This window comes from Acinetobacter sp. YH12134, assembly GCF_013418555.1.
Lineage (GTDB): Bacteria > Pseudomonadota > Gammaproteobacteria > Pseudomonadales > Moraxellaceae > Acinetobacter > Acinetobacter indicus.
Map to the genome: position 1 here is coordinate 1 of NZ_VPBT01000002.1, position 57,671 is coordinate 57,671.

Here is a 57,671-nt window from a genome sequence, read left to right on the forward strand (position 1 = left end):
AGCAGACGTGCACAGAAAACAGCAATTCAAGAACGAAATCTAAATCCTGTGCTTGACTTGGAAATGTCCATATAGGACATTTCTATTTGGTTATTAGGTAGGACATTTCTACTTTGGAATAACAATAGCATATTAAATAAAAGCCATCCTGTAGATGGCTCTTATTCCTTTAATGACCACTTAAATCACTTCAAACTCAATACGACGGTTCTTTTTACGACCCTCAGCTGTTGAGTTGTCTGCCACAGGTTTGTTGGCGCCTAAACCTTCCACACTCAAACTATCTGCAGGAATATTTTTGCCAATCAAATAATCTTTTACCGCCTGTGCACGCTCTTTACTTAAGATCAGGTTTTTATTGGCATCACCAGAGCTATCAGTATGGCCAATAATTTTCACCTGCTTGCCACCAACCTTATTTAAGGCAATCGCCATCTCATCAAGAATTTTTGTCCCAGATGCGGCTAAAACCGCACTGCCAGATTCAAATTCAATAATCCGGTTTTTCAAGGCATCATCAATAATTTTCTGTTCGGCCTGATTTACAGATAACTGTGCATTAAAACGATATGGCGCCTGTACCAAGCCCTGAAAAGCATTTGTGGTTGGCTGGATATCATTTTGATTGGACATTTTTCCATTTAAATCAATTTGCGTACCGCGTACCGACAATTGACCCTGCTTCACTTTTTTTAGGTCTGGCGTGATCATTCGTGTGACCGATTCGCTCCAGCCATTGGGTGCAGCAACCGATTTAACCTGAATTTTATCAATTACTTGGTCCACACCATACACACTGTGCATTTTAGTCAGGATGGCCTGTTTGCTGGCTTCATTCGGGACCACGCCTTCAACTACAATCGGCTGTGCACATACCCAGCTACTAACACTGAACAAGAGTACAGACAGCCATTGTTTTTTATATGTATTTAATTGATTTTTAATCATTTTATCCATCTATAAAAGTCTGTCTAAAGAGTTTGATTCCCTGGCTTAAGCTAAGCTGGCGTTCACATAAAGCCTGTTCCAACGCCGCCAAACCTGCATTTTGCTCCAGATACGGATCAATCCAGCTGGCATTGACCAATGAGACCCAATGTGAACTGTCCAGGTTTTGGGTGAAAATTTCGCTTAAAGCCTGAATATCTGCGCCATGAAAGCCAAAAATCAGCAAGGGTTTGTCATAATGCAGTAAACCGACCAGCAATTCTGTGTTCTGATTGGCGACAAAACGGCTAATCAGACTGACCCAAAATGCTGCAATTTCATAGCAATAGGCATGATTATTAATCGGCAAAATCAGCACTTTATTTAATTTACTGGTGCCTTGATGGATCACCGGTTGCAGCAATAATCCCAGTCCAATCATGCTTTGTGCCAGCTCATAGGTGCTGATTTTCATCAACTGGGCAAAAGAATGTGTCGTATGATGTTCATAAAATGCTGCACTTTCATGCACATCAAACACCTGAATCTGGTTATTCAGTTTGGCCAGCTTGTCCAGCAAAATCTCAGGATCACGAATCGACTTGAGCACCCGGTTTTTCTGAAACAGATCAATCAGGGTCTGTTTATAGCGATACGGTGCGTACAGCAAATGCTCCAGGGGGACATCTACATCTAACAGATGGCTCAGTACCATCGGAAACTGTCGTCCCGAACTGTCTTCGCTGGCAATTAAGTTGGCCACCAGAAATTTATATTCCTGCGGATTGGCAATGAAAAAATCCAGTGATGGCAACTGCGTATAGCGGCTTTGAAACTCTGGAGATTGCATCGCTTTTTCCAGCGCCTCAGTAATCCACTGATCCAGTACCTGAATCAGTGAAGATTGGCCTTTGGTTTTCAAAAAATCGCCTCGGGCCGGACATTTACCATAATAAAATGGCAGGGTTTTCAGCTCATTCATCCCTGCTCTCCCACTCGCCTGTTCTGGCTGATCATGGCTGTACTCCTTCAATTCCTTTTAAAGGCGATGTGCTATTGGTGCGTGCAGTGGCAGGTGTCGGTGCTGTTTGCGCAGCCACGACACGTACCGATTTATTGGTAACCACCTGATCAACCAGCTGTAAACCCGCATAGCCACGGCTTGAGCCAATATTACCCGAGTTGCCGCTAATCAGTCGGAAGTTCAGTTTCACCGCAATATTCGGGTCCTGCTTGCTTTTCCAGACCATTTCAAAGCTGCCGCCTTGCTGGGTACGCTGAGCCGTGTCAATCAGACGGTTAATGCCGTACTCACCCGGTTCATCAAAGACGGTATGGGTTTTACCTTCTAAATCCACCGCTGTAATACGCGCACCCGGAATCGCACCCGGATTTGGCCAGACGAAATTCACCCATTGCTGAATGCCATTTTCATAAACCATACGCTGCCCATCAATATCAATGGTATAGGCCAGTAATTGCGGATTCTGTAATGGATAGAACTGGAAGTTGGACTGATTCACCGGTGCTTGCGCCGCGGTTTGAGACAATTCACCTGTCGCCATGCCATTGCTAGGCGCGACATAGCTCTGGAAATTCATCACAAATTGCGGGTTCAGGCTGATACCTAAATCTTTCCAGGTTTTTGAGGTTAAGGTATAGCCACGACGGATCACCAGCGGATCTAAATGCTCTTTCACAAAACGGGCGATACTGCCATTTTCACCAAAAATCTGGCTAATTTCATTGCTGGTCGCTTGTAAGGTCGCAGAGGAATTAAATGGATATTTTTTGCTTAAATTGGCGCTAAATGGCTGATAAGCCTGCATGGTCCAGAGTTTATTGATCTCATCCTGCGCCGGAATTAACAGGCTTTCAAATGAATGCGTTAATGGACTGATCAACAGTTTTTGTAATAGCTGCTGGTCACGTTCATTTAAGCCCACCGTCATCTTCTCATCGACCAGTTTCTGGGTACTGTTAAACACCGAACTTTGATCATTGATGGTCTGTTTCACCAAGGTCATGGCCGATGGACCAATATCGCCCGCACTTTTCAGGTCATTGAACTTGCTGCGCACCTGAGCAATCGCTTGCATATACTCATCCAGTAAAGACTTGTTCTGCTGGTCATCACGCTTACGTACCAGCTGATAGAACATCTGGAATTCTTTGGAAATTGGTCCTTGTGCTCTGGCTACGGCCTGTTCCGCCATTTTCGCTTCATCGCGGTTCAACACTTTACGTTTAAACCAGGCAATAAAACCTTTTTGCGGTGCGGCTAGTTCTGCCTGAACCACCGGATTATCCCACGAGGTTTCCTGTGCAATCCGGGTAATCATCTGACGGATTGGTGAATTTTCCGGTTCACCCAGTTTTTCAATATTCTGCGCAGACTGTTTAAATTCCTTGCCTTTGGCATAGTGCACACCAGCCAGGAATTTACGCCATTCTGCAATATATTCCTGCTTGTACAGATCGGTCAGCTGTTTACGGATCTGATCCGGGCTGCCGCTAAAGGTCAGGTCATCGGACTGGGTACTGTTTAACACCCAGTCTTTAGAATCTGTTGGCCGGTTGGAGACTTCATCAATGGCGGTTTCGACATATTCTGCCCAGGCTTTCTGGGTAAATACACCCGGTAAGGCATAACTGCCCAGCACCACCGCCTGATTATTCTCACCGACCATCTGTTTGACGGTTAAGGCCGGGAAACGTACCGCTGCACGCATTTTAATTTCGTTATAGACCCGATCACGTGCCGGCATACCACGTACCACAGACAATAACACCTGACGTGACTGATCAACCACCAAGGTATCCGCTTCCAGATTCGGGAATTTGGCATCATTGGCCAGGGTCATGGCATAAGATAAAATCTGCTCGGCATCTTTCAGCATTTGGCCGCGCGCCAAATTCCCCCGGTTGGCATCTAACCACGGACGCCAGAAACGCGTGACCTGATCACTTAAATGACCAGCTTCACGATATTCCGGATTGCTCATCATCAAGTAGGCTTTCAGTGCATTGTACGCATCTTGCGGATTACTGTCCGATGGCTCCAGATATTTCTGCTGATTGGCCACCTGCTTGATTTCCACATTGGCATGATTGGCCTTCAGGGTTTCTTCATTGGCTTTTACCCGTTGCAGATACTGTGCCATGTTTTGCTGTGCCGGCTGCAGCACAATCTGCTGCACGCCTTGCAAATATTCAGTCTTCAGCTTTTCACGCAGCTCATTGCCCTGGTATAAACCAAAGCCAAATTTTAATGGACGATCTTCAGCAAAACTGTCCAGCTGTGACATACGGTTTTGCAGAATCAGCAAGGCTTCAAGCTGTCCGGCCAGTTCGGTGCCAGAGCGCTGCTCAATCTGCACCACTTTATTCAGGTCTTGCTGCACCTCGGCAATTAACTGCTGGTTATTGCGATACGACCAGACCCACAGTCCCAGAATAATCGACACACCAAACAATGCGGCAATAAAGCCAACATAACGCTGGCGTTTACGCAGTGGATTAATATGCTGTTTGACCAGATTCTTGTCTTTCAGAATCACATCGGAAAACAGCCCTTTCAGGAAGTAACCATGGTTTTGTGAAACCGAACGGGTCGGCACACCATGTTCACTGTTGGGAATCTTGGTCAGTAAAAAGTCCTGTGCAATCTGCTCGGTCATCGGGCTTTCAATGGTGCCTTCCTGTAAGGCACTGGTGAAATAGAAGCCACGGAATACCGGTTTAAACTGGTACGGATTATCTTCAAACAAGGTACCAATAAAGGTTTTCAGCGCTGGCTTTAAGCTCTTGAACTCCAGCGGGAAAGTCATGACACTTGGAGAAATATTCTGTGAATGGCGGCGGCTTAAATGGGTAGTACTTACGCCTTTTAAACCGTCATATAAAATGCCGTAATGCTTTTCAAACAGCTCGACCGCATTTTGAGAAGATTCCGCATCATAGGGCAAGGTTGCACCCCAGACCTGATCAAACTCATTCACTTCATAACATTCAAAGAATTCGGTAAAGCCGGCAATCAGGTCCATTTTAGAAAACACCAGATACACCGGAGGATAAATTTCCAGACGCTCGGTTAAATCCTGAATCCGGGCACGTAAATTCTTGGCCAGTTTAATTGATTTTTCCGGACTCTGGCTGACCAGCTCGGCAATGCTGACAATTACAATCAGGCCATTAATTGGCGCTTGAGAACGGTTTTTCTTCAGCAAACCTAAAAAACCGAGCCATTCAGAATGATCTTCGGAATAGACCGAATAACGCCCGGCTGTATCCAGCAATACCCCTTCGGTGGAAAAGAACCAGTCACAGTTACGGGTACCGCTTAAACCGGCAGACACCATTTTCTGATGACTTTCTTCAAAGGGAAATTTCAGACCGGAGTTATAAATCGCCGAACTTTTTCCGGCGGCCGGGTTACCAATCACCATATACCACGGCAATTCATATAAGGCCGCATTGCCCTTTTTATCGCCCAGTTTAGACTTGCGGATCAGCTGAATCGATTCTTTCATTTGTTGTTGAATCAGCTGTAATTCTTCTTTGTCTTTCTGCTTGCCGTATTCAGCTTCGGTGTCTTTACTGATGGCTTCGGCCAGCTCTTCGCCCTGCTTTTCATGACGATAACGCTGGATCAAGGCATAAATCCCGTATCCGACCACACCCAGAATATACACTGCCATCAGCGCCCAGAATAGATTGCGCGGAATGGTGTTATAAGATGCTATGAGTGCCACAAAAATAGACAGTGCAATAATCGCTTTCGGATTAGTCACATACTGCCAGACATAGCCTAAAATGGTATAAAACATACTGTTCTCGTTGTTCTAAAATTCGCGCGATACTGCAACATCAGCCCTGTGGGGTTTCATGGGAAACCGGCATAAAAAGTACGTGGGTGGCCGGATGTTCGGTACTGTAAATCATGGAAATAATTCCCTCTGGAAGATGCATGCCCAACATGAAAGAAAACACTTTCGATAAGTGTTGGGTATGACCAATACTTTGTTTTGTATATAAAAAATGATGAGTTTCGATTTGAGACTCAGCAAAACTCTGTTCAATCTGCTTCACGACTTTAATCTGGGTCGGATCATCTGGCATCAGCACAAAAGGCTGTTCCTGATCGAATTGCGCCAGTTCTGTCATCTGATGCTGCTGCAGGTAATGGGCAATATTTTTTTCATTCAACACCAGCTGCAGCATTTTGAATGGTTCTAACTGGTTAATCTGCACCGCGGTGGAGGCCACAATACAGCTAGAGACAAATTCAGCTGGTAAATAATGGTCGGTCAGCCAGGTTTTTTCATCAATCACGTCCTGATCAATTTCAGAATCGACCAGCACAATTAGTGATACGTCTTCGGTTTGTGCTGCGGTCTGTTCCAGCAGTTCAAACCAGTCCTGATAGGCATTTTTACTGCCCCAGTAATGATGCTCGATATGAATCTGCTCCGGAATCACCTGAAAATCCTGGATAAACTCCATGATCATCTGCTGGCTGTCCATTTCATTCCACAAATGCAGCAAATCTTCTGCCAGCACCACATGAATATTAATCCGGTTTAAACGCATAACAGGTTGCACCGGCTCAGGTTCAAGGCTGTCATCTTCCTGATGGTTGGGATCACTCCAGCCCGGATGCATACGGTACTGATAGGCCAGCTCGCTGTCATAGAACAGTGCCGACTGTTTTAAATGTTCGGCAATTTGCATCAGTACATCGCTGTGCTGAACCAGCTGCTGCTGGACCAGCCGGCGCATACGTAAACTGCGCTGGCTGTCAACGCTATATTCATCTGCATCGTCGTCCAGCTCAATTTCATCATCCAGGTCTTTAATCCGATAGGACAGAATTGGCAAGCCGTAGGCATTTAACAGCTGATGATCCAGCTCCGGACTAGTGAAATTTTTTAATTCTTCGACAATCTGTTCATTTTCACCAAAAGCATGCTGGCTATAACCACTGTACAGGTTCAGCGCCACCGTTCTGAGCGGCTCCGCTTTTTCTTCAGGAGTCTGCTGCTGGGCAAGTGCTGCCTGCTCCTGCTGCTGTTTTTGTTCTTCCTGTCGTTTTTTATAATGCTGGACTGCGCTATAAATGATGAAAGGTGACGTCAGCAGCAGCGTAATCGCCAAAGGTAAAAATACAAAAAATGCCAGCATATCTGCCGTATCGGGATCATGCTGAATATCGCGCCAGTAAAAGATAATGGCGGTGCTGACCAGAATAAAAATACTGACAAAAGTGCCAATGATCCACTTGATCATCTTTGATCCCCCAACAGCGGATAACAGCTATCACGATTATCTGCCCGTGCCTGTGGCATTAAAAAAGCCCCTTGCCCTAGCTCCGCATGATGACTGGAGTTCAGACACAAAGGCTGAATGTCTTCTTTGCTCAGCACCAAACGCAAGTCAACCATTAGAGTCGGACTGCACCAGGTCTGTAAGAGTTTTTTCAGTTTAGTGCTGGCTCGCTGTCCCGGTAAAAATTCCTGATATTGCTGCCGGTTTAAAGGTCCGACTTCAATTTCAATCTTGCCATCAATCTGGCGGATGGTTTCCCCACAAAAGGTATTTACTCCAAGCAAGGCCGGATTGCTGCCGCCTAAACAGGTTTTATGCGCATCATCCAGTTTGAATTTTTCTTCAATAAATTCATGTACAGTAAAATCGGTTTTGAAAATACAGTTCAGCACGGTTTTTAAGGCATGTGCGGTGTTGTTCTGGCCCTGCATCAGGCCTGAAAATTCTGCAAAATAATGATCCATCTCATCCTGTTCATGTTGTGAACGGATGTAACCATTGAGCGCATGCAGAATATCCAGATAATGATTGTCGTGTTCGACCTCATAACGTACCGGCAAGTTATAAGCCAAGCTGGCTTCAATATGTTGGCCGGTCAGTTTGTTATTAAACAAACTGAGGAACTGCACGGTTTCTTCACGCTGGATACGTGGACTCTGGCGGATGCGCTGGGTATAGGTATACGGTAAGGCCCCCTGAATGCCGGTGAGTCCCACCATTAAATTGGTCAGCTGAATCTGATCATCTTCAACCGCCAACGTTTCAATTTCTGCCGCCGGAAAATTCAGATTGAGCGAGGTCTGAAACTGAAAGCCCTTTTTCCAGTCGGTCTGTACGGCCTGTTCAGGTGCATGACGCAGCAGCCGCGTGGCCTGAATAAACTCATACGCCGTCGGCTGTTCAACCAGATCTGCAATTACAGAAGTTTCTTGCCACCAACGTTCTGCACGCATTGGTATAACTCCTGTAAGCTGTTGGCATCGCGCACCACCACATCCACAAAGCTGTTCATCTGAACTTTTAAGTTAAAGATATGACTGAGCAAGGTACTGAAAATATAAAGGCTATGGCCACGAAATACCTGTGGATCAATATCCAGATGCACTTTCAGACCACGGACAAATAAAGGAAAGGGTTTAGCTTCGACCATTTTCTGGGTTAACGAAAACTCGACCGCTTTAATTGAGTCAATAATTAAATGATTTTCTTTAGATTTTGGTAGGTTATAAAGTTCAAGCAGCTCTTTGATATGACTGATCGCATCACCTTTCATCAAAGACAAGGTGTTTAAGGATAAATGCGAGATCACCCGCCATTGTTCCATTTTATTCTGCTCAAAATAATACGGCTTATTCGGACGCTTCAGTACCAGAGCGCGCCGTGCCAGACTGCTGTCATTCAGATTTAAAATATTATTGGCTTGGCTTAAAGCCTCATGTGGCAAGTCACGGTTTGAGCAAAGCAGTTTGGCGCTGATAAAATCCGACTTGGTGTGCTGCGGTTGTAATTGCTTTGACAATACACTGTAGCCCGTTTCCACAAAACGGTTATGCAGCTGCTTGGCATTTAGGGCGTAATAAAACTGAATATCTTCATGCCGATAATGACTCATGGCAAAAAATGGATAAACCGGAAAAACCACCTGATCCTGATTGGTTTTTTCCCGGATCATGTTCATTTCCTGAATGCTATACATCTGATAAAACTCAGGATGATGCGCATCGGTCACCAGTGGATATTCCAGCTGCTTGTGATCAATTTTTTGCGGTTCGGCCTGCTTCTCAAACAGGTTCACCACCGGTGTGGCAAATAATTTAAAGTTAGCCACGTTCAGTTCGGAATAATTGCGAATCACCATCTGATCATTCAGGTTCAGTTTCAGATGAATCAGCAATTCAAACTGGCTCTGATCTTCGAAATAATGCAGAAAATCCAGATTCAGACTCAGGAAATTAAACTTTTCCGGAAAGCAGAAATATTCCAGCAATAACCGGTAGGCATGATGGGTATGCTCATCTAGCGGCAGTACACTCTCCTGCTCATGCATGCCCATCAGCTGAAACGGATTAGCAATCTGAATTTGGCGCTGGCCAATTTTTAATGAAAATCCGGTACTGGGACTGAAAATACCATCGAGTACCTGAAGCGGAAAATTGGAAATCGCATCAAGATAAATTGGCAACTGCTGTTGTTGCAGCAATGTGTGTGCCTGATTAAAAATTTCAAAACCCAGACTTAAGGTTGCATTCTGGTTCAAGTGCATATGCGCACTCGGATTGCTCTTGAATTCCAGCTTGTTGAGCTGAATTGGCAATAAATTCACAGTGTGTGTGCTGGAAAACTCGCACTGAACGCCTTTGAAACTTCTGGATTTTAACGCCGTGCCTTTGGGAATTATATGTGCTTCGGTCAGCTGTTTAATTTTATTGAGATCTTCAAAGCTGACCACAGAACAGGCCGGAAATGGCTTTAGGTACTGTGGAAACATGACCTCAAACAAGGCGCGGGTAAAAATGTCGTAGCTGTCTGCCAGTTTTTTATCAATACGCGCGGCTATTAGTGAAAATGCCTGAATTAAACGCTCGATATGCGGGTCATCAATCTGTTCCTGATTTAAAGACAGACGCTGCGCGATTTTAGGATATTTCTGGGAAAATTCACGAGATTGCTGGCCGAATTCTTGCAGCTGTTTTTCGTAATAAGGTAACAAGTCTTCAATCACAGGAATCCCACTTATGCACGTGCCGAAATAACATATTGTTGTGTTGTTGGTTTTAATAAAGCATCAAAAATCACAGGTTCATATAAGGGATGAATATTGATATAGGCCTGAATACTCAAGCACAAAGCCCCCATATCCTGTTCATCTAATAACATTTCAACTTTAATCTGTCTTAAACGCGGTTCATGTGCCGCGATGGATTGTGCAATAGACTGGCAGATTTTATCGCGGTCACTTGGATTAGCGGTCGATAAGCCGACAAAATCAATAATCCCAAACTGCATAATGGACTTTTTAACCAGTGGAAAATCATCAATCTGTTCATGCAAAGATGCCATGCGGCTATTGAGCAGGTCTTCCAGATCTGCAGCAACAGATTCGCGAAGTTCCTGTAATGACAACCCCTTTAAATGATAATCTTCTGTAGTTAAAAGCCGGTCAAATAATGTAGTTCTAAAACCGTACGGATAAAGCTGGTCTAAATTCATGTATTACTAATTAAGTATAAAATCAGGTAGAGGCTGGCATAGCGCCAGCCTCCCGTGGTCATACAAATTAAGCAGCGTAAGATGCTGTGTTATTTGAAAGTGACCATTTTTTAGTAACTGCACCTTTTTGGGTACCGTTAATATCTTGCTGGTTATAAGTCCACTCGACTGCGGCATATTTCAAACCGAATGATTCAGTTGGAACACCTTCTTCATTCACAGTTGGCGTTACGCTTGAAACCAGTACATGTTTCAGTTTGATTTGCAGGTACTTGATACGCTTGTCACCGTTAGCACGATAGAAATCGATCTGTACTTCATCGAAGGTATAACCCGCAGAACATGCTTCCCAAAGTTTTGGACTGGTTGCATCCAAATCTTTAACAAAAACCATGTCTGAGTGTTCCACACGCTCAGCAGTATGACCACCTACACTTGAAGAAGTTGCTGATTTAGGCTGACGGATATTGTGCGCCCAAGAATTTACTTCTAGCCAATCTTTGTGCTCTGCGTCACGCGATTCGCCATCAACTTTATACTTCCCTCGAAACTGTACGTAGATATCTTTCATTTTATAAATTTTCCTGTTTTAGTTAAAAGTTATTATAAGTTGCCTCAATTTGAGGACTGAGGTAACTCAGTAACAAGTCGCAAAGAAACCGACAACTCGTCCAACTGGAAATGCGGTCTTAAGAAAACCACAGACTTGTAGTGTCCCGGCTGAGCAGGATTTTCTACAACCTTTACCGATGCTTCACGAAGCGGATATTGTGCTTTCGCTTCCTGAGAGGCACCGTCGTCAAGCAAGACGTATTGCGATAACCAGTCATTTAAAAAGGCTTCAACATTGCCAGCAGAGGCAAAGCTGCCGACCTTGTCGCGCATCATGGCTTTTAAATAATGGGCAATACGCGAAACCGCCATAATATATTGAATCTGGCTAGATAAGGCCGAGTTGGCATTGGCGCTATCGCTGTCGTATTTCTTCGGTTTTTGTGCAGATTGCGCACCAAAGAACGCCGCGTAGTCAGTATTTTTACAATGTACCAGTGGAATGAAGCCTAAATCGCTTAATTCTTTTTCACGACGGTCAGTAATGGCAATTTCAGTTGGACACTTGAAGACCACTTCGCCATCGCTGGTTTTAAAGGTATGGACCGGCAGGCCTTCGACCAGACCGCCACCTTCAACGCCACGAATTGCCGCACACCAGCCATGCATATCAAAGGCATTGGTTAAACGGGTACCAAAGGCATACGCCGCATTCATCCATAAATATTCATCATGGTTTTGGCCCGACACTTCTTCAATAAAGTTAAAGCCTTCAGTGGCTGCACCATCTTTCGGATGGAACGGTAGACGACCCAATACACGCGGCATGGTCAATGCGACATAACGTGAATCTTCGCTGTCACGAAATGAACGCCACTGTACATATTCTGCAGTTTCGAAAATCTTGGATACATCACGTGGACGGTCAATATCGGTAAACGATTCCAGCCCCAGAATGCTCGGACTTGCCGCAGAAATAAATGGTGCATGCGATGCCGCAGCCACGTGCGAAATCTGCTCCAGCAGATACATATCTGAAGGCGTACGGTCAAACTCGAAGTCACCAATTAAAGTCGCATACGGTGCACCACCAAATGAACCATACTCTTCTTCATAGATTTTCTTGAACAAGGTACTCTGATCAAAATCAGTCGCGCCCTGGAAATCTTTGACCAGTTCTTTTTTGGTCGTATTCAGCATGCGGATTTTAATCAGCGGATTCGACGGTGTTTCCTGACAGAAATAATATAAACCGCGCCAGGTCGATTCAATTTTCTGGAACTGCTCATGATGCATGATTTTGCTGAGCTGGGCAGAAATCAGCGCATCAATTTCAGCAATACGCTTGTCAATCGACAAGGTCATGTTTTCAGAAACAGTGATTGTGCCGGCCATGACTTCTTTGGCCAGTTCGCCAATCAGGCTTTTGGCACGGTCATGTTCTTCTTCATTGCGGGCAATCCGGCTTTGCTCGACAATCGAGTCCAGCAAAGTCAGTTCTTCTGCAGTCTGGGTTTGTGCCTGAACGGCCTGAGCATTAGTCATGATCTGCCTCCGCGCTTAATTTACGAATCTGGTCAGTATTTTTTAATACTTCATCCAGCAGATCTTCCAGACGTTCGCTATTGGAAATCTTGTTACGCAAATCGGTTAAACGCTCACGTGCTTCGACCAGTTTACGCAGCGGATCAACCTGTTGCACCACGCTTTCCGGACGGAAATCTTCCATGGAAGTGAAGGTCAGATCCACCGACATGCGACCGCCCTCTTCGGTTAAGGTGTTTTCCACATCAAATGCTGCGCGTGGCGCCAAAGATTCCATCACTTCATCAATGTTATCCAGGTCAACATTAATGAATTTTTTATCTTTTAATTTGGTCTTTTCCAGTTCAGAAGCAGCAGAGAAATCCCCCAATACCCCCACCACAAAAGGCAATTCTTTCACTTCTTTGCCATCACCCACTTCAACATCATAAGTCAGTTGAACACGTGGAGGACGAATGCGCTGAAGTTTCTTTTGTACACTTTCACGTTTAGCCATAATACAGTGATCCTGTTTTATTATTTTCGTAGCGATTCAAATGGATTATTTGAAGCCGCTGGTTTTGCTGCCGGAGCAGTTGTTCTTGTTGCAGTTGCTGCCTTGGTCGATGCGGTACGTGTGGTTTTAGCACGACTTGCATTACTGCTTGCTTTACGTGCTGCAGCACGTTGGGCTGCAGCTTTTTTGGCAAGCGATGCATTGGTAATGGCCTTGGCAGAACTGGTATCCGGAGCAGGCACTGAAGCGCGGATAGTATCCGATAATTCCTTGGCCGCTGGATAGGTCACTTCGTCAGATAAAAAGCGCATTTGCTCGGTACGCATATAGTTTAAGGCATTTTTGGCAATCGAAACGCCTGCTAAAAAGTGCGCATCAGTCAGGTCTGGATGGCGTACGCCCTGGTTTTCCAGCTGTTCTACCAGCTGCAGGGTCTTCATATTTTTACCAAGTTCCTGAAAACGTTTTGCGGCTTGAACTTGCAGTTCTTGTTTCACCTCTTGATTTTTTTTATTTTCTTTGGCACACACTTGCTGATAAATCCCCAACAATGCCTGATCAGTTTCTCCCTTAACCAGCGGATAATCCTTGATACAGCCTCGTTTTAGCTCAATCTGCTCATCTGCATAAGCAATTGGGGTGGCACAAAGTGTCGCCATTAGGGGAAAAAGAAGAATACTTTTTTTCAAAACGAGCCTCTAATTTCTAAATTCATTTATAGTGAATGGGTGTATTTGAAAACTGAACACGAACAATTTTTATCAAAAAAAAACATAGCGCAAATTTAACAAAAAATAAACTTCTGGCGTCAAGACAAATTCTGCCAACTATCGACAATAATTGTCATATTTTTGTTTCAGGTAAAATTATTTTTGTCTTATTTGTTTTCATTTTTGAAAAAATTTTAGGTAGAATACTACAACCCTAATATTTATATCAATACAAGTTATTGATATGTAAGTAAAATTTATTTTATTTACTGAAAACGATGTTCAGCCCATGGTCGCTACTTTAACCCATTTGGACTGGAATTATAACTAGAGCGTGTTATGAATAATTTAAAAATTTTGATTAATAAACTATCAAGTCATGCCAGAACAGCCTTAGAAAAGTCTGCCAATGCCTGTATTAATCAGCAGAACTACGAAATTGAAATAGAACACTTTTTCCTAGAATTATTAACCCAAGACCATAAAAATGACCTGAGTCTCCTTCTCGATAAATATAAAATTTTAAAAGATGATCTCATTCATGATTTAAAAGAAAGTGTCAGTCACCTGCCAAAGGGTAATTCTCGTACACCTATCTTTGCAAAATCTATCATTCGTCTGTTAGAGCAAGCCTGGTTATTAGCCTCGGCCGAGCAAAATCCGCAAATTCGTAGCGGTCACTTACTGGTTGCTTTGCTAACCGCACCTGATCTTTATCAGATTGCAGTGCGTGCTTCGAGCCTGTTTGACCTGTTCCCAATTGACACCATGAAGCACAAATTCTTAGATGTATGTGTCAAAAGTGTCGAAAATGAAAACGCTACTGTCCCGGAAACGGCTGAAACTGAAAGCGTCACAGCTATCGAGCCTGCACCAAATAGCAAAAAAACACCTGCGCTGGATCAATACACCATTAACCTGACTGAAAAAGCCAGAACGGGCGCAATTGATCCGGTGATTGGCCGTGAATTTGAAATCCGTCTGATGCTGGACATTTTAATGCGTCGCCGTCAGAACAATCCGATTTTAACGGGTGAACCGGGTGTCGGAAAAACTGCGGTGGTAGAAGGTTTGGCACTTAAAATTGCCAATAACCAGGTACCCGATGCGCTGAAGAACGTGCATCTGCATGTGCTGGATATGGGCCTGTTACAGGCTGGTGCCAGTGTTAAAGGTGAATTTGAAAACCGCTTAAAACAGGTGATTCAGGAAGTTCAGGCTTCGACTCATCCGATTATCCTGTTTATTGATGAAGCGCATACCTTAATTGGTGCTGGTGGTCAGGCCGGTCAAAATGATGCCGCCAACCTGCTGAAACCAGCACTGGCTCGTGGTGAGTTACGTACTATCGCGGCCACCACTTGGGCCGAATATAAACAGTATTTTGAAAAAGATGCCGCGCTCAGCCGCCGTTTCCAGGTGGTCAAAGTTGAAGAGCCAACTGAAGAAGTCGCAATTGATATGCTGCGCGCCATGATTCCGGTGATGGCCAATCACTTTAAGCTGAATATTGATGATGAAGCAATTGTCACGGCTGTGCATGCCTCACATCGTTATATCAGTGGTCGCCAGCTCCCGGATAAAGCGATTAGTGTATTAGATACCGCCGCTGCACGTGTGGCGCTGACTCAAAATGCCCAGCCGGTGAAACTCGATCAGTTACAGGCGCAGCTGCACAATTTAACACTTGAACGCGAAATTGTTGAAAAAGAACATGCACACTTCCCGATTCATCATGAACGTTTAGACGGTTTAAATCAGAAAATTACTGCTCTTGAGCAGGAAATTGCCGATACACAACAGCAATGGCAACAAGAACTGGAACTGGTTCAGCAGATTCAGACGCTAGAACAGCAGACCGAAGCCGATGAAAACAGCCAGACCCAGATGCAGCAGTTACGCAGCCAGTTGCAGCAACTGCAAGGTCAACATCCGCTGGTATTTGAACGCGTCAATGCCCAGATTATTAATGAAATTATCTCGGACTGGACCGGTATTCCTGTCGGAAAAATGATTAATGATGAAATCAAGCAGGTTCTGACCTTAGAAGATAAACTTTCTGAGCGTGTTATGGGGCAAGACTATGCCCTGCATCAACTGGTGCAAGGTATTAAAACCTCAAAAGCCAAGTTGGAAGATCCAAACAAACCGCAAGGCGTGTTCCTGCTGGTCGGCCCAAGTGGGGTTGGTAAAACTGAAACTGCCCTGGCCTTGGCCAATGAGTTATACGGTGGTGAATCGCATCTGATTACCATCAACATGTCGGAATATCAGGAAGCGCATACGGTTTCATCTTTAAAAGGTGCGCCGCCGGGTTATGTGGGTTATGGTCAAGGCGGTGTGCTGACGGAAGCCGTACGTCGTAATCCGTATAGCGTGGTCCTGCTCGATGAAATTGAAAAAGCGCATAGTGATGTGCAGGAACTGTTCTATCAGGTGTTTGATAAAGGCATGCTCGAAGATGGTGAAGGTCGCCTGATTGACTTTAAAAATACCACCATCCTGCTGACCTCTAACGCCGGTTCCGGCGCCATCATGCAAAGTTGCCTGCCGCTGCCGGTAGATGAATGGCCAAGCGCAGAACAGCTGATTGAAAAGCTGAAACCAAGTTTGTACAAGCAGTTCAAACCGGCCTTTTTAGGACGTATGCGGATTGTGCCGTATTACCCATTGCATGATGATTTACTGGTGCAAATTATCCAGCACAAACTCGGTAAAATTACCGCGCGTCTGGAACAGCAGTACCAGACCAAAGTCAGCTATTCCGACGATTTAATTGAATTACTGCTGAGTCGCTGTACCGAAGTCGATAGTGGTGCACGTAATGTCGACAATATTCTGAATTCTTCGGTGCTTCCGGCCTTGGCGACAGAAATCCTGATGGCACTGGCCGAGCAAAAAATTCCGCAACTGATTCATATTGATGTCAAAGACGATGAAATCATCTATCAGCTCGATCCGGAACAAAAAACGGCCAAAAAACGAAGCAGTAAAAAAGCAAAGATGACTGAAGCGTGATCAAGGATTCAGAACAGCAATGAACCTCAACCTCGATGTATTGTTACACCCCATTTCGGCTGAACAGCCTTGCGGAGAAGATTATTCTTTTTCCAATGAGTTTCATGCCATTAAAAAGGCCAAAACTCAGGATGATCCGCTTCTCGATCAGGGCGATTGGGTCTCCGAACCCAAACAGGCCGACTGGGGTTTTGTACATAGCAAATCGACTGAATTACTGGAAAGTAAAACCAAGGATATCCGTTTATATGGCTGGCTGCTGGAAGCATGGAGCAATTTGTATGGCTTTGAGGGCATTGCTCAGGCTATTCAACTCAGCCATCGAAGCTTGAATGAATACTGGTTGCAGCTGCATCCGGAAATTGAAGATGATGATCTGGACCAGCGTATTGGTTTATTGCAAGGTTTGATTAACCAGATTCCGGTGCTGATTAAAACCGTGCCGATTGTGACTGCACCTCACTTGAGCCTGCGTGATTATGACAATTTTCTGTATCAGGACAATTTGCGTCGCAAGCAAAGTGAAGATTCATCTGATCAAGCAGCCACGCCACAGCTGGAGCAGTTTGATCAGGCGCTGTTGAATACCTCGAAGTCGCTGCAATACCAGAATTACCAGCACTTTCTGGACATTTTGCAGCAGTGGTCAAGTTTAAAAGAAGTACTGGATCAATTGATGGGCCTGGATGCACCAAGTTTTGCCGCCATTGACTCACAGCTCGATTCGATTCATTCCACGCTTAAAAAATTATATAAAACAGATGCCTTTGCCGCGCAGACTCTGGTTGAAGCATCTGAACAGAATAACATTGTGACTGCTGATGCCATTAATACTACAGCAGCCCCTGCCATAGCGATGCCCATCATGAATTCACCGACCGGTTTTCAACCGCAACCTCAAAACCATCTGGCCAACCGTGAACAGGCCATGCAGGTTTTACAGGAAATTGCCGATTACTTTCAGGCCAATGAACCCCATAGCCCGGTCAGCTACATGCTGCAAAAAACCATTAAATGGAGTCAGATGCCGCTGCATGAATGGCTGACTCAGGTAATTAAAAATGACAACCCGCTTGAAAATATTCAGGAATTACTGGGTGTGCAAAGCTCTAATGAAACAAATAGTGATTGGTAAGTGCCATGTTTAAAGCAGATAAAATTCTTTGGGGCGAAGGCTTATTTTTACGCCCGCAACATTTTCAGTTGCAAGACAGCTATCATGAACAGCGCCTGAACCATACTGTTCGTTCCACCATTCCATTTGCTTATGGCGTGCAATCTATAAAGTTTGATGAAGCACAGCTAAATACCCATGTGCTGGCTTTAGAAAGTATTGAAATGCTGTGGCAAGATGGAGAAATCTATCAGGCGCCAGCACGTGATTTACTACCTGAACCAGTACAGCTGGATGACCTGAATCTGCGTGGTGAAATGCTGGTTTATCTAGCGCTACCGATTGTACAGCCAAATAAAAATAATGTGGTGTTTGAATCTGGCGCTCAACCGGGCCGTTACCATTCACATCTCACTCAAACCCATGATTTATTCACCGACGCTACCCCGGCAGATATTACCCTGCTGAAACGCCGTGCCGAATTTAAACTGCTGGATGCCCAGTTTGAACCAAATCATGAAATGGATGGCTTTATCTATTTGCCGGTGGCCAAAATCAAACGTCACAGTTCCGGCCATTTCGAGTTTGAGCGCAAATTTATTCCACCAATTTTACATATTGAATCGAGCGACAGCTTGCTGCAAAGCCTGCGCCGCACCTTGAATGTGATTAAAGCCAAAATCAAAACCATTCAAACCAATAACCGGGAAAATGAACAGAAACTGATTGAATTCCGTTCTGGCGATATTGTTTCGTTCTGGCTGGTGAATGCCTTAAATACTGCACATGCGACTTTAAGTCATGTTCTGCAATATCCTCAGATTCATCCGGAACGTCTATTTTTTGAATTATTACGTTTAACCGGTTCTTTGCTGACCTTCTCGACGGCCTATGAAGTCGATCAGTTGCCGCGTTATAAGCATCATCAGCTACAGGACAGTTTTGAACAGCTGGATGTCATCCTCAGAGAATTGCTGGATACCATTATTTCCAGCCGTTATATCAGCATCGCCCTGAAAGAAATCCGTCCGTCTTATTGGGTCGGCAGTCTGGAATCCGACAAAATTACCCGCGATACCCGTCTGTATATTGCCGTGTCCAGCTCGATGATGCAGGCGCATGAACTGATCCAGATTGTGCCGCTGCGTTTTAAAGTCGGTAATACGGTTGATGTTGAACAGCGTGTGATGGCCGCCTTACCGGCTATTCCAATTCATCACCTGATGCAGGTGCCGACTGCCATTCCAGTACGTTCCGGAGTGAGTTATTTTGAAATTGAGCCGAATAATGACCTGTATCAACGTATGCTCGACTCGGAATCGATCTGTATTTATGTACCGGCTGGCTTCCAGGATCTTTCTATTGAACTTATTGCTGTCATGAACGGTTAAGGACATTTTTTCATGAATACTCCACATCATGCACCTTCCTTATTTGATGATGGTCAGATTGGTACCGGTCTGACCCCGCCACAGGTCAACCCGAAAATCAGCAATAGTTCTAATCTGGTCGATTTACTTCATGACGGCTTCTATATTGTGTTCCTGATCAAGAACCAGTATGTGCCGGGCAATGTTGAAGCATTCCGCGAAAAAATCATGGATATGCTGAACCGTTTTGAAACCCAAGCAAAAAAATTGCAGTTTTCAGCCGATGATATTCACGATGCCAAATATGCGTATTGTGCCTTGCTGGATGAAACCATTGTGACCCAGCAAGACCCGCAGTTTTTTGATTTGCAGAATCACTGGCTAATTAATCCCCTACAACTCAATCTGTTTGGTTCGCAGCTGGCCGGCTATCGCTTTTTTGAAATGCTGGAACAGCTCAGAAGTCGCGGCAAAGAACGTCTGGCGGCTTTGGAGGTTTATCATTACTGCATGCTGCTGGGCTTTCAGGGCAAATATCGTATTGAGTCGATGGAAGCACTAAACCATATTGTGGCGCGTGTTGGCGATGAAATTGATTATCTGAAAGGCAAGAAAACCGCGTTTTCGCCTTTTGCCGCCTTACCGGATCAGATCAAACATATTATTCACCGTGAATTACCTTTTTTCTGGATTTTGCTGTTCTTAGCCCTTTTTGCCTTATTGTCCTTTGCCGGCCTGCGTTACATGCTGTCCAACCAGAATAATAGCGCAATGAGCCAATATCAAAACGTGATTACTGCACCAACGGAACAGGCGCATATCACCATTCATTTACCATAAAATTTAGATAAAACATGGCAAACGAAAAACAAACTTCATTACGGATTTTACAAAGTAACAAGCCAAAATCGCCGTCGCCACTTTTATATAGTCTGGGCGGTTTTGTGGCGGGGGTCATGGTCACCGGTTTAGCCGGTTATGCCTATTTTTATGCAGGCCAGCCATCGACAACACTAGCAGAGTCCACTCAGGCAATGGCCGCGCCAGCGGTTACTCCATCGGAACTGCCGGCAGAACTGGAAGAATTAAAAAACCAGATGACCGATCACTCTAGTAGTTTTGAAGAACTCGAAGATGTGCAGACTGAACATCCGGTTGAATTTCAGCAACCCAATGATGGTGAACTAAGTAAAATCTTTTCCCATCAACCAGCAAAAGTTGCTGCCCAGCCTGCGCCAAATCAAGCGCGTGTAGCTCCGAACTTTCCGCAAGACATGGCCAGTACTCCTGTGGTGACAGCAAAACAGCCATCTGTACAAAAACCAGCTCCAGCACCAGCCAAAGCTGGTCCTGCTAAACCGGCCGCACCGGTTGTGGTGCCAATGGCCGCCGTAGAACCAGAAGAAACACCACAGGCCAGTGTCCAAATTTCGGTCACCCGTAAACCGGTGGAAAAAGTTGAAACTGTAAGCGTACAGGACACTGCTGTTCATCCATGATTGCGGTTATTTTTATTGCCTTTGTGCTTGTGGCCTGTAGCTTAGCGCTATTGTTGTCTTATGAATTACGCGCCAAGGTGTTATCCGGTTTTCAGGCACTTATTCCTAACAGTAAAAAACAGTTGAGCTCGGTGAAAAGTCTGGCTCAACAGTTTAATCATGCGGCTGCAGCAGAACAGATTCAAACCCATTGGCATATTCAGCAATGGTGGATTTTGATTGCCGGATTTTTTCTGTTTTCCAGCATCATTCTGTTTGCCTTTACCCGCCCGATTAGCGCCACCAAAATTGAAGCCGACTATTTAAGAGAAGTCGATCCTCAAGTTTATGCCCTGCTTGAAGGTGAAATGCTATCACCACCACCTGAAGTAGAAGAAGCACTGGTCGAAGCCGCCGTGGTTGAGGCCATGCAACTGGAAAATCAGTGGGCGGCTGTGCCGGCAGATCAGCATAATTATGATCCGGCAGTAGAAGATTTACATGCTCACTCTCATGTCAATCCATCAATTGTCAGCGCTGATCGGAAATGGCACAAGATGAATCCACGTTATAAACAGCGCCTGCTGATGGTGTTTAAAATCATGAAAGAACGCCATGGCTATGAGCTGGTGCTATTGGAGGGTTATCGTAGTCCGGAGCGACAAAACTCGCTGTCCAAAAATAAAAACACCACCCGTGCCCGTGGTTATCAAAGCTATCATCAATTTGGTTTAGCCGCCGATGTGGCCTTTAAACGTAATGGCAAAGTGGTGATTTCCGAGCGTGACCCATGGGCAATGCGCGGTTATGAACTGTATGGTGAAGTGGCGGAGTCGGTCGGCCTGACTTGGGGTGGCCGCTGGAAATCCATTAAAGATTACGGCCATACCGAATACCGGATGCCAGGCTTAAAGAAAACCCGGGAAATGGCAGAAAAGCTGACCTCGGAAGGTCAGCTGATGGCCAATGCACTTGATTAAAACAATACCGGGCTTATGCAGATAAAAACTGCTGGATTTTATCAACCACTTCAGCAGTTTTCTCTGCATGCAGCCAATGCCCCGCATTTTCAACAGTTTCAATATTGGCCTGACTAAACTGCTGTTCAATGGCAGCATAGTGTTCCGGTTTAGATAAATACGGAGAGGCGCCGCCACGAATAAATAAACTTGGTGCATCCACCTTGACTGACTGCCAAGATAAAATTTTCGGATAAGATGCATAAAGTGCATCAACATTAAATAACCACTGCCCTTTACTAAACGATTTCATCAGAAACTGAATCACTGCATCTTCACGCAAATGCTGCTGCATAATCTGGGTGGCATCCTGGCGTGATTCCACTTGTGCTTTTTTGACGGCAAATAACGCCTCAAACACTTGGTCATGATGATTTTCCTGATAGGCAAATGGCGTCATGTCCAGCACCACCAGTTTTTCTACCCGCTCTGGTGCAAGGTCAGCCAGTTGCATGGCAATTTTTCCACCCATGGAATGGCCAATCACGATAAATTTTTGTACCTGAATCGCATCCAGGGTTTCCAGTACATCTTGCGCCATCTCGGTATAGCTCATGCTCTGGCGATGTTCTGATTTTCCGTGGTTACGCACATCAATCTGGATGACCGGATAACGTTCCTGTAACGCACGTGCCAACATACCCAAATTACTCAGGCTGCCAAATAAACCATGAATAAGAACAACCGGAATGTCGGTGCTTGATAGATGTTGTTGTGAAGTCTGGAAATTGAGCAGCATTTTTGATTCCTTGAATGCATCGGTTTTGGCTTTCTCGATATTATAGGATAAGTGTTTTATTAAAATTGTATTTCTGCTTAGGCTATTTTGTATCAGGCCAAAAATATCGGCCAGTTGCACGAAAGCATTGGCCGATCCAGTTTATTTGTTGAAATAATTGAGTGGCAGTTTCAGATAGCGCGTGCCATTGGCTTCCGGTTCAGGGAAATGTCCGGCCACCATATTGATCTGAATGGCAGGCAGAATCAGTTTTGGCATCGATAAACCGGCATCACGGCGATTACGCATTTCTACAAACTCAGCTTTTTGCGTGCCATCGTGAATATGGATATTCTCGGCTTTTTGCTGCTGGATACTGGTTTCGTGTATAAAGACCTCACGCCCTTCAGGTAGATAGTCATGGCATAAAAATACCCGTGTCTGCGCTGGCAGCTCATACAGTTTTTGCACGGAATCAAACAGTTGCTCTGCACTACCCTTCGGGAAATCGCAGCGCGCAGTGCCATAATCCGGCATAAACAAGGTATCGCCGACAAAGACTGCATCACCAATCACATAGCTTAAACAGGCTGGTGTATGCCCTGGTGTTGGAATATTGTAGGCCGTTAATTCACCAATACTGAATTGCTCATGATCATCAAACAGATAATCAAAGGCTTGATGCGCATTCAAATATTTCAAATCCAGATTATAAATACGGCCAAACGTATCCTGCACCACAATAATCTTGTTACTGATGGCAATTTTTCCACCCAGCTTTTCTTTTAAATACTGGGCTGCGGTCAGATGATCTGCATGCACATGGGTTTCTAAAATCCATTCAACGCTTAGGCTATTTTGCTGAATATAGCTAATAATTGCGTCTGCACCTTCAGTCGAGGTAGATGCCGAAGCCGCATCATAATTCAAGACGCTATCAATAATTGCACATTGCTGCGTGGCCGGATCGGTCACTACATAGCTGAATGTATTGGTCTCTTTGTCAAAAAAATGTTGTACAACTGGCGTAGCGGTCATGATTTTTTCCCTAAAAGTCGATGATGGAGATACATGCCATACATCATCGCAGCAATAAAGTACAGCGCCTGATAATAGCCCAAACCAATTAACGTAAAGCTAGGTGCAGGACAAATGCCGGCAATTCCCCAGCCAATCCCAAACAAAGCGCTGCCGATAATCAGTTTAGAATCTAGCTGATTTTGCCGCGGTAACTCAATGGCCTCATGATACACCGTCTTAGGTTCGGCCTGACGTACTGCCTTTTGAAACGGAATAAAAGCCACGGCGATGGCACCCATCATCACAAAAGCCAGACTGGCATCCCAATCCCCAAAAATATCCAGAAAACCTAGTACTTTTTCCGGATTGGACATACCCGAAATCATCAGGCCCAATGAAAATAATCCGCCAAATAGAAACGCCCAGATATTTTTCATTTTAGAATGCTCCTGTGATATGGCGGATGACATACACTGTCAATACGCCCGTCAGCATAAAGGTCAAGGTCGCTACCATCGAACGTTTGGATAAACGGCTGATTCCACAAATACCATGACCACTGGTACAACCCGAACCTAAACGGGTCCCAAAACCAACCAAAATACCGGCCACCACCATCATGAGTGGTCTGGCGTCAAGTTCAATCTGTGGCTGCTGCCAGATTCCATAAATAAACGGCGTAACAAACAGTCCCAATAAAAACCACAGCGCCGGTGTTTTAAAGATGGTGCTTGGCTGCATCACCTGAGCCAGCAAACCACTAATCCCTGCGATTCGTCCGTTCACATATAAATAGCCGACCACGGCGGCCCCTAATAAAAGACCACCTAAAAACGCAATCAGGAAATCATGCATCGCCATACACTCAAAACATTATATGTTTTTATAATATATAAAATATCAATAAATAGCTATCTTTGTTTACAAAGAGCTAATCACCTCCCCTTTCCTTTATTCTGGCTTTTACGCTGTCATTCGCTGATTAAGGAGAGTATTGCTTAGGCTATTTTAGGGATAAAGGAATGAGAATGAAGCGTTTAAAAAATAAGGAAAATAAAAAAGCTTCCACTGACTAGAGGCTTAGCGCGGCCAGCACATCTCTAAAATAGGACTTGGATAAAGACTATTTTAGTTTAATAAACCGCCTTACAGGTCGTAAATGGAAAACAGTTTGCTAGAAAAATCATGTGAATTAATTAGCTGATCTTGATAGTTGGGCAAATCCCCCGAATATATCCTCGGGGAATTTTGTACTTCGGCAGAATATTATGTAGTTTGGCTTTAATTTCTTGGCGTTTTAAAGCTGCTGATCAGAAATAGAGATGAGTACCCATCCAAGTGAACTGACTTACTCAAAAGCATTTAAAACTTTCTCTACAAACCACTCTGGCAACACCTGCGCCTCGGGATTTATTTTTAACAGCTCGGCATTTTCAATCTCGGCCAGAAAAGATGCGGCTTGACCATCCGTCGAGTTATCAAAAAAGTAGGTTCGATCTGTGGCATCCACCGCCTGCATTAATAAATCCATACTGCGGTAGTAACGCTGTTTAATCTTTTGTTCAGGCACGCCATGCCCGCCCTTCTCTACGCGATACTGCACCCGCGCAATATTAATCAGCGGATCAACCGTGGAAACATAGTACAGATAGGTTTTAAATCCGTGGCGTTTTGCCTCATGTAAAAATTCCACTTTGGAAATATGCGACATCACTGTTTCAAAGGTAAAACTCACCTTTAAACGTAAAAATTCCAGGCGAATATAATCAATAATACGCGCGCATAAATAGGAATCGATTTCTGCAGGATCAAACTGTACGCAGCTTGCACTGATTAACACCGGTGGCTGACGTAATAAAGGCACCCATGTATTTGCCTGCGGTCGTTGTTTTTGTTCTAGAAAGGAAATTAAAGCGGCTGCATTCAATGCCCGATGATAATGGTCCAAATGCAAAACTGCAGAGTGTTTAAGCTGATATTCGAGTTCATCTGCATTTAAATATGCCCCAATATGATGGGGCAACAAATATTCCTTAATGGTACTTTTTCCTGAACCATTCGGACCTGCAAACATCCTGATGCGGGGTTGTGGCATAAATTAGTGAACGGTCTGTAATTTCTTTTTGCGTGTCAAGGTTTTTGGAAGATGCTGCGCACTACGATAAGCCGCCGATACATCTTTCATTACGCTTTCCTGACCATTCGGCTGGCGCTGTACCAGTTGCTGATCTTTCACATACACCACAGTTGAAGACGCACATGCCTGCTTAAAGGCATCACGAAATGCGTGAATCGCCAGTTTTGGAATCATATCATCCTCCACCTTGCCTGCTTTCATAATCGTATAAGCTGTCATTGGACAACTCCTGTTCACACTGTGTGTAATATGTCTTTATCTTAGCACATCAGGGCTATTTGTCTATTTATACAGCACTTCGCCGATACAGAGTTGTCACAGGCTGAATTAGATAGATCTGTCTTACTTAGGCTAAATTAAGATATTTGTCGCTTTTAAGAAGATTTCCCCTTAATTAAAGCAATACTGTTATTTTTTAATTCTAAAATCAAGGCCCTACTCGCCAAACCAGTTTAGGCAATACGTGAACTATCAAATTTTGCCAACCTTGCCTGAACGGCTTTCGTACAGAAAGACACAAAACTGTCTTTTTCAATGAAAGAATTGGTCAATGACTTCCTGAAAATAAATCTAACGCTTTTGACTTCAACCTGCTCTCGTGTTCGTCACAATGACTATCCATGATCAGGATTGCTCTTTTCCTATTGGTGCTTTAAATACTCGAATACACCCTCTATCTGAAAGATCAGCCCAACTATAAAGCACATGCTAAACTGATCTAAACAGCACGCTAATGACTGATCTAAGTACTATATCCCAAGCACAGAATAAAGATAAATATTTGTAATTCAATAATAAATTAAGATAGCAACACGGTAGTTTAAAGCCAGATAAAACAGAATCTATAGCGGCAACCTCTCAGCAGATATATTGAATGGTATAAATTTTAAAACGCGGCCAATTCAATATAGAAATCAGGAGGAGGATAAAAACTCCCCAAATTCAGGGATAGCATTCCGGGGGAAATCCAGAGATAAAACCGGATGCACATGCAGGCCATCTACTTGGGCTTAAACTCATCAAACTATTTTGCGGCAAACCTGTGAATGGTTTTGGTCAATTCTCATTACAATGTAAAAAACCGTAATTTCGTGCAAATTTGGAATCTTTTAACATTGCGAATTGTATGCAAAGTTTGCATGATATAGCCATATTTTGCGACATGCTTTTCACGTAAATTTAAAGAAATTATAAAAAAAATGTGGAATTTCATGCCATAATAAGCAAACTTTGCAGACATCTTGCAAAGACTATTTGCAACTTATTAATTGGAGCAGGCTGGATGAGTTCAACCATTTTGGTTATTCATGGACCGAATTTAAATTTGCTAGGAAAGCGAGAACCTGAGGTTTATGGACACCTTACCCTTGAGGATATAAATCAGCAGCTCATGACACAAGCGCAAAATGCATCATTTTCGCTAGAAACTTTCCAGAGTAACTGGGAAGGTGCCATTGTCGACCGAATTCATCAGGCAGGTCAAGAAGGCGTTCAATTCATCATTATTAATCCTGCAGCCCTGACCCATACCTCAGTCGCAGTACGTGATGCACTTCTTGGCGTTGCCATCCCGTTTATTGAAGTCCATCTGTCTAACGTGCATGCACGTGAAGCATTTAGACATCATTCATATTTGTCCGATAAAGCTGTAGGCGTGATCTGCGGATTGGGTGCAAAAGGCTATGCTGCTGCACTTGACTACGTTATCGAAAAAATTCAACTCACTTCGCAATCTTAATTAGGAATACTGTCTCATGGATATCCGTAAAATCAAGAAACTCATCGACCTGATGATTGAATCTGACTTACAAGCGATTGAAGTTAAAGAAGGCGATCAGGCGATTGCGCTTACTCGTCGCAGTCCAGTAGTAGCGGCAGCGGTTCCAGCAATGCCTGCACCAGCAGCAGATCTGCCATCAGCACCGAAATCTTCTCCACGTGGCGCAGTTGAAACTTCTCCAATGGTTGGTGTGTTCTATGCAGCACCAAGCCCAGGTGAAGCACCTTTTGTGAAAATCGGTCAAACCGTTTCTGCAGGTGAAACCTTAGGTATTATCGAAGCCATGAAAATCATGAACCCGATTGAAGCGACTCAAAGCGGTGTGATTGAAGAAATTCTAGTTAAAAATGGTGAAGTGATTCAGTTTGGTCAACCACTCTTCCGCTACCGCGCTTAAGACCACGGGGACTCACAATGTTGCAAAAAGTTTTAATTGCAAACCGTGGTGAGATTGCGCTTCGCATCACCCGGGCCTGCAAAACTTTAGGAATCAAAACTGTCGGTATCTATTCCGATGCCGATAAAGACCTGATGCATTTACGTTTCTGTGATGAAGCCGTGTGTATCGGTCCGGGCGCGAGCAGCGACAGTTATCTGAATATTCCTGCGATTATTACCGCAGCAGAAATTACCGGTGCTGATGCCATTCACCCGGGTTATGGTTTCCTGTCTGAAAATGCGGAATTTGCCGAAATTGTAGAAAGCTCAGGCTTTATCTTTATTGGTCCGCGTCCAGAACACATCCGCTTAATGGGGAACAAGGTTTCTGCCATTACCGCCATGCGTAAAGCCGGCGTACCGACGGTACCAGGTTCTGCCCATGCAGTAACACCACAAAATGCCCTGGCTGAAGCCAAAGAAATCGGCTTTCCACTGATTGTTAAAGCAGCTGCCGGTGGTGGTGGTCGTGGTATGCGTATTGTTGAACGTGTCGATACCCTGCTGGAATCGGTACAAGCGGCGCAGCGTGATGCGGAAATGTGGTTTGGTGATGATACGGTCTATATGGAACGTTTCCTGCAAAAGCCTCGTCACGTTGAAGTGCAAGTACTGGGCGATGGTAACGGCCATGCCATCCATCTGTATGACCGTGACTGCTCTTTACAGCGTCGCCATCAAAAAGTTCTGGAAGAAGCACCAGCACCAAACCTGCCAGAGCAAGCACGTGCAGATATTTTAGAAGCCTGTGTCAACGCCTGTAAGATGATGCAGTATCGCGGTGCCGGTACTTTCGAGTTCCTGTTTGAAGATGGCGAGTTCTTCTTTATCGAGATGAACACCCGTGTTCAGGTAGAACACCCGGTAACTGAAATGGTCACAGGTATTGATATTATTGAACAACAACTGCGCGTTGCCGGTGGTTTAGGCCTCGACATTCAGCAGGAAGATGTTCAGGTGAAAGGTCATGCCATTGAATGCCGTATCAATGCGGAAGATCCATCAACCTTCCTGCCATCACCAGGCAAGATTGAAAACTTCTACGCGTCTGGTGGTGCCGGTATCCGCTTAGATTCACATATCTATCCGGGCTATAGCATTCCGCCTTATTACGACTCGATGATCGCTAAACTGATTGCGCATGGTAAAGACCGTAGCACCAGTATTGCGCGCATGCGTCAGGCGCTGGATGAAATGATTTTGACCGGTGTGAAAACCAATATTCCATTACATAAAGATCTGATCTTGCAAGATGAAAACTTCTGCAAACAGGCAATGGATATTCACTACCTGGAAAAGCATTTGTTAAAGCAGCTTGAAGGTGCCAACAAGGAAGCCTAAGCGTTTCCTTGTGAAAATAAAAAAACCGCTGATTTCAGCGGTTTTTTTATGGCTGAATTTCAGCTTTAAGGCAAAACACGGCGCAAAGTGGCAAAGCACTGTTCGGCTTTTTCATTACTACAGAAATGAATAGTATGCGGGTTTTTCCATTGCACAAAATATTGTGAAATTTCCCCGGTCTGATCTTCCTGATAACCGGAACAATCGACCTCATTATTGTCATATTTAATTTGCATGATTAAGGCAGGTAAACTGCTGGCCGGATCTTCTGCCGGCTGATAGTCATAGATGCCAGACGACCATTCCTGACCGCTTTTGATAATGACATCGTTATCACCCCGAAAATTATAATATTCAATACATTTGCGGTCATTTGGAATTTCCATGCCCCACAATCCCACAATTTCAGGACGGGTAATGACACGAACGGTATTGGCATTGACAGGCGCTTTTGCAGCGGTTGCCGCAGCACTATTTGTTGTTGTCGTTTTTGTTTCATTGGCCATCACGGCAGTGCAACATACTAACATTAAACTGGTGAGATAAAGTTTTTTCATACATTGATTCAATGATATAAAGTACCCGCTAACGTTAGCATATTTTTTGCAATAAACTTAGTGCATAAACATAACTCAACAATTTTTTTAAGCCCCAAAATCGCTATTTTTTTACTGTTTAAATTTTAATCTCGCCTTGCAACTTTGCGTAAAATCTCTTACAACAGTTTCTGACAATTTATATTTTCAGGATTGAAAATGAAGTTACAAGAATATTTAAAATATGATGGTCTGGGGCTGGCCGAATTAGTGGCAAAAAAAGAAATTCAGGCATCGGAACTGCTGGAACTGGCCGTACAACGCGCCGAACAAAGCAAAAGCCTGAATGCAATTATTATTCCGATGCATGAACATGCCCAGCAACGCGTACAAGGACCATTGTCTGGTCCATTTGCTGGGGTACCCTTTCTGGTCAAAGACCTGTTTCAGGAATATGCGGGCTACCCAACTTCTTATGGCTGTCAAGGCTTAAAAAGAATGGGCTATATTCCCGAAACAAACGCTGAAATTGTCAATCGTTGGGAACAGGCCGGAATTGTGACTTTTGGCCGTACCAACACTCCTGAATTCGGAATCAAAGGCATTACCGAACCGGATGCTTGGGGCAGCTGTAAAAACCCGTGGCATTTAAAACATAATAGTGGAGGCTCATCGGGTGGTTCTGCGGCTGCTGTGGCCGCCGGTATTGTGCCACTGGCCGGTGCCGGCGATGGCGGTGGCTCGATTCGTATTCCTGCCTCTTATTGCGGCTTGTTCGGTTTAAAGCCGAGTCGTGGCCGTACCCCATGGGGACCGTCCATGAGTGAAGCCATGCACGGCGCTGCCATTCAGCATGTGTTGACGCGCAGTGTCCGGGATAGCGCTGCCATGCTTGATGCAACCCACGGCGAAGAACACAGCTCTTTATTTAAGATTCAGCGCCCGGAAGGTCAATATCTGCAGCTGATGCAGCAAGCACCAAAAAAACTGAAAATTGCGTTTAGCACCCGCTCTCCAATTGGCACCGCTGTATCTAAAGATGCTATTCAGGCGATTGAGCACACTGTAAAACTCTTAACCAGCCTTGGGCATGAAGTAATTGAAGATCAGCCGGCTATTGATGGCATGCAACTAGCCAAAGATTTTATTACCACCTGGTTTAGTCAGTTCTCTTATATGCTGAGTCAGATTCGCGCGCAGTATCCTTCACGCAATGATGATTTCGAGCTGGATTCACTGGCGCTGGCCGCATTTGGCGCCAAAACCTCTGCGCTGGATTATATTCATAACCTGAATAACTGGGGCGTTTATACCACGCAAATGAACCAGTTCTTTGACCGTTATGATTTATATCTGACCCCAGCCACAGCCTCTGTGGCACCCCAGAATGGCGAAGTTAAAACCCCAGCCTGGCAAAAACCGGTGTTAAAAGCCTTGCTGAAAGTCGGACAGGCGCATCTGTTAACCCAAGGCAAACTGGTCGATCAGATTGTACGGGAAAACCTGAAATGGGTACCTTTTACCCAGCTGGCCAATATTACCGGCTTACCGGCGATGTCTGTGCCACTGTACTGGAATAAACAGCACTTGCCTTTAGGTTCTCAGTTTATTGCACCTTTCGCCCGTGAAGATATATTACTACAACTGGCTGCACAACTGGAACAGGCTCAGCCGTGGTTCCCGCAATATCAACACATCAAAATTTAAAGACTTGAATAGCCTGATTCAACAGCCGGTCGATATGACCGGCTTTTTCTACGCCTGTTTTTGCAGCTGTTTCGGCAAACCAAAGACCAGTAACAAGCCCAGCAATGTAGATAAGCCAGCCCAGATAAAGACCGTTTGCCCTGAAAAAATATCCCAATAATAACCGGCCAGAATACTTCCCAACGCCACACCCATACCCCACATAGTGCTATAGATAGCTTGCCCTCGCCCTTGCTGACCCAAACTAAAATTCTGAAAAATCACCCGCATCGCAATCACATGGAATAAGCCAAAACTAAAGGCATGAATGGTCTGGGCAAAAAACTGGGCGATAAAACTGTCAGGTAACATACCCACAATAATCCAGCGTAAACCGGTCAGCAGCAAACAGGCCATCACCAGCGTTCGCCATGACCAGCGCGACAGGAAAAAGGTTGCATAAGCAAACATGATAATTTCCGCAATCACGCCTACTGACCACAACAAACCAATTATTGAAGTACTAAAACCAGCCTGACTCAGATAATTGCTATAAAAACTGTAAAACGGCGCATGCGAAAACAGCAGAATAAACTCAATGAGGAAAAAACAGGCCACCACAGGTCGTTTTAACACCGGCCACAAAGGTTCCAGCTGTTTTTGGGAACTAGGTGCAGCGCTGGGTTCTTTAATGCTAAAAGACCAGATAAATGCCAGAAACGCGATACATAGCAACAATACTGGCAGCATGGAGATTGGAATAATTTCCAGCAACGCGCCGATACCAAATACCGCAACAATAAAACCGACCGATCCCCATTTACGCACCTTGCCATACAGCTGTTCACGTTGATCGCCCAGCCAGAATAAAGTCACCCCTTCAAACTGGGCCAAAATGGCATTCTGGAAAAAGCTGAAAATCAGCATCAACAACGCGACTGACTGAAAACTATTCGGAATGATAAACAGCATGAACCAGATACAGGCTTCCATCCAGGTGGCAATACGCACCAGCAACATACGTTTACCGGATTTATCGGCAATCCAGCCCCAAATAAAAGGCGCAAAAAACCGGGTGATAATTGCAATGGAAGACAGAATCCCGATTTCCTGATAATTAAAGCCCTGATCTTCCAGATACAGGCTCCAAAACGGCATGAAGGTTCCAACAATGGCGTAGTAAAAGAAGTAGAAACCGCCGAGCCGTGTACTGATTGCAAGTGATCGCATTAGCCGCCCAATCCTTGCATGTTAAATCTGTGATGGAACTTTATGAGTGCATTGGGTTGCATGTATTTGCCTTTGCTTGCAGTTGAGGATGATACTGCTGAGAAACTCTGCCGAATTTCAGTATTTTAGCACTTGCTTTGTGACGCAACTCAACAGATTGAAAAAAGAAATCCTTAAGATGAGATCAGATGCAGATCATTTAATATGCAGCCAGAAGCCCCTTATCTTTCGTGATCACTGATCATCTGGGCGATTTAACTCAATAAATCGTCTAGTAGCGCAATCTATTACAAGCTTCTTATCGAAGCCTAGAATTGACCAATGGGCGCTATTAAGATTGTTTATATAAGTCACAAATTTTTTCGTTTGTCATATCACCCGTCATCGAATGAATGTGTGATCACCCCAAATCTGGAGCGCTACGTTGCATTTGTCCGGTTTCCGAGCAAACAAGAACAGATGGCTTTGTTGCACAAAGATTTCATAACTATATGATTTTAAAAGTTTTGATTATTTTTTGATCCAAAATTAAATTTATTTAAATCAGATGCTTACATATTTATGCAACAAAGCCTGTCATAAATAAAATACTTTTGTATATAAATAAAACCCACGCCTCTCTTTATTCTATTTAAAAGCATGTAACCGTTTAATACGACGTGAATATCTGCCGCTGATTTGTATCGCTTTTATTGCTTTTCATCTTTTGCGCGATAGCTTGCAGTAGAGTGAAAAAAATCCTGTTCTTGAGGCAGCAGTATGGCCAAGTTTCGTCATCATGAACTGCAACAACATGCGGAGGTCTTTACCGCTAACGGCGTTCATCTGGGCCAAATTGAACAGTTTCTGGATTTAGATCGAATCCAACTAAGTCAGGATGCCGAAGGCAAAGCACATCTGATCCCGCTATCTTGGGTGGGTGATATTTGTGAGCAGCGTATAATCCTGATTAAAAACCTGCAAGAAGTACAAGAAACCTGGATTGAAATACCGCAATAAATTTTGATATCAACCGGACTTTATTCGAGGATCTGCTTATGAATCAGCTGCCGCATCTTTCATCCGTTCAACAATCTTCGCTTTCAATACAGGCCTGTCTGGAATGCATTGTTGCCTGTCAACGCTGCGCAGATGCCTGTTTACACGAAGAACATGTGCAGATGATGCGAACCTGCATCCAGCGCTGTTTGGACTGTGTTGAAACCTGCAAACTCTGTGTTGCCTTTGAAGTTCGCAACTCGGAGCTACATCATTTAGCCATGGACCTGTGTGCCAAAGCCTGTGAACTGTGTGCCGAAGAATGTGGCCAGCATGAAGATGAACATTGTCAAAACTGTGCCCGCGCCTGTCGTGCCTGCGCAGAAGCCTGTCAGATTGAAGGTTAATATGGTTTAACGAATCTCAACTGGAAAATAAAAACCACCCGAAGGTGGTTTTTATTTTTAAAAGAGCACGACTCTGGTTTGCCCTAATAAGTAAATCAGACAGGTGATAATACATGAAGCACTCACCAGAACCGTAATATCTAAAGACCGTCGTGTATTCACTTTCATATCCATACTCCTTTCTTATTATTGTTCTGTTCTTATACCAAGAAATAGTGATATGACCAATTGCATTATATTACAAAAGCTCACCTATTTATAATATACATCCCCTACATGTATATAAATCCAGAATACTTGGTAATTTATATTAAATTTATATCACCAAAATTAGCAAAAAATAACATTTACTTTTTATCTATTTAAAAATACGGATTATTCTTTTTCCACAAAACTTAATTCATACTCATCTTGGGTCACTTTTAGCTTGATTCCACGATAACGGCGCTTGTCCGGATCGAGTGCAGAATCTCGGACTTCCTTGGAAAAACGCATATCATGCATAAAATGCGCATACAATTTATAGCCCAAACGTAGTTTTTTCGGTTTCTTGCCTTCTTTTAGGCACTTATCAATGGCCTGATTTAAAAACTCCAAGCTGACATCGTTCATCTGCTTTAACCTCACTTTAACCTTTATTCATTAGTTTTAAATATAAGTAGCAAAAGTTTCATTTTTAAGAATATAGAAAAAATAATATATATATGTATAATATAAAAAATATCAGTTATTTAGCTTTGCTCGATTTTTACCATTGTTTAAAATATTTTAATAAATTACATTTCCATTAAAAACTGAAAAAAAAAGAGTCCATACGAGGGATGTATGGACCCAAACTCATAAAGAGGAAAGTCAAGAGAAAATAAGAACTTACAGCGCATATTTCCTGATTAAAATTGTCCTATTTTCCTGGATTTCCAGCATTGGCAAAAGCTTCCATTTTTTATTTTTTTTAAACGATAAGTCATATTTTTCAAAGTAATTTCAAAACGTTACTTGTCACATTTTATTGACTAAGGTGCTGGCGTTAGCTGATAACCCAAGCCTTGCGCCGCACCCAGTTGTGTTGCCGAAATGGTAAAGATGGCAGTCTGGCCGGTACTGGCACCACATACGGTAATATGTACCAGACCATCATGCCCGAGTGCTTCATTATAAACTTCTATCCCGGCCTGCTGCAGTTGCTCTTTCAGCTGCTGTAAACGCACTTTGGGATCATCCCCCTCACACTGCTTTAAACCTAAGGACTTGGTTACATCTACCTGTTGTGCTGGTATAGAAGGTACGCTTTGACATGCCATCAGCGTACAACTGGCAAACATGCCAAATAATAAACCGATCTTCATCTTGCATCTCCTTGATCAAACTGCTGCGAGCTCTGCGCTATACTGATGCTTCCTGCCCTGCAACACGTTTGATTTAACTATGAGAAAAGGAGCTGATGGATAAACATCCCCCAGACTTAGCGCTGTACGGCGGTATCCTGTTTATCTCTTGGATGTTGTGGATGCGGATTCTTTTTATTTGGAATCACTTGTGAATCGGTCTTGGGTTGAGGTTGCTGTTGCTGGGTCTTTTCATTCGAGGTTTTTTCTGGTTTAGCCATCATCGACTCCTGTCTTTATTGTTGTGTTGAACTGTTTTTATTGTTCATGATTTAAGACAGCCGCGCTGTATGGCTTTGGTCAATATTTCAGCTTTATTGTTAATTCAGGCTTTGTTATTGCAACAGTTTTTAAAAATAAGGCGTATAAAAAAGCCGCCCGCAGGCGACTTTCCGTATTATGCCACAGTCACGACTTTGACAATAATACGTTGCAGGTTTTCTGGCTCTGCTGCGTTCTGGACGCGTTTCAGTTCTTTACTAATCACTTTAAACTGATGGTTCTGATAAGAAATTACTGCAGGAATCTGGTCAAAATATAAAGCATCGGCCTGTAATTCCTCCTGGAAAAGTAAGGTTCCTAACTGATAGTCGAGGTCTTTTAAGACCATATATTTCACAATCGTTTTCATTGTATTAACCTACTTTCACTAAGCACTTTATTTTTAGTTTTACCATTCTTTTGCAGCAGAATAAACCGATAATTTCGAGTTTCGCCTAACTGCTATACAATTGAAACCGGAACGCGCGATCTTTAGCGCTAAATGCCTGAATCCGCAACAAGATTGAGGCCGATCTCGCTTAAAATCGCTTGGAAAAGAAGAAGAAATGGAGATTCATCATGCTGAAACGCTGCTGTGATGCGCTGGAACAACAGCAACTGACCATTGCCTTTATTGAAAGTGCCAGTTCAGGCTATTTATGCAGCCAGTTTTCAATTTATAAGAATAGCGGCGCAGATATTTTACTCGGGGCGCTGGTCAGCTATGACCCGAGCATTAAAGCCAACCTGTTACAGATTGATCCGGCACTGATTGCGCATTACACGGCGGAATCTGCGGAAATTACCACGCAGATGGCCTTGCATGGCCAGGCTCTGTTTAAACAGGCCAATATTGTGGTGGCCTGTACCGGTTTGCTAAAACCCGGTGGCAGCGCCTGCGCAGAGAAACCTGAAGGCACTTTTTATATTGCCATTCACTATCAGCAGCAATTGCATAATTTTCATTATCTGCTGGATGGCAGCCCGATTGAACGGCTGGATCAGCTGACCCAATTGGTAGCACAGGAAGTATTGGCGCTTATTTTATCTTCACCCGCCTAGATACACTGTTTCTCATCTTTTCTCCATGATTTTGGCTTAAAGTAAAACCATATCCTGTAATGTGGAGTCGAAGTATGAAACTGGTTCAACCATTATTATTTTCTGCTTTAGCCTGTCTGCCCATCATCAGTTTTGCCACCGTCGGCGGCCAGCAAAGGATTGAAGTGCTGGGCTATGACCAGAAAGATCAAAAAGTCTATCTGCTGCGCCATTATGAAGATGGTCGTGGCCGTTTACCGCAGCTGTATTATTACAACTTTAAATCGAAACAGCCGAATCAGCTGGTTCAGGTCAATTCGCTGTATATTAATCCCAAGACCAAAAAGATTGACTATGACCAGCCGCCTACCCGTTTTAATGCCGAGTTGGCCAAAATTAAAAACCGCCTAAAACCCTTGACCAAGGTTAGAACGCAACAGGCGCAAATTAAGGTTTTGCACAGTAGCAAACGTAGTGCCGACTGGATTAATGGTACGGAACCGGTACCACAGTGGCAATATTGCTATCGCGTTGATGCAGGGAACTTCCGCAGTACCGTCCAGCAATCCACCAGTTACAAGCAAGGCTTGAACATTCACCAGGCCTATAACATCCCGCAGCAGTCCAAAATGCTGGTGACTGTGAAATATTTAGGCATTCCGTTTGAAATGGGCTATCCGATTGAAGATCCGGTTCTGCTCAGCAATTCTCAATAACAGCAAAAATATAGCGGAAAAAATATAGCAACAAAAAATAAAGCCTCAAATGAGGCTTTATTCAATGACACGGCAGATTAAGCCGCCGAGGTACGCTCTGCAATTGGCACCACTTTACGCAGTTCTGGACCGGTATAATCCGCACTTGGACGGATAATACGGTTATCTGCACGCTGTTCCATCACATGCGCCGCCCAGCCGGTCACACGCGACATCACAAAGATTGGCGTGAACAGCTTGGTCGGAATACCCATAAAGTGATAAGCCGAAGCATGGAAGAAGTCTGCGTTACAGAACAGTTTTTTCTCGCGCCACATCACTTCTTCACAGCGGACCGATACTGGATAAAGTACGGTATCACCTACATCTTTGGCCAGACGCTCTGACCAGACTTTAATAATGCCATTACGCGGGTCATTGTCCTTATAAATAGCATGACCAAAGCCCATGATTTTCTCTTTACGCTCCAGCATGCCCAGCATTTCACGCTCAGCTTCTTCTGGAGAGGTCCAGTTTTCAATCATTTCCATAGCCGCTTCATTGGCACCGCCGTGCAGTGGACCACGCAGTGAACCAATCGCGCCGGTAATACATGAATGCATATCAGACAAGGTTGATGCACACACGCGCGCCGTAAAGGTGGATGCGTTAAACTCATGCTCTGCATACAGAATTAACGACACGTTCATCACCTGTTCATGCAGTTCATTTGGTTTTTCACCATGTAACAGATGCAGGAATTGCGCGCCAATTGAATCATCATCGGTATTTTCATCAACACGTACGCCGTCATGGCTAAAACGGTACCAGTAACAGATAATGCCCGGTAAAGCGGCCAAAATACGGTCGGCAACATCTTGCTGTACATCAAACGACTGTTCGGTTTCCAGATTGCCAAGCATCGACACGCCAGTACGCATCACATCCATGGGATGTGAATCGGCCGGAATACGCTCCAGCACTTCTTTTAGTGCATCTGGTAACTGACGTAAAGATTTCAGCTTGGCTTTATAGCTGGTTAGTTGTTCGCTGGTAGGTAATTCACCAAAGAAGATCAGATAAGCGACTTCTTCAAACTGGCAGTTTTCCGCCAGATCCTGCACGTCATAACCACGATAGGTCAGACCCGCACCGCTTTTTCCAACCGTCGATAATGCGGTTTTCCCTGCGACTTGTCCGCGCAATCCAGCGCCAGTCAGTACTTTTCCTTCAGCCATTGTTTTAATTCTCCTGCTTGAACAGTTTATCTAATGTGTTTTCAAAGGTGTGGTAATCTAAAAATTCATATAATTCTTTGCGTTGCTGCATTTTATCCAGCACATGGGTTTGTGTGCCATGCTCACGAATCGACTGCATCACTTCCAGTGCTGATTTTTGCATTGCACGTGTTGCCGACAATGGATATAACACCATACGCACGCCCTGCTCAGCCAGTTCATCAGTGGTGTAATACGGTGTATCACCAAATTCGGTAATATTCGCCAGTACCGGTACACCGACTGCATCACAAACAGTTTTGTACATGGTAATGTCAGTCATGGCTTCTGCAAAAATTGCATCTGCACCCGCCTCAACACAGGCACAGGCCCGGTCAATCACCGCCTGTAAACCTTCTTTTTGCAAGGCATCGGTACGCGCCATCACCACAAAGTTGGAATCGGTCTTGGCATCGACCGCCGCTTTAATACGATCGACCATTTCCTGCTGGGTCACAATTTCCTTGTTCGGGCGATGGCCACAGCGTTTTTGCGCGACCTGATCTTCAATATGCACCGCAGCAGCACCTGCTGCAATCATTTGCTTGATGGTACGGCCAATATTAAATGCACCGCCCCAGCCGGTATCAATATCCACCAGCACAGGTGTATCGACACGTTCTGTAATACGGCGTACATCTTCCAGGACATTATCGAGGCTGGTCATGCCCAAATCCGGCAAACCGTAGGAATAATTGGCGACACCTGCACCCGATACATAAATGGCTTTATAGCCGACCTGTTTTGCCATCATGGCTGCATAGGCATTGACTGTACCGATAATTTGTAAGGGCTTTTCCGTGTCCAGCGCCTGTCTGAATCTTAAGCCTGCAGATGTTTGTTCTGTCATCGTCCTTTCCACAGTAGTTTCTAATTATTGAGGCTTGAGTATACTCAGAATCTTTGCCTAAACCATGACCAATTAGAATAAAGTCCCTAAAACTTTAGTCAAATATTCAAGTAAATCTGTAAGAAAAAAGTCAATACATTTCCGTCTACGCTATTCCATGCCAAGCGGTCATATATTTGCTACAATTATATTTATTCCTTACCAATTGGCGGCCTGCTCCCTGATTATGCATGATTTGGCTCAGTTAGAACCCTTTAGCAAAGATGTCCCTCCGACCAAGCGTGGGCATGAACGCTGTCTGGCTTTATTATTGAGCGCCAATGACCTGTTTCTGGAACATGGCTACGATGCTGTCTCGCTGGATGATATCGTGCATCATGCCGGTGGTTCCAAGGCCTTTATCTATAAATATTTTGGCAATAAAGAAGGCCTGTTTACCGCCATTTGTGATTATCGTGCGGAAAAGTTCTTTAAAGACATTTGCTTACCCTTTGAATCTTTTGAGGGTGATTTACGGGCTTATTTAATTCATACACTAGATAATTTTAAAAGCCATTTAAGTGTGCCGGCCAATTCTGCCTTTTTAAGGTTAATTTTGGAGCGCACCCAGCACAATGTGGAACTGGCGCGTTATATCTATGAACAAGGCCCCAAGCATTTGCAAACTTCCATTGCACATGCGCTGGATCATGCCGCCGCCCAGGGTCTGATTCGCTGTGAGAATTCACTTTATTCAGCGCAGCTGTTCTTTGGCATTCTGCGTAATCTGGAATGGCGGATTTTAATGGGCTTGCCTGTTCAGGATGACCCGCAAACCACAGATGACTATATTCATTACTGTGTCGATCACTTTCTGCAAGGTCACCAAATCGTCTAGTTTTTTGCAATTTCGATTCAATATAGTATATTAGCCGATTCCCTGTTTTATTTAACCAACCAACAACTAATTGTTGTTTTGATTTCAATTTCAGCAATTATTGTGGAGTAACGAATGGCTCTACGTCACTTTCTCACTTTACGCGACCTGTCGACTTTAGAACTTAACCAGATTTTGCAACGCGCAATTGAACTTAAACGCAAGCAGCATCAGCATGAAGTTTTCCAACCTTTTATTGGTAAAGTTTTGGGCATGATTTTTGAGAAGTCGAGTACCCGTACCCGTGTATCGTTTGAAGCTGGTATGAATCAGTTTGGTGGTAGCGCAATTTTCTTATCTCCACGCGACACCCAGTTAGGTCGTGGTGAGCCTATTGAAGATTCAGCACGCGTGATTTCAAGCATGCTGGATATTGTCATGATTCGCACCTTTGGACATGACATTGTGGAGCGTTTTGCTTCTTATTCCAAAGTGCCGGTGATTAATGCCTTAACTGACGATCATCATCCATGTCAATTACTGGCCGATATGCAAACCTTCCTTGAGCATCGCGGTCCAATCGAAGGCAAAACCGTGGCCTGGATTGGTGATGGCAACAACATGTGTAACTCGTATATTGAAGCGGCACACATGTGGGGCTTCAAGCTGAAAGTAGCCGCACCTAAAGGTTATGAGCCACAAGAAAAATTCCTGTCTGAATTTGCTCACTGTGTTGAACTGGTCGATTCTGCTGAAGATGCCGCAGTCAATGCCGATTTAATCGTGACCGACGTGTGGGCCAGCATGGGTCAAGAAGAAGAACAGAAAATCCGTGAACAGGCATTTGCCAACTATCAGGTTAATGAACGCCTCATGGATCTAGCGCATCCAGATTGTCTGTTCATGCACTGCCTGCCTGCACACCGCGGTGAAGAAATTTCAGAAAATATGCTGGATCATAAAAATTCTGTGGTTTGGGATGAAGCGGAAAACCGTCTACACGCACAAAAAGCCCTAATGGAATTCCTGATCAACGAGCATTTAAAATAATTGCTAACCGCATCAAGATAAAAAAGCACCGTTCATTCCCGGTGCTTTTTTCGTTTTGATCAAGTCATGAAATCCGGATTAATGATCATCTTTTAAATAGCGCGCTTCACGAGGAATTTGCAGACTATAGAAGAAACAGATCACCAGCATCACAATCACATAGATAAAGAAACTGTTTTCAATACCGGCTGATTTAAACTGTAAAGCCACTGAAGGGGCTGAGCCGCCAAATACTCCATTACCAACCGCATAAGAGAAACCAACACCGAGTGCACGCACATGCGGCGGGAACATTTCCGCTTTTACAATTCCACTGATCGAGGTATACAGACTTAACAGCATCATCAGGAAAATCAACAGCAAGGCCACCATCATGGGTGAATCACTAAAGGCACGCATCCCGATTGCCATAACAGGATAAATGGCAATCGCCATCAGACCACTAAACAGCAGCATCGAATTTCTGCGACCAATCCTGTCTGATAAAATCCCGAAGAATGGCTGCGCCACCATCAGAATAAAAATACAGCCCGTCATGATTAGCCCGACCGTCTGCGAATCAATGCCGATATTGGTCAGATAGGTTTTGGAATAAACCGTAATCACATAGAAACTAAGTGAACCCGCCGAGGTATAGCCCACCACCAGCAAGAAAGTTTTCCAGTGATTTTTAAACAGCTCTTTTAAGCTGCCCGACTCTTCTTTATCGCTGTCTTCATGTGACAACGTTTCTTCCAGACGGCTTCGTGCCAGCAGTGAGGCAATGGCAGCCAGACCACCAATCACAAACGGAATACGCCAGCCGCCATCCTGTAACTGCTGCTCGGTCATAAAACTCAGGAAAATTACACCCAGCAAGCTGGCCAGTAACTGTCCGCCGGTTAAAGTCACATATTAGAACGAGGCAAAAAAGCCGCGCTGACCTTTTAAACCCAGCTCACTCATATAGGTGGCAACCGCACCATATTCCCCGCCAACCGACAAGCCTTGTAACAAACGCACCAGCAACAGCAGGAACGGTGCCGCCATCCCGACTTGCTCATAAGTCGGCAATGCAGCAAACAGAAAGGAACTGAAGGCCATCAGGCAGATGGAAATCACCATGGACTTTTTACGGCCATGTTTATCGGCAATACGTCCAAACAGCCAGCTGCCAATCGGACGCATAAAGAAGCTTGCCGCAAATACCCCCCAGACATAAATGGCCTAGGTAGAACTATCCATGTTCGGTGCAGTCAGCGCTTGGGTAAAGTAAACCGCAAATACAGCATAGATATAGAAATCGAACCATTCGACGAGGTTGCCCGAGGCCGCCCCGATAATTCCCTTAATTCGACTGGCTTTTTCCTGTTTGGTTTAAGCTTGGCTCAAGGTTTATCTTCCTCATTTTTAATTTATTGAAATTTCTCATGTAGAGGCGATAAGCTCTTGCCACATAAGGAGATATTTTTGCTTAGATACAGCATAAGCACGTTGCCAATATAACTTTTAATGGAAACTTCACACAAAAAATAAAATGTAATTTTTGATCAATTTTTTAGTTAAAAAGTCTTTAAACACAATAATTTATAGATAAATAGATTATATATTTCTTAAATTTATAGAGATAAAGCCAGATCGGATGGTTGCTTATCCGCCCTATTCATGTTGATATAAATGTCTAGAATACAGCTCATAATGTGTGACTCGAATGAACAATAAAATCTATTTGTCGACAGTTTTAGCCCTCGGACTCAGTGCCCTTTCATTCACCAGCCATGCCAGTGAACTGGACCAGTATCTGCAACAAAAACAGATCATTGATGCCGAGTACAAAATCAAGAATACGACCGGACTTAATGAAATTCTGAATATTATTAGTGTGGAAGATTCACGCACCCTGCCGTATCAGGTCGATCAGGATACGATTATTGAACAGATGCAGCTATTTGCAGACCGAGTTGAAGTGAAAGGTTTGATTAGCAGCCCGGATTTCGAGCAGTTTGCTCAGGATGTTGGCCATAGCGAAGTGAAAAAAATCATGAAAAAGAATTTACTGCAGAATTGCGAGATGATTTTTGAGCATCAGTTCCAACGCGTCAATCCCTACCGGATTGAGCTGCAGTTAAGCTCGGCGCAGCAGCAGTATCAGTTACAGCTAAAAAATTCGGAATGTCAATTCTAAACCAACCCGATTAATCACTAACTGCGGTAGTAAATCCTGCCGCAGTAAATTCCCATTTTCAGCCCACAATAACAATAGAAAAATTAACGCACCAGTCCTTGTGGCTGCAAAATAATAATCAGCGCGCCGCACATCACCACCAGACCACCCAGCAGATCCCAACGACTTAAACTGACTTGATCGACAAATTTCAGCCACATCAGCGCGGTAAAAATGTAAATTCCACCATAAGCGGCGTAAATTCGCCCTGATGCTGCCGGATGCAAGGTTAACAGCCAGACAAATACCGCTAGAGCCAATACCGTAGGCAACCAGAGCCAATGTGATTTCCCCTGATTCAAAATTAAATAAGGAAAGTAACAGCCCAAAATTTCCGCCACCGCCGTCACCAAGAACAGACAAACAGTGGTCAGAATTTTAGTGATAGAAAAATCCATAAAAACTCACAATACAAGTGACGCGCAGCTTTCCAATAGAAAGGCAAAAAAGGTAAGCCTTAAGCAAACAAAAGCCCGTGCGTACACGGGCTTTTATATTCAAGTACAGGATTAAGCCGGTTCAGCGGTTTGATCTTCAAATACTTCAAGTTTCAAACCGGTGGCTTTACCGTTTTCTTTCTTGACCGATACAGCTACATTGCCGCCATGTTCCGCCAGCTCACCAAACAGGATCATCTCTGCCAGTGGTTTCTTCAGGTGTTCCTGAATTAAGCGCTGCATTGGACGTGCACCCATTAAACGGTCATAGCCATGTTCAGCCATCCATTCACGTGCATCCTGATCTACTTCAAGAATGACTTTTTTCTCATCCAGCTGGGCTTGCAGTTCAGTCAGGAACTTGTCGACCACGCTTTCAATCACGCTGGTCGGCAAGGCTTTAAACTGAATCACGCTGTCCAGACGGTTACGGAATTCAGGCGAGAAGGCCTTTTTCATTGCTTCCTGGTTGTCATTGCTATTGTCCTGTTCCATAAAGCCAATGCTGACACGAGAAATACTTTCTGCACCAATATTGGTGGTCAGTACCAGCACCACATTACGGAAGTCTGACTTACGTCCGTTATTATCGGTCAATGAGCCATGATCCATAATTTGCAGCAACAGGTTAAACACATCCGGATGGGCTTTTTCAATTTCGTCGAGTAGCAGCACACAATGCGGATTTTTATGAATCGCATCGGTAAGCAAACCACCCTGATCAAAACCGACATAGCCCGGCGGCGCACCAATTAAACGGGACACCGCGTGGCGTTCCATGTACTCCGACATATCGAAGCGGACCAGGTCGACACCCAGCAATTTGGCCAGCTGCTTGGTGACTTCAGTTTTACCCACCCCGGTCGGGCCGGCAAATACAAAGCTACCAACAGGCTTATCTGGCGATTTCAAACCGGCGCGTGATAGTTTGATGGCAGATGCTAACGCTTCAATCGCTTCATCCTGACCGAACACCACACGTTTCAGATCACGTTCCAGATGCTCAAGCACGGTCTTGTCATCTTTAGACACCGTTTTCGGTGGAATACGGGCAATTTTCGCCACAATATCCTCGATATTTTCCACGGTAATCAGGCGATCTTCCTGTTCATCTTTCAGACGGCGCTGTGCACCGGCTTCATCAATCACGTCAATGGCCTTATCTGGCAAGAAACGGTCATTGATGTATTTAGATGACAACTCAACCGCAGAAACCAGTGCTTTATCGTCATATTGCACATGGTGGAAATCTTCAAATTTCGATTTCAAGCCACGTAAAATATCAATGGTTTCAGGAATTGATGGCTCATTGACATCAATTTTCTGGAAACGACGCGACAAGGCATGATCTTTCTCAAAGACCTGACGATATTCCTGGAACGTGGTCGAACCGATACAACGCAAAGTGCCATTGGCTAGCGCCGGTTTAATCAGGTTCGAGGCATCCATGGTGCTGCCCATGCTGGAACCGGCACCAATAATCATGTGGATTTCATCAATAAATAAAATCGCTTCCGGCTTTTTCTTTAACGCATTTAACAGCTGTTTCAGGCGTTTTTCAAAATCACCGCGGTATTTGGTTCCGGCCACCAAGGCACCAATATCCAGACTGTAAATTTCTGAATTGAGCAGTGGTTTTGGCGCTTTACCATTCACGATTAACCAGGCCAGACCTTCGGCAATTGAGGTTTTACCAACCCCCGGATCACCGACCAGCAACGGGTTGTTTTTACGACGGCGACATAAGATTTGCGCAGCGCGTTCAATTTCTTTTTCACGGCCAATCAGTGGGTCAGTTTTGCCCTTCACCGCTTCATTGTTAAGGTTGGTGGTATACAGCTCCAGCGGACCGCTATTGGCCGAAGTAGAGCTTTCCCCATCGAGATCTTCAATTTCTTCTTCGGCTTGCGATTCTTCTTTGCGCGTACCGTGAGAAAGATACTGGGTTAAGGTTAAACGGTTAATTTGATGGCGTTTTAATAGATATACGGCAAAAGAATCCCGTTCCGAATACATCGCAACCAGAATATCTGCGCCTTCGACTGTGCGATCACCACCACTGGATTGCACATGGAAAATTGCTCGTTGCAAAATACGGTCAAAGCTTTCCGTTGGATGCGGCGCCTGATCGCTGTTTTCACCGAGTTTAGGGGTATGCTGTTCTACATATTCTTCAAGTTCTTTGCGCAGCACAATAATATCTGCCCCGCATGCTTTTAGCGCATTTACTGCAGAATCATTGTCGAGCAAAGCCAATAATAAATGTTCTACCGTCAGAAACTCATGTCTCTTTTGACGAGCCATGCTAACAGCCAAACGTAATGATACTTCTAATTGACGACTGAGCATGTAACCCCCTTAGTTTTTAGGCTCAATCTGACAAAGTAATGGATGACCTTGAGATCGAGCGTAATTATTGACTTGGTTTGCTTTGGTCTCTGCGATGTCTCGCGGATAAACCCCTGCAATACCTTTTCCTTCGTAATGTACAGTTAGCATTACTTGAGTCGCTTGGTCAAGATTCATTGCAAAGTATTGTTGTAAAATTTCAATTACAAAGTCCATTGGGGTATAGTCATCGTTCAATAAAACGACAGCGTATAACGGTGGACGCTTTAATTCAGGCGGCGCCGTCTGTACAGCAATGTCTCCGTCCTCATGCTCATTCGGCTCATCCGTACTTAAACGCGGATTAAAATGCCAGTCCACCATGCCGGACTGCTGAAAAGACTGTTTGATTTCGTTTAAACAAATTGGTCGTTTGTTACTTCGCATAAGAGATTTATTTCACAGTTATTGCGCAGTGGCTTCTGCTTGCGGTATTTCAGAGATAAAGGCAGAAGGCGCTTCCGTGGCTTTTCCACGTGCCCAGCTGAATCGTTTGGTCACAGGGGTACTACCAGTTAAACGCACTTCAATAAATTGCGGACTAAAGCCTTTTGGCATGGTCCAGCGGCCGGTCAGGCGCTCATAATTATCAAAATTGAAATTATTGTCTTCCATGGGCACCACCAGCACCTCGGTGCCCTGAATCAGACGCAGTTCAACATTGCCTGAAGCACGGCGCTTATTCGGGCTGATCTGCACCAGATCGAGCTGATATTCATAGGCATTATCGGGTAAAGGTTTAATCCCAATATTCTGGATGGTCAAACTTAAACCACCCCGATCACGCAGCACTTCACGGTATAAATTGCCCATGCCATCGGCCTGGATTTTATCATTACGTGCCTGATTCAGGGCCGCATACAGGTCATTGGCATTGCTGACCGCTACATCACGCTCCTGAACCGCTGCATTCAGGGTTTTATTCAGGCTTTCCAGACGAACTTTCTGCTCCTGTACGACTTCAACCAGCTGCTCTGCATCGGCATCATAACCGACCACAGTCAAACCCTGACGATGCCCCACCGAATAGCCCAAAAAGCCGCTGCCTAACATTAATACAGCTGCACCGAGTACGAGAGGTAAACTGCTTTGCATAAAAGGTTTTTTCGGTGGCGTCGGTTGTGACGTGGTATTGGTATCCGTATTCTGCATCGTCATCTCTTGTTTTGATTGCATTCAAACCACACATTTAAATCGAAATCTAAATGTGTGTGAAGTCGAAAAGCGTTTCTTATGGTAATAGACCAATCACCTCGAGGCCAGCCTGCTCTGCAAAGCCAAACATCAGGTTCATGTTTTGTACCGCCTGACCGGCTGCCCCTTTCACCAGATTGTCCTGTGCCACCAGCACCACCAGTTTCTTCGGTTGCGGCTTGTACAGCGCAATACGTAACTGGTTCGCGCCGCGTACTGAACGCGTTTCAGGTGAGCTGCCTGCTGGCATTACATCTACAAACTGCTCTTGCGCATAAAACTGTTCATATAGCGCCTGTACATCTGTCGCATCCCCTGCATCGGTCAGGTCAATATACATGGTGCTGAGCATGCCACGAATCATCGGCACTAAATGCGGTACAAACACAATGTGGTTAAACACATCTTTTTGACCAGAAATATTTTCCAATGCTTCCACAATTTCCGGATGATGACGGTGACCTGCCACGCCATAAGCCTTGAAGTTATCGGCATTTTCAGAGTAAATCATGCCCAGGCTGGCTTTACGGCCGGCACCAGATACGCCTGATTTGGCATCAATAATAATGCTTTTAGGTTTAATCAAGGTTTCAGCAGATTTTAATAATGGCGCCAAACCTAATTGCACGGTAGTTGGATAACAGCCCGGGTTGCCAATCACCTGTGCTGTTTTAATCTGCTCACGGTTCAGTTCAGATAAACCATAGACTGAATCTTTAAGAATGTCCGGACACGCATGTTCCATGCCGTACCATTTTTCGAATTGGGCCAAATCCTGTAAACGGAAATCTGCCGCCAGATCAATGACTTTGGTATTGGCCGCAACCAGATCGGCCGCGTGTTTCATGGCAACACCGTGCGGCGTAGCAAAGAACACCACATCACACTGTTTTAAATCTTCAATATTTAAATCTGAATAGCATAAATCGGTATGACCACGCAGACTTGGGAACATATCATCGACACGGCGACCAGCTTCAGTACGTGAGGTTAATACAGTGACCTGTACCTCTGGATGTCGTAGTAAAAGACGTAAAAGTTCAACGCCTGTATAACCTGTACCGCCGACAATACCTACTGAAATCACGTTCATACCTCAATCAAGTGTGCTATGTTCAATAAAGCAGTAGTATGACAGGAAGTTTGTGCTTTCTAAACCTTTTTACTCGGTATTGATGGTTTTTTGTCTTATGTATCTATTGGATCGATCAGAGTACTGATTTTTCAAGAAAATGAACGAGGAATGGGTGAGTTCAACAAGGATGATCCGGCACCCTCACCCCAACCACCAATACGGCAACTGAAAGCGTTTTAAAAATTGTCGATGCGCCTGAAACTCAGGATCATGCCGCGCCACCTCTGCCCAGAAGCGTGGGCTATGATCAAAATGGCGGGTATGCGCCAACTCATGCACACAGACATAACGACAAATCGCTTCTGGCATTAATACCAGCGCACTATTCAGCATAATATCGTGGCGGGCCGAGCAACTACCCCAACGGGTTTTCGGCTGGCGGATATTACAGCCGTTAAAGTTCAGCCCGGTATCCAGACTTAACTGTTCTAAATACAGCGGCAAATGCTGCTTGGCATAGGCAATAATAAAAGTTTTTAAATAAGCTTCAGAATGACGATCACTAATCCACAGCTGTAAAGCAGATTCATCCCAGATAAAATTCTGTTTCTGGCTCTGATAACTAATCTGAATAGGCGTATTGAGATTAAACAGTTGTAATTCAGCAGGCAGGCTCTGATCAACCCGCTGCAACTGGGCCTGTTGCGCTTGCCAGGTTTTTAACAGCCAGCTTTCGGCATCGGCAATAAATTTCTGGATTTGACGATTGCTACAAAAAACAGGCGCCGTGACTTTAATCTGCTGACCATCGACACGTAAACGCAGTCGCGTCGCACGAACATTACGGGTGATTTGAATTTCAGGAAGGTCGGATAATGTCATTATTGTTCTTTTTAGAGAGTCCTCCCCGACCCTCCTTTAATAAAGGAGGGAGAAAAGCCCCTCTTTTTTAAAGAGGGGTTTGGGGAGATTAACTCTTAAAGGTGTTAAGTTTAAATTGCTGTACGCTCTTCAATACCGTTATTGGTTGCAACAATGGCAATATCAGCTTTGTTTAAAGCAAAAATACCGTTACACACCACACCCGGAATGTCATTGATGGTTTTTTCCAGTTCCAGTGCGTTCAGGATGTTCAGGTTATAAACATCTAAAATCACATTGCCGTTATCGGTTACCACACCTTCACGGTACGCCGGATCACCCCCAAGTGCGACCAGCTTGCGTGCCACGGCAGAACGTGCCATTGGAATTACTTCAACCGGTAGCGGGAATTCACGGCCCAACTGTTCAACCCATTTTGAATCATCGACGATACAAACAAATTTTTTCGCAATCGACGCGACAATTTTTTCACGGGTTAACGCCGCACCGCCACCTTTAATCATGTGCATATGACGGTCAATTTCATCTGCACCATCGACATAGGCATCTAAACCGCCCACGCTGTTCATATCCACGACCTCAATGCCCAGCTTTTTCAGGCGCTCTGCCGTTGCTTCAGAACTGGCTACAGCCGCTTCCAATTGCAATTCAGGCAATAAATCGATGAGGAAATTGACGGTACTGCCTGTGCCTACACCCAGAATCCCGCCTTTAGGCAAATGTTTTAAGGCTGCTTTTGCCGCAGCTTGTTTCTTCTCATCTTGGGTTGCATACAGACTCATGACTTCGCTCAACTATTTTTTGACATTTGATGCTGATTTTACAGCCCAAATGTACAGGGGTTTGTTACAATAAACCCCTATTTTAAACTGTTAGATGGAAGATTAACATGCTGTCTCGTTTGGTTCGACAAATTTTACAAGCAACAGTCTACGATGTTGCAATCGAAACCCCACTCGAAGCAGCGCCACGAATTAGTGAACGACTGAATAACAACATCCGCTTCAAGCGGGAAGATTTACAACCGGTCTTTTCTTTCAAACTACGCGGTGCCTATAACCGTATTAGCCAACTACCTAAAGCGCAGTTAGAACGTGGCGTGATCACAGCTTCAGCCGGCAACCATGCTCAAGGCGTGGCTCTTTCAGGAAAAAAACTGGGGATTCGTGCCATTATCGTGATGCCTAAAACCACGCCAGATATTAAAGTACAGGCGGTAAAACGTTTAGGTGGCGAAGTAGTACTACACGGCGATTCGTTTGATGTGGCCAACAAATATGCCATTCAGCGTGCCCAGGATGATGGCATGACCTTCATTCCACCTTATGATGATGAACTGGTCATGGCCGGCCAAGGCACCATCGCCAATGAAATTTTACGTCAATGGCGCGATGTCGATTATGTCTTTGTTGCCGTAGGTGGCGGTGGCCTGATTGCCGGTGTAGCAGCGTACTTGGGTGATGTCGCTCCGCATGTCAAAGTCATTCCAGTGGAATATGATGAATCAGCCTGTCTGAAAGCAGCCTTAGAAGCTGGTGAACGTATTGTTCTGCCTTCGGTCGGTCTGTTTGCCGATGGGACCGCCGTGGCACAGATTGGTGAAAAACCCTTTGATGTAATTCGTCTGCAAAAATCAGATAACTCTGGCCCGATTGTTGAACCGGATGTGGTGCTGGTAAATACCGATGAAATCTGCGCTGCAATTAAAGATACTTTTGATGAAAACCGCAGCATTGTAGAACCATCAGGTGCTATGGCGCTGGCTGGCATCAAAAAATATGTCGAGCAGCATGAGCTGATTGGTAAAAATATCGTGTCGATTGTTTGCGGCGCGAACATGAACTTTGACCGCCTGCGTTACATCGCCGAGCGTACTGAACTGGGCGAACGTAAAGAAGCGATTTTTGCGGTGACTATTCCAGAGCAGAAAGGTTCATTCCTGAACTTCTGCCGCGCCCTGCAAGGCCGTAATATTACCGAGTTTAACTATCGTGCCAGTGATGCATCGGCCGCACAGGTCTTTGTCGGCATTAGCTTAAAAGGTGGTGAAAAAGAACGTCATGACATCTTTGAAGCCCTAAAAGTGCAATATGATGTTGATGATCTGTCCGATGATGAAGTGGCCAAACTGCATATCCGCTATTTAATTGGCGGTCATGCCGATATTGAAAATGAACGTCTGTTCCGGGTGGAATTTCCGGAGCGTCCAGGCGCCCTGCTGACTTTCCTGGAGCGTTTAGGTCCAACCCATAACATCACCCTGTTCCATTACCGTAACCACGGCGCCGCCGAAGGGCGTGTGCTGGTTGGTCTGGAGGCCAGCGATGCCAAACAGAACCCTGACGGGCTGATTGAAACCCTGGAAAGTATCAGCTATCCATATGCGGAAATTAGTAATAACCTGGGTTATCAGCGCTTCCTGAAATAAAATCCAGTTTAAAAAACCGCCATTTTCTGGCGGTTTTTTATTGGTTTACACAAACACCCCAAGAAAAATGATGTAAATATCCACCTGATCTTTAAAATAAATTTATATTCACGCTAACCATAAAAATGTAATTAGGAACACACTATGGCGCAATTTGCAGTCATTGGCTTAGGCAGTTTTGGTGCCACCGTTGCCACGCAACTGGTCAGCCTGAAACATGATGTGATTGGCATCGATATTAATAAAAAGTATGTGGAAAATATTGCCGAGGAAATTACCCACGCCGTGATTGCCGATGCCACCGACGAACACGTGCTACAGGAGCTGAATATCCAGAACTGTGATGCGGTGGTGGTGGCCATTGGTGAAGATATTGAAGCCAGTATTTTATGTGTGCTGCATCTGAAAAATATGGGGCTGGAAAAAATTTATGTCAAAGCCAAGTCCAAAGCCCACCACATGATTCTGACCCATCTGCAGGTCAGCAAAATTATTCATCCGGAAGAAGATATGGGTGTCCGCATTGCCCAGTCACTGAGTTATCCGATGGTCAGCCGCTATATGGCGCTGGAAGATGACCACTTTATTGTCAAAGTGGAAGTCACTGAAGCCTTAAACGGTACGCGCTATCATGAGTTTATCGGTCATGCGCCAGAAGTGAAAACCCTGCTGCATAAACGCGGCAGCGAGATTCAGTTCAGCCTCGATCCGCAGTTAATTATGCAGCAAGGCGATATTCTGGTGCTTGAAGGCCAGGTTGAACAGCTGAAACGCTTATCCAAGCATTTTAAATAGCCATGAACCACATGACGAAGAATAAGACTGCCTATAAAAATACGGCGAAGCCCAGCACAGCAACCACGGTCAATTTAAGCCCGCCGAGTCTGCTCGCACTGGGATTTTTAAGCTTTATTGTGATTGGGACCTTGCTACTTAAACTGCCCTTTGCCCATGAGGGGGACCTGAGCTGGTTACAGGCTTTATTTACCGCCACCTCTGCGGTGACCATTACCGGTTTGTCGGTGGTCAATGTCGGCGAGGCCTATACCGTATTTGGCCAGATTGTGATTATGCTGTTGCTGCAATGTGGCGGGCTGGGCTTTATGACTTTCGCGATTCTGGCTGCCATGAGCCTGTCACCAAAAATTGGCTTAAAACAGCAGATGATGGCCCAGGAAACCATCGGTCAGACCAGTCTGGCGACGGTAGGCTTTACCATCAAAGGCGTATTACTCTATTCGCTGTTTTTTGAAGGCATCGGCACCTTTATTCTGACCCTGGCCTGGTTGCAAGATTACGATTTTCTGGAAGCCTTTTTCTATGCCGCCTTTTATAGTGTCTCGGCTTTTAATAATGGCGGATTTTCATTATTTCCCAACAGTTTAATGAGCTTTGCCGACCAGTACCTGATTACCTTTACCATCAGCATGCTTTACATTATTGGCGGTGTGGGCTTTGTGGTGCTAATGGATATTAAAAAAACCCGGCGCTGGCATAAACTCAGCGCCAACAGCAAGCTGATCCTCTCCACCATTCTGGGTTTAAACCTGTTTGCCTTTATCACCATCTGGTTACTCGAAGCCAGTAACCCTGCGACGCTGGCCGCCATGAGCCTGACCGATCAGGCCTGGAATGCCTGGTTCCATGCTACCGTACCCCGTTCTTCCGGCTTTAACAGTCTGGATATTGCCAGCATGAGTGATGCTTCCAATTTACTGACCATGTTCCTAATGTTTATTGGCGGAGGCTCTTTAAGTACCGCCGGTGGCATTAAAGTCGGCACCTTTATTATTGTGGTATTAAGCGTGATCAGCTTTTTACGACGCGCCGATGAAGTGCGGGTGTTTAATTATTCAGTGCCAGAAAAAACCACCTTTAAAGCTTTAGCTGTGGTGTCAATTACTGCATTTTTAGTCTTTGCCGGGGTTTTCAGCCTGTTGCTGCTGGAACCTGAACATGAGTTTATGGATCTGCTGTTTGAGGCGGTTTCTGCGGCCTGTACCGTGGGTTTGTCTCGCGGGATTACCGGAGAATTACAACCCTTAAGTCTGGTGGCCTTAATGCTGCTGATGTTTGCCGGCCGTTTAGGCCCACTGACCTTAGCCTATTTAATTGCCACGCCTAAACGCAGCCGCCTGCAACATCCCACCACCGATATTCAGATTGGTTGATGCGCGAGTTCCGTTATCAACTGAAATTAAAAAAGCCACTGTCTACAGTGGCTTTTTGCGGGTGCATGAATTTAGAACCAGTTCATTAACGATACACCTAGGCCGACATAGGTCGCGCGGTGGTTATAATCAATCAGGCTTTCTCCATAGCCATCAAACAGCTGGAAATGCCCTCTTAATTTGCCGCTAATCGGGAATACCCAGTCAAACTGGGCAGCGCCATGCGCATCATCTCCACCTTTTAGGCTATGCCGTAACATCAGCGAGAAATCATGATCTTTCCAGCGGTAGAATGCCAGCATATCGCCACGGCCAATATAGTTTTTAATATCCGGGTTGTTGTCATCACTGCGGTCTTCTTCAATGCGATACCATGGACGCAACATCAGCGCAAAATTGTTCTTTTCAAAGCCCAGATTCAAAATGACCCGGTTCCAGCTCCGTGACAGCGGATCGGAACGGCCATTGGACTGATGGTTCAAGGTCAGGCCTAACAAGCGCCCATTCAAGCCCAGAATCTCATAATTGGTTCTGAACATTAAACTGGCTTCAGGTTCATAATTGGTTTCACGAAATGGGCGTGATTCTTCACCATTATAAACCTGCCAGCGTGAGGACTGGGTATAACCGAGCCAGAGATCGCCATTATCGCCCAGCAGGTTTTCAACCGCTTTGGTTTTTAGTGACAACTGGAATTTGGCCTCGGTTGATGTCAGGTTCTGCTGCTGCGCTTCAGTAACGGTATTGTTTTCATTCGGACTGGATGGACGTTCGTTTTTATCGGAGGTCCAGAAGCCCGGCATCAGATACACCGGTTGATAAGCCCGGATATTCCAGGTGCCCAGCTTGCTTTCGGGTGCCAGTTCCCAGCGTTTATCCAGCAATGACACGTTCGGATCAATATGTGAACCTTCCAGTGAAAACAGGTTGTTCACCCCGGCCACAATTTTTTCTTTAACGGTTTCTGGTGGAGGGGCCAATTGCTGCGCTGCCTGACGCTCGGAAACCAGATCTGCCTTTTCCGCTTCCGGCAGCTTGAATAAAGCATCATAACAGGCTAAACGCTCGGCATTGGACTCCAGCGCCACACAGGCTTCCGGTGTCGGCGGAATGGTGACCACCGTTGCTTCCAGCGCCTGTACATGTGTCACAAACAAAGCGCTGAGTGCAGTAACACTCAGCGACCAGCTTGTGCGCTCAACAGGATTGAACGCCATAGAACTTCCTCTATTGTTTTTTTTAATTGACTTGTTTGATCTGGAAACCTAGCTCCTGCAGCGCTTCACGTTTCGCCACCGGTGCCACCACCGATTTCACCGGGGTTTGCTGACGCAAATAGACATCGGCCACACGTTTCAGATCATCTAAAGTAACCGCCAGTAAACGCTCACGCAGTTTGGTTCTAAAGGCCGGGGTGCGCGCATGCAGTAAGGCATAACATGCGGTAATTGCTTCACCGGCTGGAGAGCCTGGTTTATCCATGCTGGCAATCAAACCTAGAATGGCTTCTTCCAGCTGATGCGGTAACTGCTCGGTATTCAGCAACCAGTCCACACTGGCGTCAAAATCCTTAAAGGTTTCAGCCAGACGCGGGTCACGGTAGCTATAGAAACGGAACGAGCAGGCATTGCCATCATAGCTGGCACCGCCACCATAGGCACCGCCTTTTTCACGGATGGCACTGTGCAGGAAGCCATTGCGCAAATACGCCGCCAAGACCATCAATGGTGCTGCATCTGGATGCGATACTTCCACCGCAGGATACGCTGCCGCACAGAACTGTACATTGGCCTGAATCAGCCAGGCTTCATCTGCATTGTTATTTTCAACAGGCACTTGAGTTAAAGCTGCCTCGTGCGGTTCAATTGCCAGCTTGTCCCACACGGTCTGGATTTCTTCAATCAAACGGTCTGATTGTGGCTCTTCACAGACCAGCAGGAACTGTTTTGGCGCTTGCAGCAACATACTGTGAATCAGCTTAAGCTCATCCATCAGCGCATCAAAAGCAGCATCATCCTGTTCAATTTTGCTGACCAGCTCGCTTAACCAGTTCAATGCACCCAGACCAGTATTGTGATAGTCACGCAGCGCTAAAGCACTGTGGTTACGTGAAGCGGCCTGCATGGCATAGCTATGTCCTGCACCCGATACCCGGGACTGCCAGCGCGTTTTACGTTGCTGTAATAGCTCGATAATCCGGTCTTTTTCATCAAAACGCAGTTGCTCAAAGGCAATTTTTAGCAGGCGGATGGCATCAAAATTATTCACCAGTGATTTGGTGGTTAAGGTCAGCCAGGCACTAATCCGGTTTTTGTCATCGACCTTAGAGCGTAAGGATGCCCCCATACCCAGACCGCCACTCACTGCAGTTTGCAGCTGTTGCAGTTCCAGATAATCATATTCACCGGCACCGACTTCACCCATTAAAATCGACAGCAGATTAAAATAAGGCGATTTCACGATCTCATCGGGAATACGCACCAAGACCTGCTGGTAATAAATACCGTTGGTACCGGCATGATACAGGTTTAATGGTGTATCAATGCGGTTGCAGATAATCTCACGTAGCTGCCCCTGTACAATTTGCAATTCTGCCGGCACATCTTCGAGGCCGACTTTTGGCAGCAGGTTTAAATCATCCGGGGTATCCTGACGCACTTTTAGCGCTTCGGTCTGGGCGATAATTTCTGCTTTTTGTGCTTCGGTCAGCTGCGCACCAATTTCAGCCAGACGGGCTTTTTCAGCTTCGGCATCTTTGGCTGATTTGCTGGCATCTGGGACCAAGGTCATTTGGACGCGATGCGGATTATCAATCAAGTGCTGCTGAATCAACTGAGACAGCCACATTGGATCTTTCAGTTCTTCTTTAACCTGTTCAATGGCACTGTCAACATCCCAGACATGCACCGGATCACTATGGTGAATCGCGCTGCTCAAGCCGTTTAGAATCAGGCTTAAACCGTATGGCATACCATCGCCGTTAATTTCACGCTGATGCAGCTCGATCTGGTGTAAAATGGCATTGACAGTATCGCTGTCGACCGGTTTAGACGCCACTTCTTGCAGTACCTTGAAGACGCCCTCTTTAAAGGTTGCTGCATGCTCAGGATTAGAACCTTGAATGGCACAGAAGAAAGTCATTTCAAAGTTGGAATCATCCACGCCCATAAATGGCCCGGTTGATTGCGCATAACCACAGGTTTCTAAATAATGACGCAGTGGTGAAGCCGAGTTTTCCAGTAACACACCTTCGACCAGACGCATGCCCAAACGCAGTTTAATATCACTGGCTTCTGGCAATAACCAGCTTAGAACATGGTAAGTTTTGTCTTTTAAATCTTCAGCATCGACCGCATAGCTTTCAGTTACGGTCACTGGCGCAGCCAAACGGCGCTCAGGTTTTGAATACAGGGTTTCGCCCTGTTCAAACTTGGCTAAAGC

54 protein-coding genes and 1 pseudogene (1 of these 55 running past the window's edge) are annotated in these 57,671 nt (G+C 44.9%); 20 read left to right on the top strand and 35 right to left on the bottom strand.

All coding sequences use genetic code 11. From position 1 onward, the window contains the following. Positions 1 to 180: 180 nt before the first annotated feature. The 11 genes from FTU69_RS01485 to FTU69_RS01535 form a co-directional block, all read right to left on the bottom strand. A complete protein-coding gene (locus FTU69_RS01485; RefSeq protein WP_168384105.1) occupies positions 181 to 948 on the bottom strand; it encodes an OmpA family protein in 768 nt (255 codons plus the stop codon). A gap of 1 nt (position 949) precedes the next feature. Beyond that, positions 950 to 1,909 (bottom strand): type VI secretion system-associated protein TagF, encoded by a 960-nt coding sequence (gene tagF / locus FTU69_RS01490; protein ID WP_075167762.1) that lies wholly within the window; start codon positions 1,907 to 1,909, stop codon positions 950 to 952. A 31-nt stretch (positions 1,910 to 1,940) separates the two neighbouring features. Beyond that, the gene (gene tssM / locus FTU69_RS01495; RefSeq protein WP_127801016.1) at positions 1,941 to 5,756 is read right to left on the bottom strand and encodes a type VI secretion system membrane subunit TssM; all 3,816 of its coding nucleotides are present in this window, start codon (positions 5,754 to 5,756) and stop codon (positions 1,941 to 1,943) included. A 40-nt stretch (positions 5,757 to 5,796) separates the two neighbouring features. Further along, complete coding sequence (locus FTU69_RS01500) at positions 5,797 to 7,215, bottom strand: hypothetical protein (RefSeq protein ID WP_180103385.1); 1,419 nt, start codon at positions 7,213 to 7,215, stop codon at positions 5,797 to 5,799. Further along, positions 7,212 to 8,207, bottom strand: a complete 996-nt coding sequence (tssG, locus tag FTU69_RS01505) for a type VI secretion system baseplate subunit TssG (protein WP_180103386.1) — start codon at positions 8,205 to 8,207, stop codon at positions 7,212 to 7,214. The genes FTU69_RS01500 and tssG overlap by 4 nt, the downstream gene beginning before the upstream one ends. Beyond that, complete coding sequence (tssF, locus tag FTU69_RS01510; protein ID WP_180061538.1) at positions 8,171 to 9,976, bottom strand: type VI secretion system baseplate subunit TssF; 1,806 nt, start codon at positions 9,974 to 9,976, stop codon at positions 8,171 to 8,173. The genes tssG and tssF overlap by 37 nt, the downstream gene beginning before the upstream one ends. An 11-nt stretch (positions 9,977 to 9,987) precedes the next feature. Next, entirely contained in the window at positions 9,988 to 10,464 is a 477-nt protein-coding gene (tssE, locus tag FTU69_RS01515; protein WP_045795669.1) for a type VI secretion system baseplate subunit TssE, read from the bottom strand. Positions 10,465 to 10,531: 67 nt separating this feature from the next. Further along, on the bottom strand, positions 10,532 to 11,035 hold the full coding sequence (locus tag FTU69_RS01520; RefSeq protein WP_005177807.1) for a type VI secretion system tube protein Hcp: 504 nt from the start codon (positions 11,033 to 11,035) through the stop codon (positions 10,532 to 10,534). A 44-nt stretch (positions 11,036 to 11,079) separates the two neighbouring features. Further along, positions 11,080 to 12,561 (bottom strand): type VI secretion system contractile sheath large subunit, encoded by a 1,482-nt coding sequence (gene tssC / locus FTU69_RS01525; RefSeq protein WP_005177804.1) that lies wholly within the window; start codon positions 12,559 to 12,561, stop codon positions 11,080 to 11,082. Next, complete coding sequence (gene tssB / locus FTU69_RS01530) at positions 12,554 to 13,057, bottom strand: type VI secretion system contractile sheath small subunit (protein ID WP_045795670.1); 504 nt, start codon at positions 13,055 to 13,057, stop codon at positions 12,554 to 12,556. Before tssB ends, tssC begins: the two co-directional genes overlap by 8 nt. Positions 13,058 to 13,077: 20 nt before the next feature. Next, complete coding sequence (locus FTU69_RS01535) at positions 13,078 to 13,716, bottom strand: hypothetical protein (RefSeq protein WP_104483770.1); 639 nt, start codon at positions 13,714 to 13,716, stop codon at positions 13,078 to 13,080. Positions 13,717 to 14,106: 390 nt separating this feature from the next. Here FTU69_RS01535 and tssH point away from each other — a divergent pair, with 390 nt between their 5' ends. The 6 genes from tssH to FTU69_RS01565 are packed head-to-tail and all read left to right on the top strand — an operon-like array spanning position 14,107 to position 21,727. Next, complete coding sequence (tssH, locus tag FTU69_RS01540; RefSeq protein ID WP_180061539.1) at positions 14,107 to 16,785, top strand: type VI secretion system ATPase TssH; 2,679 nt, start codon at positions 14,107 to 14,109, stop codon at positions 16,783 to 16,785. A gap of 19 nt (positions 16,786 to 16,804) precedes the next feature. After that, a complete protein-coding gene (tssA, locus tag FTU69_RS01545; RefSeq protein ID WP_180087982.1) occupies positions 16,805 to 17,920 on the top strand; it encodes a type VI secretion system protein TssA in 1,116 nt (371 codons plus the stop codon). Between the two features lie 5 nt (positions 17,921 to 17,925). Beyond that, complete coding sequence (gene tssK, locus FTU69_RS01550) at positions 17,926 to 19,290, top strand: type VI secretion system baseplate subunit TssK (RefSeq protein ID WP_104489351.1); 1,365 nt, start codon at positions 17,926 to 17,928, stop codon at positions 19,288 to 19,290. Positions 19,291 to 19,302: 12 nt separating this feature from the next. Next, positions 19,303 to 20,109: a type IVB secretion system protein IcmH/DotU gene (icmH, locus tag FTU69_RS01555; protein ID WP_104471483.1), complete on the top strand. Its 807-nt coding sequence runs from the start codon at positions 19,303 to 19,305 to the stop codon at positions 20,107 to 20,109. 14 nt (positions 20,110 to 20,123) lie between these two features. After that, positions 20,124 to 20,768, top strand: a complete 645-nt coding sequence (locus FTU69_RS01560) for a hypothetical protein (protein WP_127799551.1) — start codon at positions 20,124 to 20,126, stop codon at positions 20,766 to 20,768. Continuing rightward, positions 20,765 to 21,727: a M15 family metallopeptidase gene (locus FTU69_RS01565; protein ID WP_180103387.1), complete on the top strand. Its 963-nt coding sequence runs from the start codon at positions 20,765 to 20,767 to the stop codon at positions 21,725 to 21,727. The genes FTU69_RS01560 and FTU69_RS01565 overlap by 4 nt, the downstream gene beginning before the upstream one ends. 13 nt (positions 21,728 to 21,740) lie before the next feature. Here the strand turns inward: FTU69_RS01565 and FTU69_RS01570 are convergent, their stop codons facing one another. From FTU69_RS01570 to FTU69_RS01595, 6 genes are all read right to left on the bottom strand, one after another. Next, positions 21,741 to 22,505: an alpha/beta fold hydrolase gene (locus FTU69_RS01570; RefSeq protein ID WP_180087981.1), complete on the bottom strand. Its 765-nt coding sequence runs from the start codon at positions 22,503 to 22,505 to the stop codon at positions 21,741 to 21,743. Positions 22,506 to 22,646: 141 nt separating this feature from the next. Next, the gene (locus FTU69_RS01575) at positions 22,647 to 23,522 is read right to left on the bottom strand and encodes an MBL fold metallo-hydrolase (protein ID WP_016658157.1); all 876 of its coding nucleotides are present in this window, start codon (positions 23,520 to 23,522) and stop codon (positions 22,647 to 22,649) included. Then, on the bottom strand, positions 23,519 to 23,941 hold the full coding sequence (locus FTU69_RS01580) for a DUF6691 family protein (RefSeq protein ID WP_005177782.1): 423 nt from the start codon (positions 23,939 to 23,941) through the stop codon (positions 23,519 to 23,521). The genes FTU69_RS01575 and FTU69_RS01580 overlap by 4 nt, the downstream gene beginning before the upstream one ends. 1 nt (position 23,942) lies before the next feature. After that, complete coding sequence (locus FTU69_RS01585) at positions 23,943 to 24,359, bottom strand: YeeE/YedE family protein (protein ID WP_016658158.1); 417 nt, start codon at positions 24,357 to 24,359, stop codon at positions 23,943 to 23,945. A gap of 493 nt (positions 24,360 to 24,852) precedes the next feature. Then, positions 24,853 to 25,599, bottom strand: a complete 747-nt coding sequence (locus tag FTU69_RS01590; protein WP_016658159.1) for a hypothetical protein — start codon at positions 25,597 to 25,599, stop codon at positions 24,853 to 24,855. A gap of 3 nt (positions 25,600 to 25,602) precedes the next feature. Then, positions 25,603 to 25,860 (bottom strand): hypothetical protein, encoded by a 258-nt coding sequence (locus tag FTU69_RS01595; protein WP_005177774.1) that lies wholly within the window; start codon positions 25,858 to 25,860, stop codon positions 25,603 to 25,605. A 1,063-nt stretch (positions 25,861 to 26,923) separates the two neighbouring features. On the opposite strand from FTU69_RS01595, the gene aroQ reads away from it, so the two are divergent. The 3 genes from aroQ to accC are packed head-to-tail and all read left to right on the top strand — an operon-like array spanning position 26,924 to position 29,200. Next, entirely contained in the window at positions 26,924 to 27,379 is a 456-nt protein-coding gene (aroQ, locus tag FTU69_RS01600; protein WP_005177772.1) for a type II 3-dehydroquinate dehydratase, read from the top strand. Positions 27,380 to 27,395: 16 nt separating this feature from the next. Continuing rightward, positions 27,396 to 27,818: an acetyl-CoA carboxylase biotin carboxyl carrier protein gene (accB, locus tag FTU69_RS01605; RefSeq protein ID WP_005177770.1), complete on the top strand. Its 423-nt coding sequence runs from the start codon at positions 27,396 to 27,398 to the stop codon at positions 27,816 to 27,818. A gap of 17 nt (positions 27,819 to 27,835) precedes the next feature. After that, complete coding sequence (gene accC / locus FTU69_RS01610; RefSeq protein WP_005177767.1) at positions 27,836 to 29,200, top strand: acetyl-CoA carboxylase biotin carboxylase subunit; 1,365 nt, start codon at positions 27,836 to 27,838, stop codon at positions 29,198 to 29,200. 65 nt (positions 29,201 to 29,265) lie between these two features. Here accC and FTU69_RS01615 read toward each other — a convergent pair whose 3' ends face one another. Then, on the bottom strand, positions 29,266 to 29,757 hold the full coding sequence (locus FTU69_RS01615; protein WP_218946399.1) for a hypothetical protein: 492 nt from the start codon (positions 29,755 to 29,757) through the stop codon (positions 29,266 to 29,268). A 198-nt stretch (positions 29,758 to 29,955) separates the two neighbouring features. Here FTU69_RS01615 and FTU69_RS01620 point away from each other — a divergent pair, with 198 nt between their 5' ends. Then, on the top strand, positions 29,956 to 31,443 hold the full coding sequence (locus FTU69_RS01620; RefSeq protein ID WP_180103388.1) for an amidase: 1,488 nt from the start codon (positions 29,956 to 29,958) through the stop codon (positions 31,441 to 31,443). A gap of 48 nt (positions 31,444 to 31,491) precedes the next feature. On the opposite strand, the gene FTU69_RS01625 is transcribed toward FTU69_RS01620, so the two are convergent. Then, positions 31,492 to 32,652, bottom strand: a complete 1,161-nt coding sequence (locus tag FTU69_RS01625; protein ID WP_104470140.1) for an MFS transporter — start codon at positions 32,650 to 32,652, stop codon at positions 31,492 to 31,494. Positions 32,653 to 33,411: 759 nt separating this feature from the next. Here FTU69_RS01625 and FTU69_RS01630 point away from each other — a divergent pair. Beyond that, positions 33,412 to 33,651 (top strand): DUF2171 domain-containing protein, encoded by a 240-nt coding sequence (locus FTU69_RS01630; protein WP_005177756.1) that lies wholly within the window; start codon positions 33,412 to 33,414, stop codon positions 33,649 to 33,651. A 38-nt stretch (positions 33,652 to 33,689) separates the two neighbouring features. After that, positions 33,690 to 34,037, top strand: coding sequence for a four-helix bundle copper-binding protein (locus tag FTU69_RS01635; protein WP_016658164.1), 348 nt, complete (start codon positions 33,690 to 33,692; stop codon positions 34,035 to 34,037). Positions 34,038 to 34,412: 375 nt separating this feature from the next. On the opposite strand, the gene FTU69_RS01640 is transcribed toward FTU69_RS01635, so the two are convergent. From FTU69_RS01640 to FTU69_RS01655, 4 genes are all read right to left on the bottom strand, one after another. After that, entirely contained in the window at positions 34,413 to 34,649 is a 237-nt protein-coding gene (locus FTU69_RS01640; RefSeq protein WP_005177751.1) for a hypothetical protein, read from the bottom strand. A 401-nt stretch (positions 34,650 to 35,050) separates the two neighbouring features. Beyond that, on the bottom strand, positions 35,051 to 35,383 hold the full coding sequence (locus FTU69_RS01645) for a hypothetical protein (protein WP_127799543.1): 333 nt from the start codon (positions 35,381 to 35,383) through the stop codon (positions 35,051 to 35,053). A gap of 116 nt (positions 35,384 to 35,499) precedes the next feature. Next, positions 35,500 to 35,643, bottom strand: coding sequence for a hypothetical protein (locus FTU69_RS01650; protein ID WP_005177747.1), 144 nt, complete (start codon positions 35,641 to 35,643; stop codon positions 35,500 to 35,502). Positions 35,644 to 35,819: 176 nt separating this feature from the next. Beyond that, positions 35,820 to 36,053 carry a hypothetical protein gene (locus FTU69_RS01655; RefSeq protein WP_127799541.1) on the bottom strand — a complete coding sequence of 78 codons (234 nt, stop codon included), beginning with the start codon at positions 36,051 to 36,053 and terminating at the stop codon, positions 35,820 to 35,822. A gap of 209 nt (positions 36,054 to 36,262) precedes the next feature. Between FTU69_RS01655 and FTU69_RS01660 the strand changes: the two genes are divergently transcribed. Both FTU69_RS01660 and FTU69_RS01665 read left to right on the top strand, forming a co-directional pair. After that, positions 36,263 to 36,745, top strand: a complete 483-nt coding sequence (locus FTU69_RS01660; RefSeq protein WP_127799539.1) for a CinA family protein — start codon at positions 36,263 to 36,265, stop codon at positions 36,743 to 36,745. 74 nt (positions 36,746 to 36,819) lie between these two features. Further along, positions 36,820 to 37,440 (top strand): aminotransferase, encoded by a 621-nt coding sequence (locus FTU69_RS01665; RefSeq protein ID WP_127799537.1) that lies wholly within the window; start codon positions 36,820 to 36,822, stop codon positions 37,438 to 37,440. A 77-nt stretch (positions 37,441 to 37,517) separates the two neighbouring features. Here FTU69_RS01665 and prpC read toward each other — a convergent pair whose 3' ends face one another. Together prpC and prpB are read right to left on the bottom strand one after the other, a co-directional pair. Continuing rightward, positions 37,518 to 38,657 (bottom strand): 2-methylcitrate synthase, encoded by a 1,140-nt coding sequence (gene prpC / locus FTU69_RS01670; protein ID WP_180087979.1) that lies wholly within the window; start codon positions 38,655 to 38,657, stop codon positions 37,518 to 37,520. A gap of 4 nt (positions 38,658 to 38,661) precedes the next feature. Further along, positions 38,662 to 39,546 (bottom strand): methylisocitrate lyase, encoded by an 885-nt coding sequence (gene prpB / locus FTU69_RS01675; RefSeq protein ID WP_180103389.1) that lies wholly within the window; start codon positions 39,544 to 39,546, stop codon positions 38,662 to 38,664. A gap of 226 nt (positions 39,547 to 39,772) precedes the next feature. Here prpB and FTU69_RS01680 point away from each other — a divergent pair, with 226 nt between their 5' ends. Together FTU69_RS01680 and argF are read left to right on the top strand one after the other, a co-directional pair. Beyond that, positions 39,773 to 40,423, top strand: a complete 651-nt coding sequence (locus FTU69_RS01680; RefSeq protein ID WP_075167741.1) for a TetR/AcrR family transcriptional regulator — start codon at positions 39,773 to 39,775, stop codon at positions 40,421 to 40,423. Positions 40,424 to 40,537: 114 nt separating this feature from the next. Beyond that, positions 40,538 to 41,452, top strand: a complete 915-nt coding sequence (gene argF, locus FTU69_RS01685; protein WP_005177730.1) for an ornithine carbamoyltransferase — start codon at positions 40,538 to 40,540, stop codon at positions 41,450 to 41,452. A 78-nt stretch (positions 41,453 to 41,530) separates the two neighbouring features. Here the strand turns inward: argF and FTU69_RS01690 are convergent. Next, a pseudogene (locus FTU69_RS01690) lies at positions 41,531 to 42,784 on the bottom strand (MFS transporter). Between the two features lie 358 nt (positions 42,785 to 43,142). Between FTU69_RS01690 and FTU69_RS01695 the strand changes: the two are divergent. Next, entirely contained in the window at positions 43,143 to 43,616 is a 474-nt protein-coding gene (locus FTU69_RS01695; protein WP_180087977.1) for a hypothetical protein, read from the top strand. Positions 43,617 to 43,699: 83 nt separating this feature from the next. Here the strand turns inward: FTU69_RS01695 and FTU69_RS01700 are convergent, their stop codons facing one another. The 7 genes from FTU69_RS01700 to rpiA form a co-directional block, all read right to left on the bottom strand. Beyond that, positions 43,700 to 44,053, bottom strand: coding sequence for a YnfA family protein (locus FTU69_RS01700; RefSeq protein ID WP_005177718.1), 354 nt, complete (start codon positions 44,051 to 44,053; stop codon positions 43,700 to 43,702). A 111-nt stretch (positions 44,054 to 44,164) separates the two neighbouring features. Further along, on the bottom strand, positions 44,165 to 46,441 hold the full coding sequence (gene clpA / locus FTU69_RS01705; RefSeq protein WP_180087976.1) for an ATP-dependent Clp protease ATP-binding subunit ClpA: 2,277 nt from the start codon (positions 46,439 to 46,441) through the stop codon (positions 44,165 to 44,167). A gap of 9 nt (positions 46,442 to 46,450) precedes the next feature. Further along, the gene (gene clpS, locus FTU69_RS01710) at positions 46,451 to 46,867 is read right to left on the bottom strand and encodes an ATP-dependent Clp protease adapter ClpS (protein WP_035363010.1); all 417 of its coding nucleotides are present in this window, start codon (positions 46,865 to 46,867) and stop codon (positions 46,451 to 46,453) included. An 18-nt stretch (positions 46,868 to 46,885) separates the two neighbouring features. After that, on the bottom strand, positions 46,886 to 47,632 hold the full coding sequence (locus FTU69_RS01715) for a DUF6776 family protein (protein ID WP_180087975.1): 747 nt from the start codon (positions 47,630 to 47,632) through the stop codon (positions 46,886 to 46,888). Positions 47,633 to 47,711: 79 nt separating this feature from the next. Continuing rightward, a complete protein-coding gene (argC, locus tag FTU69_RS01720; protein ID WP_171260938.1) occupies positions 47,712 to 48,767 on the bottom strand; it encodes an N-acetyl-gamma-glutamyl-phosphate reductase in 1,056 nt (351 codons plus the stop codon). A gap of 183 nt (positions 48,768 to 48,950) precedes the next feature. Beyond that, a complete protein-coding gene (locus FTU69_RS01725) occupies positions 48,951 to 49,631 on the bottom strand; it encodes a M48 family metallopeptidase (protein WP_180087974.1) in 681 nt (226 codons plus the stop codon). Positions 49,632 to 49,741: 110 nt separating this feature from the next. Then, a complete protein-coding gene (gene rpiA / locus FTU69_RS01730) occupies positions 49,742 to 50,413 on the bottom strand; it encodes a ribose-5-phosphate isomerase RpiA (protein ID WP_005177689.1) in 672 nt (223 codons plus the stop codon). Positions 50,414 to 50,520: 107 nt separating this feature from the next. Here rpiA and ilvA point away from each other — a divergent pair, with 107 nt between their 5' ends. From ilvA to FTU69_RS01745, 3 genes are all read left to right on the top strand, one after another. Then, a complete protein-coding gene (gene ilvA / locus FTU69_RS01735; RefSeq protein ID WP_005177685.1) occupies positions 50,521 to 52,059 on the top strand; it encodes a threonine ammonia-lyase, biosynthetic in 1,539 nt (512 codons plus the stop codon). 144 nt (positions 52,060 to 52,203) lie between these two features. Next, positions 52,204 to 52,854 carry a TrkA family potassium uptake protein gene (locus FTU69_RS01740; protein WP_005177682.1) on the top strand — a complete coding sequence of 217 codons (651 nt, stop codon included), beginning with the start codon at positions 52,204 to 52,206 and terminating at the stop codon, positions 52,852 to 52,854. 11 nt (positions 52,855 to 52,865) lie between these two features. Beyond that, positions 52,866 to 54,230 carry a TrkH family potassium uptake protein gene (locus FTU69_RS01745; RefSeq protein WP_160243229.1) on the top strand — a complete coding sequence of 455 codons (1,365 nt, stop codon included), beginning with the start codon at positions 52,866 to 52,868 and terminating at the stop codon, positions 54,228 to 54,230. A gap of 71 nt (positions 54,231 to 54,301) precedes the next feature. Here FTU69_RS01745 and FTU69_RS01750 read toward each other — a convergent pair whose 3' ends face one another. Then, a complete protein-coding gene (locus tag FTU69_RS01750) occupies positions 54,302 to 55,447 on the bottom strand; it encodes a phospholipase A (protein WP_005177679.1) in 1,146 nt (381 codons plus the stop codon). Positions 55,448 to 55,469: 22 nt separating this feature from the next. Further along, a protein-coding gene (locus tag FTU69_RS01755) for an insulinase family protein (RefSeq protein WP_075167736.1) crosses the window boundary here: on the bottom strand, positions 55,470 to 57,671 show its 3' portion. 738 nt of this gene lie beyond the right edge of the window; the window shows 2,202 of its 2,940 coding nt (coding positions 739-2,940); its start codon lies off the right edge, out of view — the gene reads right to left on this strand; the stop codon is at positions 55,470 to 55,472.

Coding starts and splice junctions, on each gene's coding strand:
- FTU69_RS01485 (WP_168384105.1), bottom strand. CDS start 948: ATGATTAAAAATCAATTAAATACATATAAAAAACAATGGCTGTCTGTA.
- tagF (WP_075167762.1), bottom strand. CDS start 1,909: ATGAATGAGCTGAAAACCCTGCCATTTTATTATGGTAAATGTCCGGCC.
- tssM (WP_127801016.1), bottom strand. CDS start 5,756: ATGTTTTATACCATTTTAGGCTATGTCTGGCAGTATGTGACTAATCCG.
- FTU69_RS01500 (WP_180103385.1), bottom strand. CDS start 7,215: ATGATCAAGTGGATCATTGGCACTTTTGTCAGTATTTTTATTCTGGTC.
- tssG (WP_180103386.1), bottom strand. CDS start 8,207: ATGCGTGCAGAACGTTGGTGGCAAGAAACTTCTGTAATTGCAGATCTG.
- tssE (WP_045795669.1), bottom strand. CDS start 10,464: ATGAATTTAGACCAGCTTTATCCGTACGGTTTTAGAACTACATTATTT.
- FTU69_RS01520 (WP_005177807.1), bottom strand. CDS start 11,035: ATGAAAGATATCTACGTACAGTTTCGAGGGAAGTATAAAGTTGATGGC.
- tssC (WP_005177804.1), bottom strand. CDS start 12,561: ATGACTAATGCTCAGGCCGTTCAGGCACAAACCCAGACTGCAGAAGAA.
- tssB (WP_045795670.1), bottom strand. CDS start 13,057: ATGGCTAAACGTGAAAGTGTACAAAAGAAACTTCAGCGCATTCGTCCT.
- FTU69_RS01535 (WP_104483770.1), bottom strand. CDS start 13,716: ATGGCGACACTTTGTGCCACCCCAATTGCTTATGCAGATGAGCAGATT.
- tssH (WP_180061539.1), top strand. CDS start 14,107: ATGAATAATTTAAAAATTTTGATTAATAAACTATCAAGTCATGCCAGA.
- tssA (WP_180087982.1), top strand. CDS start 16,805: ATGAACCTCAACCTCGATGTATTGTTACACCCCATTTCGGCTGAACAG.
- tssK (WP_104489351.1), top strand. CDS start 17,926: ATGTTTAAAGCAGATAAAATTCTTTGGGGCGAAGGCTTATTTTTACGC.
- icmH (WP_104471483.1), top strand. CDS start 19,303: ATGAATACTCCACATCATGCACCTTCCTTATTTGATGATGGTCAGATT.
- FTU69_RS01560 (WP_127799551.1), top strand. CDS start 20,124: ATGGCAAACGAAAAACAAACTTCATTACGGATTTTACAAAGTAACAAG.
- FTU69_RS01565 (WP_180103387.1), top strand. CDS start 20,765: ATGATTGCGGTTATTTTTATTGCCTTTGTGCTTGTGGCCTGTAGCTTA.
- FTU69_RS01570 (WP_180087981.1), bottom strand. CDS start 22,505: ATGCTGCTCAATTTCCAGACTTCACAACAACATCTATCAAGCACCGAC.
- FTU69_RS01575 (WP_016658157.1), bottom strand. CDS start 23,522: ATGACCGCTACGCCAGTTGTACAACATTTTTTTGACAAAGAGACCAAT.
- FTU69_RS01580 (WP_005177782.1), bottom strand. CDS start 23,941: ATGAAAAATATCTGGGCGTTTCTATTTGGCGGATTATTTTCATTGGGC.
- FTU69_RS01585 (WP_016658158.1), bottom strand. CDS start 24,359: ATGCATGATTTCCTGATTGCGTTTTTAGGTGGTCTTTTATTAGGGGCC.
- FTU69_RS01590 (WP_016658159.1), bottom strand. CDS start 25,599: ATGCCACAACCCCGCATCAGGATGTTTGCAGGTCCGAATGGTTCAGGA.
- FTU69_RS01595 (WP_005177774.1), bottom strand. CDS start 25,860: ATGACAGCTTATACGATTATGAAAGCAGGCAAGGTGGAGGATGATATG.
- aroQ (WP_005177772.1), top strand. CDS start 26,924: ATGAGTTCAACCATTTTGGTTATTCATGGACCGAATTTAAATTTGCTA.
- accB (WP_005177770.1), top strand. CDS start 27,396: ATGGATATCCGTAAAATCAAGAAACTCATCGACCTGATGATTGAATCT.
- accC (WP_005177767.1), top strand. CDS start 27,836: ATGTTGCAAAAAGTTTTAATTGCAAACCGTGGTGAGATTGCGCTTCGC.
- FTU69_RS01615 (WP_218946399.1), bottom strand. CDS start 29,757: ATGAAAAAACTTTATCTCACCAGTTTAATGTTAGTATGTTGCACTGCC.
- FTU69_RS01620 (WP_180103388.1), top strand. CDS start 29,956: ATGAAGTTACAAGAATATTTAAAATATGATGGTCTGGGGCTGGCCGAA.
- FTU69_RS01625 (WP_104470140.1), bottom strand. CDS start 32,652: ATGCGATCACTTGCAATCAGTACACGGCTCGGCGGTTTCTACTTCTTT.
- FTU69_RS01630 (WP_005177756.1), top strand. CDS start 33,412: ATGGCCAAGTTTCGTCATCATGAACTGCAACAACATGCGGAGGTCTTT.
- FTU69_RS01635 (WP_016658164.1), top strand. CDS start 33,690: ATGAATCAGCTGCCGCATCTTTCATCCGTTCAACAATCTTCGCTTTCA.
- FTU69_RS01640 (WP_005177751.1), bottom strand. CDS start 34,649: ATGAACGATGTCAGCTTGGAGTTTTTAAATCAGGCCATTGATAAGTGC.
- FTU69_RS01645 (WP_127799543.1), bottom strand. CDS start 35,383: ATGAAGATCGGTTTATTATTTGGCATGTTTGCCAGTTGTACGCTGATG.
- FTU69_RS01650 (WP_005177747.1), bottom strand. CDS start 35,643: ATGGCTAAACCAGAAAAAACCTCGAATGAAAAGACCCAGCAACAGCAA.
- FTU69_RS01655 (WP_127799541.1), bottom strand. CDS start 36,053: ATGAAAACGATTGTGAAATATATGGTCTTAAAAGACCTCGACTATCAG.
- FTU69_RS01660 (WP_127799539.1), top strand. CDS start 36,263: ATGCTGAAACGCTGCTGTGATGCGCTGGAACAACAGCAACTGACCATT.
- FTU69_RS01665 (WP_127799537.1), top strand. CDS start 36,820: ATGAAACTGGTTCAACCATTATTATTTTCTGCTTTAGCCTGTCTGCCC.
- prpC (WP_180087979.1), bottom strand. CDS start 38,657: ATGGCTGAAGGAAAAGTACTGACTGGCGCTGGATTGCGCGGACAAGTC.
- prpB (WP_180103389.1), bottom strand. CDS start 39,546: ATGACAGAACAAACATCTGCAGGCTTAAGATTCAGACAGGCGCTGGAC.
- FTU69_RS01680 (WP_075167741.1), top strand. CDS start 39,773: ATGCATGATTTGGCTCAGTTAGAACCCTTTAGCAAAGATGTCCCTCCG.
- argF (WP_005177730.1), top strand. CDS start 40,538: ATGGCTCTACGTCACTTTCTCACTTTACGCGACCTGTCGACTTTAGAA.
- FTU69_RS01695 (WP_180087977.1), top strand. CDS start 43,143: ATGAACAATAAAATCTATTTGTCGACAGTTTTAGCCCTCGGACTCAGT.
- FTU69_RS01700 (WP_005177718.1), bottom strand. CDS start 44,053: ATGGATTTTTCTATCACTAAAATTCTGACCACTGTTTGTCTGTTCTTG.
- clpA (WP_180087976.1), bottom strand. CDS start 46,441: ATGCTCAGTCGTCAATTAGAAGTATCATTACGTTTGGCTGTTAGCATG.
- clpS (WP_035363010.1), bottom strand. CDS start 46,867: ATGCGAAGTAACAAACGACCAATTTGTTTAAACGAAATCAAACAGTCT.
- FTU69_RS01715 (WP_180087975.1), bottom strand. CDS start 47,632: ATGCAGAATACGGATACCAATACCACGTCACAACCGACGCCACCGAAA.
- argC (WP_171260938.1), bottom strand. CDS start 48,767: ATGAACGTGATTTCAGTAGGTATTGTCGGCGGTACAGGTTATACAGGC.
- FTU69_RS01725 (WP_180087974.1), bottom strand. CDS start 49,631: ATGACATTATCCGACCTTCCTGAAATTCAAATCACCCGTAATGTTCGT.
- rpiA (WP_005177689.1), bottom strand. CDS start 50,413: ATGAGTCTGTATGCAACCCAAGATGAGAAGAAACAAGCTGCGGCAAAA.
- ilvA (WP_005177685.1), top strand. CDS start 50,521: ATGCTGTCTCGTTTGGTTCGACAAATTTTACAAGCAACAGTCTACGAT.
- FTU69_RS01740 (WP_005177682.1), top strand. CDS start 52,204: ATGGCGCAATTTGCAGTCATTGGCTTAGGCAGTTTTGGTGCCACCGTT.
- FTU69_RS01745 (WP_160243229.1), top strand. CDS start 52,866: ATGACGAAGAATAAGACTGCCTATAAAAATACGGCGAAGCCCAGCACA.
- FTU69_RS01750 (WP_005177679.1), bottom strand. CDS start 55,447: ATGGCGTTCAATCCTGTTGAGCGCACAAGCTGGTCGCTGAGTGTTACT.